Annotated in this window: 55 protein-coding genes (1 of these 55 running past the window's edge); 30 read left to right on the top strand and 25 right to left on the bottom strand. The window is 45.1% G+C overall.

The genetic code is table 11. The features are described from left to right. Together LFX25_RS15140 and LFX25_RS15135 are read left to right on the top strand one after the other, a co-directional pair. Positions 1 to 213, top strand: the end of a protein-coding gene (locus tag LFX25_RS15140) for an Rrf2 family transcriptional regulator (protein ID WP_238730954.1). The gene continues 231 nt to the left of window position 1, outside the view; the window shows 213 of its 444 coding nt (coding positions 232–444); the start codon falls outside the window, past its left edge; it ends in the stop codon at positions 211 to 213. A gap of 109 nt (positions 214 to 322) precedes the next feature. After that, a complete protein-coding gene (locus LFX25_RS15135) occupies positions 323 to 970 on the top strand; it encodes an NAD(P)H-dependent oxidoreductase (protein WP_238730953.1) in 648 nt (215 codons plus the stop codon). A 158-nt stretch (positions 971 to 1128) separates the two neighbouring features. Here LFX25_RS15135 and LFX25_RS15130 read toward each other — a convergent pair whose 3' ends face one another. The 3 genes from LFX25_RS15130 to LFX25_RS15120 form a co-directional block, all read right to left on the bottom strand. Further along, on the bottom strand, positions 1129 to 1617 hold the full coding sequence (locus LFX25_RS15130; protein ID WP_238730952.1) for a GyrI-like domain-containing protein: 489 nt from the start codon (positions 1615 to 1617) through the stop codon (positions 1129 to 1131). Then, positions 1614 to 2813 (bottom strand): M23 family metallopeptidase, encoded by a 1200-nt coding sequence (locus tag LFX25_RS15125; protein WP_238730951.1) that lies wholly within the window; start codon positions 2811 to 2813, stop codon positions 1614 to 1616. The genes LFX25_RS15130 and LFX25_RS15125 overlap by 4 nt, the downstream gene beginning before the upstream one ends. Before the next feature lie 1486 nt (positions 2814 to 4299). After that, positions 4300 to 5022 carry an MIP/aquaporin family protein gene (locus LFX25_RS15120; protein ID WP_238730950.1) on the bottom strand — a complete coding sequence of 241 codons (723 nt, stop codon included), beginning with the start codon at positions 5020 to 5022 and terminating at the stop codon, positions 4300 to 4302. 133 nt (positions 5023 to 5155) lie between these two features. Here LFX25_RS15120 and fliD point away from each other — a divergent pair, with 133 nt between their 5' ends. Together fliD and LFX25_RS15110 are read left to right on the top strand one after the other, a co-directional pair. Then, complete coding sequence (gene fliD, locus LFX25_RS15115; RefSeq protein WP_238730949.1) at positions 5156 to 7075, top strand: flagellar filament capping protein FliD; 1920 nt, start codon at positions 5156 to 5158, stop codon at positions 7073 to 7075. Between the two features lie 18 nt (positions 7076 to 7093). Further along, positions 7094 to 8050, top strand: coding sequence for a hypothetical protein (locus LFX25_RS15110; protein ID WP_238730948.1), 957 nt, complete (start codon positions 7094 to 7096; stop codon positions 8048 to 8050). On the opposite strand, the gene LFX25_RS15105 is transcribed toward LFX25_RS15110, so the two are convergent. The 3 genes from LFX25_RS15105 to LFX25_RS15095 form a co-directional block, all read right to left on the bottom strand. Beyond that, complete coding sequence (locus LFX25_RS15105; protein ID WP_238730947.1) at positions 8047 to 9843, bottom strand: SpoIIE family protein phosphatase; 1797 nt, start codon at positions 9841 to 9843, stop codon at positions 8047 to 8049. The genes LFX25_RS15110 and LFX25_RS15105 overlap by 4 nt on opposite strands. 1 nt (position 9844) lies before the next feature. Continuing rightward, complete coding sequence (locus tag LFX25_RS15100; RefSeq protein WP_238730946.1) at positions 9845 to 11584, bottom strand: SpoIIE family protein phosphatase; 1740 nt, start codon at positions 11582 to 11584, stop codon at positions 9845 to 9847. A 371-nt stretch (positions 11585 to 11955) separates the two neighbouring features. Then, on the bottom strand, positions 11956 to 12906 hold the full coding sequence (locus tag LFX25_RS15095) for a bifunctional riboflavin kinase/FAD synthetase (protein ID WP_238730945.1): 951 nt from the start codon (positions 12904 to 12906) through the stop codon (positions 11956 to 11958). A 32-nt stretch (positions 12907 to 12938) separates the two neighbouring features. Between LFX25_RS15095 and LFX25_RS15090 the strand changes: the two genes are divergently transcribed. After that, positions 12939 to 13544, top strand: coding sequence for an LIC10729 family protein (locus LFX25_RS15090; protein ID WP_238730944.1), 606 nt, complete (start codon positions 12939 to 12941; stop codon positions 13542 to 13544). 419 nt (positions 13545 to 13963) lie between these two features. Here LFX25_RS15090 and LFX25_RS15085 read toward each other — a convergent pair whose 3' ends face one another. Continuing rightward, positions 13964 to 14296 carry an STAS domain-containing protein gene (locus LFX25_RS15085; protein WP_238730943.1) on the bottom strand — a complete coding sequence of 111 codons (333 nt, stop codon included), beginning with the start codon at positions 14294 to 14296 and terminating at the stop codon, positions 13964 to 13966. 123 nt (positions 14297 to 14419) lie between these two features. Between LFX25_RS15085 and LFX25_RS15080 the strand changes: the two genes are divergently transcribed. From LFX25_RS15080 to LFX25_RS15060, 5 genes are read left to right on the top strand one after another with little or no spacing between them, the layout of a single operon-like run. Then, on the top strand, positions 14420 to 15127 hold the full coding sequence (locus LFX25_RS15080; protein WP_238730942.1) for an LIC_12936 family protein: 708 nt from the start codon (positions 14420 to 14422) through the stop codon (positions 15125 to 15127). Positions 15128 to 15136: 9 nt separating this feature from the next. Further along, positions 15137 to 15862, top strand: a complete 726-nt coding sequence (locus LFX25_RS15075; protein WP_238730941.1) for a J domain-containing protein — start codon at positions 15137 to 15139, stop codon at positions 15860 to 15862. A gap of 5 nt (positions 15863 to 15867) precedes the next feature. Beyond that, on the top strand, positions 15868 to 16860 hold the full coding sequence (locus tag LFX25_RS15070) for a type I phosphomannose isomerase catalytic subunit (RefSeq protein ID WP_238730940.1): 993 nt from the start codon (positions 15868 to 15870) through the stop codon (positions 16858 to 16860). Between the two features lie 9 nt (positions 16861 to 16869). After that, positions 16870 to 17178, top strand: a complete 309-nt coding sequence (locus LFX25_RS15065) for an HNH endonuclease (protein WP_238730939.1) — start codon at positions 16870 to 16872, stop codon at positions 17176 to 17178. Next, positions 17175 to 17510 (top strand): DUF1292 domain-containing protein, encoded by a 336-nt coding sequence (locus LFX25_RS15060; RefSeq protein WP_238730938.1) that lies wholly within the window; start codon positions 17175 to 17177, stop codon positions 17508 to 17510. The genes LFX25_RS15065 and LFX25_RS15060 overlap by 4 nt, the downstream gene beginning before the upstream one ends. A gap of 265 nt (positions 17511 to 17775) precedes the next feature. Here LFX25_RS15060 and eat read toward each other — a convergent pair whose 3' ends face one another. Beyond that, positions 17776 to 19131 carry an ethanolamine permease gene (eat, locus tag LFX25_RS15055; protein WP_238730937.1) on the bottom strand — a complete coding sequence of 452 codons (1356 nt, stop codon included), beginning with the start codon at positions 19129 to 19131 and terminating at the stop codon, positions 17776 to 17778. A gap of 363 nt (positions 19132 to 19494) precedes the next feature. Further along, the gene (locus tag LFX25_RS15050; protein ID WP_118955202.1) at positions 19495 to 20232 is read right to left on the bottom strand and encodes a motility protein A; all 738 of its coding nucleotides are present in this window, start codon (positions 20230 to 20232) and stop codon (positions 19495 to 19497) included. Between the two features lie 855 nt (positions 20233 to 21087). Between LFX25_RS15050 and LFX25_RS15045 the strand changes: the two genes are divergently transcribed. The 8 genes from LFX25_RS15045 to LFX25_RS15010 all read left to right on the top strand — a co-directional run bounded on the left by LFX25_RS15045 (position 21088) and on the right by LFX25_RS15010 (position 28884). Continuing rightward, a complete protein-coding gene (locus LFX25_RS15045) occupies positions 21088 to 22638 on the top strand; it encodes a cellulose synthase family protein (protein ID WP_238730936.1) in 1551 nt (516 codons plus the stop codon). Between the two features lie 129 nt (positions 22639 to 22767). Beyond that, positions 22768 to 23049 (top strand): hypothetical protein, encoded by a 282-nt coding sequence (locus tag LFX25_RS15040; RefSeq protein ID WP_004459036.1) that lies wholly within the window; start codon positions 22768 to 22770, stop codon positions 23047 to 23049. Between the two features lie 6 nt (positions 23050 to 23055). After that, the gene (locus LFX25_RS15035) at positions 23056 to 24216 is read left to right on the top strand and encodes an oxidoreductase (RefSeq protein WP_238730935.1); all 1161 of its coding nucleotides are present in this window, start codon (positions 23056 to 23058) and stop codon (positions 24214 to 24216) included. Beyond that, entirely contained in the window at positions 24209 to 25108 is a 900-nt protein-coding gene (locus LFX25_RS15030) for a hypothetical protein (RefSeq protein ID WP_238730934.1), read from the top strand. The genes LFX25_RS15035 and LFX25_RS15030 overlap by 8 nt, the downstream gene beginning before the upstream one ends. A gap of 86 nt (positions 25109 to 25194) precedes the next feature. Further along, on the top strand, positions 25195 to 25656 hold the full coding sequence (locus LFX25_RS15025) for a PTS sugar transporter subunit IIA (RefSeq protein WP_118955106.1): 462 nt from the start codon (positions 25195 to 25197) through the stop codon (positions 25654 to 25656). Positions 25657 to 25658: 2 nt separating this feature from the next. Further along, a complete protein-coding gene (locus tag LFX25_RS15020) occupies positions 25659 to 26552 on the top strand; it encodes an ABC transporter permease subunit (protein ID WP_238730933.1) in 894 nt (297 codons plus the stop codon). Further along, complete coding sequence (locus tag LFX25_RS15015; RefSeq protein WP_238730932.1) at positions 26552 to 27304, top strand: ABC transporter permease; 753 nt, start codon at positions 26552 to 26554, stop codon at positions 27302 to 27304. Before LFX25_RS15020 ends, LFX25_RS15015 begins: the two co-directional genes overlap by 1 nt. Continuing rightward, positions 27301 to 28884, top strand: coding sequence for a PEGA domain-containing protein (locus LFX25_RS15010; RefSeq protein ID WP_238730931.1), 1584 nt, complete (start codon positions 27301 to 27303; stop codon positions 28882 to 28884). The genes LFX25_RS15015 and LFX25_RS15010 overlap by 4 nt, the downstream gene beginning before the upstream one ends. A gap of 5 nt (positions 28885 to 28889) precedes the next feature. On the opposite strand, the gene LFX25_RS15005 is transcribed toward LFX25_RS15010, so the two are convergent. Together LFX25_RS15005 and aroE are read right to left on the bottom strand one after the other, a co-directional pair. After that, a complete protein-coding gene (locus LFX25_RS15005) occupies positions 28890 to 30260 on the bottom strand; it encodes a folylpolyglutamate synthase/dihydrofolate synthase family protein (protein WP_238730930.1) in 1371 nt (456 codons plus the stop codon). Continuing rightward, on the bottom strand, positions 30257 to 31129 hold the full coding sequence (aroE, locus tag LFX25_RS15000) for a shikimate dehydrogenase (RefSeq protein ID WP_238730929.1): 873 nt from the start codon (positions 31127 to 31129) through the stop codon (positions 30257 to 30259). Before aroE ends, LFX25_RS15005 begins: the two co-directional genes overlap by 4 nt. Before the next feature lie 205 nt (positions 31130 to 31334). Between aroE and LFX25_RS14995 the strand changes: the two genes are divergently transcribed. After that, positions 31335 to 31727 (top strand): hypothetical protein, encoded by a 393-nt coding sequence (locus LFX25_RS14995; protein ID WP_118955203.1) that lies wholly within the window; start codon positions 31335 to 31337, stop codon positions 31725 to 31727. 68 nt (positions 31728 to 31795) lie between these two features. Here LFX25_RS14995 and LFX25_RS14990 read toward each other — a convergent pair whose 3' ends face one another. The 3 genes from LFX25_RS14990 to LFX25_RS14980 are packed head-to-tail and all read right to left on the bottom strand — an operon-like array spanning position 31796 to position 34597. Next, the gene (locus LFX25_RS14990; protein ID WP_238730928.1) at positions 31796 to 33058 is read right to left on the bottom strand and encodes an MORN repeat-containing protein; all 1263 of its coding nucleotides are present in this window, start codon (positions 33056 to 33058) and stop codon (positions 31796 to 31798) included. Positions 33059 to 33118: 60 nt separating this feature from the next. Further along, a complete protein-coding gene (locus LFX25_RS14985) occupies positions 33119 to 33904 on the bottom strand; it encodes a glycosyltransferase family 2 protein (protein ID WP_238730927.1) in 786 nt (261 codons plus the stop codon). Continuing rightward, positions 33905 to 34597 (bottom strand): histidine kinase, encoded by a 693-nt coding sequence (locus tag LFX25_RS14980; RefSeq protein ID WP_118955114.1) that lies wholly within the window; start codon positions 34595 to 34597, stop codon positions 33905 to 33907. It abuts the gene before it with no gap. 2 nt (positions 34598 to 34599) lie between these two features. On the opposite strand from LFX25_RS14980, the gene LFX25_RS14975 reads away from it, so the two are divergent. From LFX25_RS14975 to LFX25_RS14950, 6 genes are read left to right on the top strand one after another with little or no spacing between them, the layout of a single operon-like run. After that, positions 34600 to 36009 (top strand): hypothetical protein, encoded by a 1410-nt coding sequence (locus LFX25_RS14975; protein ID WP_319937423.1) that lies wholly within the window; start codon positions 34600 to 34602, stop codon positions 36007 to 36009. Next, a complete protein-coding gene (locus tag LFX25_RS14970; protein ID WP_238730925.1) occupies positions 36006 to 37157 on the top strand; it encodes a S1 RNA-binding domain-containing protein in 1152 nt (383 codons plus the stop codon). Before LFX25_RS14975 ends, LFX25_RS14970 begins: the two co-directional genes overlap by 4 nt. 4 nt (positions 37158 to 37161) lie before the next feature. Further along, entirely contained in the window at positions 37162 to 37623 is a 462-nt protein-coding gene (locus LFX25_RS14965; protein ID WP_238730924.1) for a tRNA (cytidine(34)-2'-O)-methyltransferase, read from the top strand. A gap of 45 nt (positions 37624 to 37668) precedes the next feature. Next, a complete protein-coding gene (locus LFX25_RS14960; RefSeq protein ID WP_238730923.1) occupies positions 37669 to 38337 on the top strand; it encodes an ATP-binding protein in 669 nt (222 codons plus the stop codon). Between the two features lie 2 nt (positions 38338 to 38339). Beyond that, on the top strand, positions 38340 to 40340 hold the full coding sequence (uvrB, locus tag LFX25_RS14955) for an excinuclease ABC subunit UvrB (protein WP_238730922.1): 2001 nt from the start codon (positions 38340 to 38342) through the stop codon (positions 40338 to 40340). A 16-nt stretch (positions 40341 to 40356) separates the two neighbouring features. Continuing rightward, positions 40357 to 40959 (top strand): rhomboid family intramembrane serine protease, encoded by a 603-nt coding sequence (locus tag LFX25_RS14950; protein ID WP_238730921.1) that lies wholly within the window; start codon positions 40357 to 40359, stop codon positions 40957 to 40959. Between the two features lie 7 nt (positions 40960 to 40966). On the opposite strand, the gene cutA is transcribed toward LFX25_RS14950, so the two are convergent. After that, entirely contained in the window at positions 40967 to 41299 is a 333-nt protein-coding gene (gene cutA / locus LFX25_RS14945; RefSeq protein WP_238730920.1) for a divalent-cation tolerance protein CutA, read from the bottom strand. Positions 41300 to 41478: 179 nt separating this feature from the next. Continuing rightward, complete coding sequence (locus LFX25_RS14940; RefSeq protein WP_238730919.1) at positions 41479 to 41958, bottom strand: LIC_10730 family protein; 480 nt, start codon at positions 41956 to 41958, stop codon at positions 41479 to 41481. 182 nt (positions 41959 to 42140) lie between these two features. On the opposite strand from LFX25_RS14940, the gene LFX25_RS14935 reads away from it, so the two are divergent. Further along, entirely contained in the window at positions 42141 to 43352 is a 1212-nt protein-coding gene (locus LFX25_RS14935; RefSeq protein ID WP_238730918.1) for a serine hydrolase domain-containing protein, read from the top strand. Positions 43353 to 43483: 131 nt separating this feature from the next. Here LFX25_RS14935 and LFX25_RS14930 read toward each other — a convergent pair whose 3' ends face one another. From LFX25_RS14930 to LFX25_RS14920, 3 genes are all read right to left on the bottom strand, one after another. Then, complete coding sequence (locus tag LFX25_RS14930; RefSeq protein WP_238730917.1) at positions 43484 to 44083, bottom strand: TetR/AcrR family transcriptional regulator; 600 nt, start codon at positions 44081 to 44083, stop codon at positions 43484 to 43486. A gap of 3 nt (positions 44084 to 44086) precedes the next feature. Then, entirely contained in the window at positions 44087 to 45076 is a 990-nt protein-coding gene (locus LFX25_RS14925; RefSeq protein WP_238731621.1) for an aldo/keto reductase, read from the bottom strand. Between the two features lie 423 nt (positions 45077 to 45499). After that, positions 45500 to 46192, bottom strand: coding sequence for a DJ-1/PfpI family protein (locus LFX25_RS14920; RefSeq protein WP_238730916.1), 693 nt, complete (start codon positions 46190 to 46192; stop codon positions 45500 to 45502). A 104-nt stretch (positions 46193 to 46296) separates the two neighbouring features. Here LFX25_RS14920 and LFX25_RS14915 point away from each other — a divergent pair, with 104 nt between their 5' ends. Beyond that, complete coding sequence (locus tag LFX25_RS14915; protein ID WP_238730915.1) at positions 46297 to 46986, top strand: HAD-IA family hydrolase; 690 nt, start codon at positions 46297 to 46299, stop codon at positions 46984 to 46986. Between the two features lie 34 nt (positions 46987 to 47020). Next, positions 47021 to 47641, top strand: a complete 621-nt coding sequence (locus LFX25_RS14910) for a trimeric intracellular cation channel family protein (RefSeq protein WP_238730914.1) — start codon at positions 47021 to 47023, stop codon at positions 47639 to 47641. Positions 47642 to 47712: 71 nt separating this feature from the next. Here LFX25_RS14910 and LFX25_RS14905 read toward each other — a convergent pair whose 3' ends face one another. The 5 genes from LFX25_RS14905 to LFX25_RS14885 all read right to left on the bottom strand — a co-directional run bounded on the left by LFX25_RS14905 (position 47713) and on the right by LFX25_RS14885 (position 54146). Further along, on the bottom strand, positions 47713 to 48057 hold the full coding sequence (locus LFX25_RS14905; RefSeq protein WP_238730913.1) for a neutral/alkaline non-lysosomal ceramidase C-terminal domain-containing protein: 345 nt from the start codon (positions 48055 to 48057) through the stop codon (positions 47713 to 47715). Further along, on the bottom strand, positions 48000 to 48512 hold the full coding sequence (locus LFX25_RS14900; protein ID WP_238730912.1) for a neutral/alkaline non-lysosomal ceramidase N-terminal domain-containing protein: 513 nt from the start codon (positions 48510 to 48512) through the stop codon (positions 48000 to 48002). The genes LFX25_RS14905 and LFX25_RS14900 overlap by 58 nt, the downstream gene beginning before the upstream one ends. Before the next feature lie 320 nt (positions 48513 to 48832). Beyond that, positions 48833 to 50596 carry a glycoside hydrolase family 15 protein gene (locus LFX25_RS14895; protein WP_238731620.1) on the bottom strand — a complete coding sequence of 588 codons (1764 nt, stop codon included), beginning with the start codon at positions 50594 to 50596 and terminating at the stop codon, positions 48833 to 48835. Between the two features lie 17 nt (positions 50597 to 50613). After that, on the bottom strand, positions 50614 to 52530 hold the full coding sequence (locus tag LFX25_RS14890) for a bifunctional alpha,alpha-trehalose-phosphate synthase (UDP-forming)/trehalose-phosphatase (protein WP_238730911.1): 1917 nt from the start codon (positions 52528 to 52530) through the stop codon (positions 50614 to 50616). Positions 52531 to 52775: 245 nt separating this feature from the next. Next, positions 52776 to 54146, bottom strand: a complete 1371-nt coding sequence (locus LFX25_RS14885) for a DUF389 domain-containing protein (protein ID WP_406600504.1) — start codon at positions 54144 to 54146, stop codon at positions 52776 to 52778. Between the two features lie 479 nt (positions 54147 to 54625). Here LFX25_RS14885 and LFX25_RS14880 point away from each other — a divergent pair, with 479 nt between their 5' ends. Both LFX25_RS14880 and LFX25_RS14875 read left to right on the top strand, forming a co-directional pair. Continuing rightward, complete coding sequence (locus LFX25_RS14880; RefSeq protein WP_238730909.1) at positions 54626 to 55630, top strand: hypothetical protein; 1005 nt, start codon at positions 54626 to 54628, stop codon at positions 55628 to 55630. 132 nt (positions 55631 to 55762) lie between these two features. Beyond that, positions 55763 to 56392 (top strand): CDGSH iron-sulfur domain-containing protein, encoded by a 630-nt coding sequence (locus tag LFX25_RS14875; protein WP_238730908.1) that lies wholly within the window; start codon positions 55763 to 55765, stop codon positions 56390 to 56392. Positions 56393 to 56493: 101 nt separating this feature from the next. Here LFX25_RS14875 and LFX25_RS14870 read toward each other — a convergent pair whose 3' ends face one another. Continuing rightward, positions 56494 to 57102, bottom strand: coding sequence for a glycosyltransferase (locus LFX25_RS14870; protein WP_238730907.1), 609 nt, complete (start codon positions 57100 to 57102; stop codon positions 56494 to 56496). Positions 57103 to 57250: the final 148 nt, after the last annotated feature.

Below are 57250 nucleotides of genomic sequence, written 5' to 3'. Positions count from 1 at the left end.
TATCGCGCCATCGAGGCCTCCGAATGCCTTTTCAACGTTCACGATCACCCGAAACAGGATTGCTCGGTGGGAATGGGAATTCTCCCGACACTTGAATGTATGTTCGCCCAGGCTCAAGCCGCCCTGGAAGCCAAATTGGGAGAATTCTCCCTAGAGGACGTGATGATGCAGGTCCGGGGCGAATGCCAAAAAAAAATGTCTCTTTCCCTTTGATTGTTTTGTTTTCTCCTTTTCTTTTTTCGGGTCTAACTTGTTAAAGTGTTAATAACAAGATGACATTTTAATCTTCCGGAAAACCGGATTTAAATTTAAGGAGAAAACGATGGATTTATTGGAAAAACTCAACTGGAGATACGCGACCAAAAGAATGACGGGTCAGAAGGTTCCTCAAGAAAAAGTGGATCGAATCTTAGAATCGGTGCGCTTGACCGCGTCCGGTTTCGGATTACAACCTTATCAGGTTCTGGTAGTTGAAGACGAAGAATTAAAACGCAAAATTCATCCCATCGCCAACAATCAACCTCAAATATTAGAATCCTCTCATATACTTATCTTTGCCGCGTGGGACCAAGTCACTGAAAGCAGGATCAAAGATTATATCGAACTGATCGCAAGAACGAGAAACACTTCCGTCGAATCTCTGCAAGGCTTTCAAAATTCTATGCTTGGCTGGCTGAAATCGCAAACACCCGAGTCTAGTTTTAACTGGGCGGCGAAACAGACCTACATCGGCTTTGGAACGGGAATCGTAGCCGCCGCGGTGGAAGGAGTGGATGCTACTCCCATGGAAGGGTTTAATCCCGCCGCGCTCGACGAATTGCTTCATTTGAAGGAAAAAGGACTGAGATCCACGTCCATTTTAACGCTCGGTTATCGCGATGCGGAGAACGACAGGCTCGTAAATGCACCTAAGGTTCGTAAGGCGAAAGAAGATTTCGTGATCGAGTATTCTTCAGCCGAAGTTATCTGAAAGATTTCGTTTTAGAAAAATCGAATCGAGTTTTTCCTGAATCGGCAAAAAATAGAATGCGGTTTTTAGGAAACGATTTTTGGACCGATCGAACATCGGAAAAATCAAGGTGTTTGAAGGCTCCAAACGCCTGCATCAAAACGCGCGAAGGGTTTCGATCAGGCTTGTGATTTTTGCCTGATCGGAATCCAAAATTCTTCTTCCGAATTCGGATCCTCGTTTTTGTATTTCTCTCCCAATTTTTCGAAATGAGGTCTATGATCTAAAACGTATTCCGAGTTCGGCAGCCAAGTTCCGAAGATGTATTGAAAAACCTTCGGCCCTTCGTTCGACGAACCTTTATGCAAAAAGACCGCGTAAAGTCCTCCGGGCAGGATCGTCGTTTCCATCTCCGACGGAACCGAATTGAAATCGTCGACTTCGATCGTCGCCCATTTTTCAAAGCTTGTGCCCGGATTGAAATTTTGAAAATAAGAAGCATCATAGATCTGCATCGAGTACAGTTCCGTTGCGACACTGTTCGTGATCTCTCTTTTTCTCGGCATGAAGTTGCGCCAAAGTTCTCCCGTTTTATTTTCCAGAAGGGACATGGTCATTCGGTTTCCGACCAGTAACTTCGGAGTCAGAGTCTCGATTCTAAAATTCATTCTCGTTCAACGACCCAGGTTTTGATGATTTCGATATCGTTGATGACTTGGATTTTATACTTTCCCGGTTGTTGCGGAAAAAGACTCCAATCGAAATAAAAAACGGCTATAATCTGTTCTGGGGTCAAGTTCCAATCAAGTCTTTTACAGATCGAATCCGGATTGCAGACTTCCACTTTTAAATCGTATTTTCCGGGTTTTCGCACTTCCAAAGCGAGAATCGGTCTTTTCTGAGGGTTGAATTTATCCTCGCAGTCGAAAAGTTTTTTCTGTACGAACTCCGAGCAGATTTTGAGATCTTCCTCGAAGAAAAGTTTTCCCGCCGGTAAAAGGTTGGAGGGATTCCAATAAACGAACCCGCGTTTTAGCTCGTCTAAAACACCCTCATCGGTTTCGAAGGAAGTCGGAAATGATACTAGACGTTGAAATTTTTCTGTAGGTTTAAGAACGTGAAAATGAAGGTGAGGTGCACTACTAAAACCTGTATTACCCGAAAGTCCTATCTTTTCTCCTTTTTGAACAATCTGTCCTACTTTTACTAAAACGCCTTTATATTTCAAATGACCGTATTCGGCTACGCTTCCATCTTTATGAAGAATTCGAATATAGTTGGCTTTGTCCTGAAAATATGCCGTGGTTCCTCTTTCTTTATACTTGTCTTCGACTGAGATAATAAGACCATCTCTTGCGGCAAGGATGGAACTCCCTTCGGGAAGGGAAAAATCCAGTGCGAAAGGAAATTCGCCGGAATGAGTAGACTTTCCGTTATATCCTTGTCCGACCCTGGAGACGGATTCGAAAGGCAATCGGTAGATTATCTTCTTTGACATCGGAGCGTATATATCTCCGGCTTTAATATAGATACTAGAGTTGTAAGCAAATTCCTTATGTGCGTCGATGGGACTCAACGTAAGAATTTTTTTCGGTTCCGGGGTTCCCTTGGAAACGAAGTGAAACGGGAGCGCAACGTCCGATTCGAAATTCTCAAGGGTCGTGAAGTTGAAATAAACCGTAAACGGATATTCTCCCGAAGGAGTTTTGTTTTGAACGTAGAACTCTACTGTGTTGTTTGTAGTTCGGGTGAGAACGCAGATCCAATCCTTCGGTTTGCATTCTCCTTTTAAATCTCCCGGTTGTGCAGATAAGTTCCAAATCGAGAAAAACGAAAAAAATAGGACAAAGGCGAGACTTCGCATATCAATTTCATCATTTCGGGAATCCGATTAATCCGTAAATCAGGATTTTACGGTTTTCTAAAGTTTATAATCCATCCTTTCGGCCATATTTCAATTTGCTGATTTGTTTTGAAATTTTCTCGAACTTCTGTTTTCCAATTTGCGCAATCTGAACAATACGGTGAGGTGCGGAAGTATTCAAGACCTGAGGAGTATATTAGTAGAAGCAATGGTAAGGAGTATATTAAAAATTTTGAATTTTTTAATTCTTTCTCCTGAAAAGCGAATAATAAAAAACTGATTGAAAGCATTGTATTCGGAAGATAAAAATATCGCCCTGATCCTAAAAGGAGTCCTTGGATCTTAGGGTTTAAAGTTGTGGAATATGTGAGGAATGAAACCAATACACATCCGACTATCAAAGCGGCCGAAGGAAGATTCTTTCGTTTTATTATGTATAAAAAGAAACAAAGGAGAAGTAAGAAAATGAAGTTCTTTCCTTTGGCTACGTTAAATATTCCAATCAAATTGAGAATTGAATGGGTGTCATTTATTTCACCTATAAACGGATTTATTAACGTTCTTAGATAGAATGTCTGACTAAATTCTTTCAAAGAAAATCCAAATCTGTCATGGATAGAATTGGCATCCCCATAAGTTATAACATAAAACAATTGAATGATCGTAACTGAGAGACTCAGCAATAGAAATTTGTATTCCTTTTGAATGATAAGCAAATATGAATAAACTGGTATTACGAACATTGCTACAGGACCATTTAATATTGATAGCCAGGAAAGTCCTATATAGATGAGTTTTTGACTTTTTGAAATTTGGTTAAGGTTATCCATTCCTATTAACAATAGGATCCATGGAGTAATGAAATGTAGATTGATTGAGTTTAGAAAAATCTCATCCGATGGTGAAGTGATTATTAAGATTAAGGAGCAGATGATTTTATTACGATCCGAAAGTAAATATTCGTTTTTAGAAAGACTTATCAAAACATGAGGCAATAACCAAATTGTCGTTGTTAAAATTGTCATGACTAAGGGAGCGTATTCGAGCGGGAAAAATGTTGTAAAATACGAAAAGATTCTAGGAAATAAAGAGTAATAACCTAATTTAGATTCAAATATCGTTTTGAAACCTAATAAGTAAGCTTCTTGAAAATAGATCGTTCCTTCTTCCGCCCAAAGGCGTGGATAAATAAAAAGGCGAAAATCCCTGAATAATATTAGTAAGAGCGGAAGCGAAACGTGCTTAAATAATTGTTTAATCATGAGAGTCAGTCTATGAAATTGTAAATTTTCGGGAATCCGATTAATCCGTAAATCATGATTTTTACCCGACTGTCAGGTGAATACTATCACTACACAATTTTACAGTTCAAAATTTTCGCGTTGCGATCTTATGTTTCGCAACACGGAATTCGAAACCTATTGTATTCTTCTCAAATTCCAAGCGGAGAAAACGAAAACACATTCAAAAAACAAAATATTCTTTCTTAAATTTTCAAAAATCCGAGCAGCCATCCCGCACAGGCCGCACCGCTCAAGGGAGCGATCACAGGAAGCCACGCGTATTTCCAATTGGAAGAACCTTTTCCCGCGATCGGCAAAAGAAAATGCGCGAGTCTCGGGCCCAAGTCGCGCGCCGGGTTGATCGCGTATCCGGTCGTTCCTCCCATCGACAGACCGATGCTCCAAACGAGAATTCCCACGAGAAAGGTTCCGAAGTGAACGCTTAAGCCGGGCATGGAAGGGGAGAAGATCGAAACGATTCCTAAGATGAGCAGGAACGTTCCCAAGAATTCGCTGAAAAAGTTGGACGCGATATGCGAAATTGCGGGTTCGGTCGAAAACACCGCGAGAATTTTTCCGGGGTCCTGAGTTTCTTTCCAGTGCGGAAGATAATGCAGATAATTGAATACGGCTCCGAAAAAAGCTCCTCCGATTTGCGCCGGAATGTAAGAGAAAAGTTTGGAAGGATCGCCCGACTTGATCGCAAAAGCCAACGTTACCGCGGGATTGAGATGTGCGTCCGAACTTCCGAACGCGTTGGACGTAAAAACTCCGAGCATAACCGCAAAGGCCCATCCGGCGGTGATCACGATCCAGCCTCCGTCCTTGGATTTACTTCGTTCCAGTAAAACTCCGGCGACGACTCCGTTTCCCAAAAGAATTAAAACGAAGGTTCCTAAAAATTCTCCCAAAAAAGGCGATATCATTCTTCCCCCTACGAAAATCCAAACTAAAATCCACGGACATTTAAGATCGGCAATCGGTTTTTCCTGCATCGAATTTTTTCATTTTCCCTTATCTTTTTTCCGATTCGGTCGATGAAGAAGGTAGGAGGACAAGATGCCCGCATTTACGATTCCAGGACTTAGTTCCGGACAAGACACGAATATGATCGTAAAGAAATTGGTGGAATTGGAAGCCAAACCGATCCGCCGTCTTGAGCAACAGAATTCGTTTAACAAAGCTCAAGTGAAAGCGTGGAACGACCTCAAAGTAGTCACAACCGATCTGCAAAATAAAACAAGAGCACTCATCTCCTTTACCGCTCCGTTTGCGATGAAGAATATCGTTTCCGAACCGGAAGGCGTAGTCAGCGGAGACGCTTCCCGTTCCGCAAGCGCCGGCAAACGAAAGATAGAAATCAAAGATCTCGCGACCTTTCATCAAATCTCCGGGGAAAAAACGGACGCGAACAAACAAATTCCCGCAGGTAAGTTCAAAATTTTTTCGGGCGATTCCGAAAAGGAAATCGAATTCACCGGAGGAACGATCCGCGATCTCGCTTCTTCCATTAAAATTTCGGCGGCGGGTCTTGTGAATACCGGACTTGTAAAAGTCGACGGTGACAATTACGTTCTTACTCTTACCGCAGGTTTATCGGGCAAGGATCGCAAACTCAAATTCGAAGACGCGAACGGAGTGTTACAAGCGGCCAATCTTGTGGGTGCGACCGAACCGGCCGACCCTCCGAAAGTGATCAACCTTCTTCCCGAAGCGGATCAGATCTCCGTCTTTCAACCGGAAAAATACGGAATGGCCGCGGATGCAAAACCGGTTTATAAAGAAGAGAATAACAAGAAGTGGATGGAAATCGCGAGCGTCGCTTCCTTTCAGTTCGGAATTCCGACCACGGAATTGAAAAAGAACACTAGAATCGAGCTGATCACTTCGACCGAGTTCGCACCGGAAGATAAACTAGAATTAGGAATTCTTTATAAAGAAAACGATAAGGAAAAGATGATTTTCGAAACCGCCTCCAAGCAGGAAGGAAAAATCGTTTTGAACTTGAAGACGTTCCCCTCTGGTCAAAAGGCGCACAAGATTCTTTTTGCGAACTCGAGCGGAAAAACGGTAATATTAGATTCTTTGCATGTGGTAATTCCGGGAGAATTCAGAGGAGCGAAACCCGCAAAGGAAATCGCGGAAGCGAAGGACGCAGTGTTTCTCGTGGACGGGATCGAAGTCAACCGTCCCAAAAACGAAGGGCTCACCGACGTACTCGACGGAGTTTCGCTCAACCTTCTTAAAAAAACCGAAGGACCGGTGAGCATTGACATCAAAACGGATTCGGACAAAGGTCTTGAGATGATCAAGGAATTCGTCGCGGCCTACAACACCGTTTTGAAATTCGGAAAGGACGCGACCGCGGTCGATAAAAACGCCCAAGTCAAGGATGGAAAGGACGAAGGTGGAGAAATCGGCCAAACCTTTTGGGAAGGAAAAACCAAAACCGGTCTTTTGTCCGGAGAACATACCGTGCTTCGTCTGATCGCGGGAATGAAAACCGTCGCGAGTTCCTCATATCCCGTGAGCGGCGAAAATCCCGTTCGAATGTTAAGCGACATCGGTATCAGCACCGGAAGCGTTGGAAGCAAATGGGCCGATATACAGGACGGATTTTTAGTTTTGGACGAGGAGAAACTTCGCGTAAAACTCGCCGAAAATCCGGACAGCGTCAGAAATCTTTTTGCGATCGATACGAACTCGGACGCAAGAATGGACACCGGCGTCGGAGTCGATCTTCTCGAACACGTTAAACCTTACACGCAATACGCGGGCGGACTCGTTTCCGGTAAGGTGAAGATGCTCGAAGAACAAGTCACCGATAACAACAAGAAGATCAAGGAATACGAAAACCATCTCGTGAGTTACGAGAAAAAACTGAAGTCCAAGTTTCTTTATATGGAACAGGGAGTCGGTAAGAACAAAGCCGTGGGCGCTTATTTGAACAACAATCTCAAAGGCGCGAGAAACGAGTGATTCAAGCAGGAGAGTAGAATGGAAATTTACATCAACGAACACCTTTTAGATAGTTCCCTGGAAAACGAAAGGAAACTGGGAGAAGTTTTCGGCGAGATCAACAAATGGGTCGAGTCGAAAGGAAAATATCTTCTCGGCTGCACCGTCGACGGAGTGGAATTTCAAGCTTCCAGCATGAACGAACAAGGAATCGAATCAGCGAACAAGATGGAATTTTTCGTGGGCGAAGAGATGGATTTTCTCGTTTCCACTTTGAACGAACTGGATCTATACGTGGATAAAGTGGGTTCCACTCTTTTCGGAAGGGATTCCTTAACCGAAAAAGAATCCAACGAACTCGGCGACGGAGTCAAATGGATTCAAAACGTTCTGAATTCCGCTTCGAATCTGCTTCATCTGAAACTCGATCAGATCAAGCCGATGGGAACGGGAAACACCGTGGCGGATATCGTTTCCGAACTTTCGTCCAACTGCAAAAGTCTGGATAATACGGCGACGATCGAAACCTTTTTGGAAAATCTAAGAGATCTGAAACTCTTCATCATGGATTTGATCGCAAGAACGCAGGTGTTGGATCTGGATCTACCCACACTCAAAGAAATTTTGGATACGTTTATCGCGAACATCGGCGGACTCAAAGAGGCTTTCGTGAAAGTCAACGAAGCGTATCAATCCGGAAAGGACGAAGTCGCAACAGAGTTGTTGACTCAATCCATTTCGCAGATCAACGTTCTGCTTACTTCGTTTATCACTTTGAAGTTGAGAAAACCGGAATTGGATCTCACAGCGATTACGATCGATGGAATCGGATTCGAAGAGAAGACGGGAGAACTGAACGAGATTCTCGCGAGTGTCGCCGTCGCTCTCGAGGAAAAGGACATCATTCGCGCCGGAGATTCGATCGAATACGAACTTCCCGGTGCGCTCGACGAGTTCCTTCCGTTTTTAAAGGCGATCCGCGAAAAGATCGCTTAAAGAACTTCGAGACAAAAGATCGTAACATCGTCCGACATTTCTCCTTCTCCGTACGATGCGGAGTAGGAGAGAATGGAGCGGATCATGGAACTCGTATCGTCCACGATCAGAGACTTGACCGCTTCGAGGAACTGATTTCTTCCCAAAATATTCCCTTCCCTGTTTTTCACTTCGAATAAGCCGTCAGAATAAAAAAGAACCCGATCCCCTCTGAGAAGATTGATTTCGTATCTTTGGATTTTCGGGGAGGCGATCGCAAAAAGAATTCCCCCCGAACCTTCGATAAAGCTGCAGACTCCGTTGCGGATCAACAGACCGAGGTGATGTCCTCCATAACTATATTCTAATTTTCTTTCGGACGGAACGTATCTCATGTAAACCGAGGAAAGGAAGTGCAGAGTGATCGTATCCTTTAAAAGTCTGTGAATAAAAAGAAGATTCTGATCCGTGCGATCGCTTCTTCCTGTGGCGGCTCCGAAACCGATCGAAGTCATTGCGGCAACCATCGCCGCCGAAATCCCGTGACCCGAAACGTCCCCGAAAAGAATGTGAAGACTTTCATCCTTCTCCTTGATGACGTTTAAAATATCGCCTCCCACCTTTACGTACGGCTGAAAGTGGGAATGGATTTTGTAATCGGGAGAGTCGGGAAAGTCGTGGGTCGTGATCTTTTCCTGAATGTTTCTCGCGAGATCCAGATCCAAGTCGAGTCTATATAATAATTTCCTAATTTTCTCAAGCGATTCCTTTTTTTCCGTGATGTCCCGCAGAATATAAACCTTGCCTCCGCTCCTTCCCGACAAAGGAATCGGTGAAGAGGAAACCTCCAGATATTTGTTTTCGGGAACTTGCAGAAACTCCTCATGAAGACCGATGACGGATTCCTCGGGCGGTACGCTAAGATTGACGAATTCCTTTCTTTCAAAAAAGGAATCTGCGGGGAAGTCTTCGAGATAATTTCTGAGGTCGAACGCCATTCCCGTGTTGATCGATTCGGGAAGACGAAGCATCTTTCTCGCGGAAAGATTGCTGAACAAAAGAATTCCTTTCGAGGATAAAAGAATCACTCCTTCCCGAATTTCGGCATACAATCGAAGCGCGATGTGTTCGAGCTTGAGATCCATAAAGCCGTATTTCTGAATCGCGATAAAGATACAAACCGATTGGATGAGCGCGGCGCTTCCGCTGATCGGAGGAAACGTCAAAGAAGGATTCCAATAACGGGGAAGAAGGGTCGTGCTGAAACTCAGAACATACGTGAATATCGTTCCATACGCCACAAGCCTCGATTGTTTTTTTAAAAGAGGATTCGGGGAACGGATTCCATTCAGAATCAGAATCAAAGAGCCGCCTAACGTCGGTATGCCGATCACGAAGTTGCTTACGGGAAGATACAGAGGCCCGGCAACGATGACGTCTCCCCAATAGGCTCGAAAACTTCCCGCAACCACCGAGTCCGTACTGACCGTAATTAAAAAGGAAACCAAGGAAAGTCCGCGAAAGAAATAGATCAGAAATCGATACGACGATCCCGTGAATTGAACCGCGAACTCGAAAAACAAACAGCCGATAAAAATCCAAGCAAAGGAAGAAACTTTAAAAACGATCACGGGCCAGTTACCCGGTAAAAAGGACCAATAGAGAATCAAAGCGATATGCCAGATCGAAAGTAAAAGCGAAAATCTTTGGTATAAGGTTACGGTTCTGGATTTGCCCTTGAGAGCGCTGACGTATGCGAACAGGGAACCGTTGATGACGAGGGCCGAAAAAGGAATCAGGATATACGGATTCATTTTAGAACACCTCCAAGATCAGAATTGCGAGATCGTCCGTAAGTTTTCCCTTTCCGAACGCGAGCGCGCAGTCGATGGAAGTTTTCAGAACATTGGGAGGAGTTTGAACCGGAATCTCGTGGATCTTCTGCAGAAAATTTTCGTAACCCAGGATTTCTCCTTCGGAGTTTCGTACTTCAAAGAGGCAATCCGAATAGAGAAACAAAATATCCCCCTTCTTAAGTTGAAAAGAATAGTTGTTCAACTCGGTTTCCTGGGTGATCAGAAGGATTCTTCCCGAGCCCTCGAGAGAAACTATTTCTCCGTCCCGGAATACCAGGATCGGATGATGCCCTGCATAAGAATATTCTAATATTTTTGTGTTCGGATCGAAGGACAGGTAAACCGCCGAGATATGGTGGTTCAACACCGCGCCCAAGAGAAGTTCTTGAATCTTTTCGAGAGCGATCTTGGGACTCGGCTTGGATTCCGTAACGAGCTGAAAGGAAATGGAAAGCATACCCGCCACCATCGCGGAGGAAATTCCGTGACCCGAAACGTCCGCGAAAAAGATATCGAGTTTCCCGTCGGAACGTTCCAACGTTCTGAAAAAATCTCCTCCGACAAGCTCGAAAGGCTGAAAGTGCGAATGAAACTTATAACGCGAACTTTCCGGAAACTTGGTGGATATCGCCGAAGTCTGCGCGATTTTCGCGATCTCCAGATCCTTGCTGATGGAAGAATAGATGCTCTCTATCTTTTCTCTTGAATCTATCTTTTCGCTGATGTCGCGCAGGATAAAAAGATAACCGTTTTCGTTTCCGGTTAGTTCGATGTTCGACCGGGTAAGTTCCACGCCTTTGCAAGCTCGATTGAAGATCGGCTGATATTCCCGCGAAAGATGATTGGGGTTTTCCTGATATCCTTTTAAAAAATCGGACGGATAAAAATGACTGGGAAGAGTATTCGAAATTCCTAATATTTTGATCGCGGATTCGTTCATGAAGAACAAGGAACGATCCTGTTTGACCAAAATCATTCCGTCGTGGATGTCGCGGAACAATTCCACGGCGAGTCCTTCGATGTTGATCCGTAAAAAACCGTATCGCGTGATCGCGATAAAGATCAGAAAGGATTGGATGACCACCGCGATCGGAGTCAAGGGAACGCCCAACATTCTCCCTTGATCGTCCGTCCGAAGGATTTCGGAATAAAAACTCATGAACATCGCGGACATGGAACCTAAGATCGCAAGACCGATCTGTTTTTTTTGATCCTTGCGCGCGGTAAAAAAGGAACGTATTAAAATTCCCAAACCGATAAAACCGGGCAGCGCGACAAAGGAAAGAATGACGACGAGATACAAAGGTCCGGGTTCGTTTTCGTAACCCCAATAATAACGAATGCTTCCCCGCACGACCCAGTCCGTGGAAAGCGTAATCAGATAGGAGATCGGAATTCCGATTCTAAAAAACCAAAGAAACGGTCCGGGAATTCTGTTTAAAAAGACGTAAACGAATTCGAGATAAAGCGCTCCGACCGGAAGCCAAGTCGCCGCGAGAATTTTAAACGCCCACGTCATCCAAGCTTCGGGCGGATAGGACCAGGTGAACGCGTACGTAAAAAGCCAAGCGTCGAGACCGATCGTATAAAGGAGATAGGAACGAATGAGAGGATTGCCCGTTCTTCTTGCGTAAACGAATGCGATAAAGATCGTATTCGTAAAAAGAGCCGCCATGGGAAAAAAAAGATAATAATTCATACGCAAGAACGAATTCTAAAAAAATCGGGCCCGACCCCAGTATTCGTTTGGACGATGAATTTGAAACTATAAAATATTTATTTCTTGGATTTCGAAGCCATAATTTCGATTTCTTTCGCGAAGATTCGGAGCGCCAACAAAGATTCATGAAATTCTAATGAAGAAGAAAAAACGGAATTTACCGATTCTCGCGGGCCGTTTTTCGGAAAAGAACGGAATCGAAATTTTTCCCGAAACGCTCGACCCGTGCGTGACCGGTCGATCCAAGTAGAATGCCGTTTTTAGTCGAAGGTTCGAGTCGTTCCGACGTTGAAGACGAGAATCGTGGATTCCGCTCCGTAAGAGTATCCTAGATTGTTAAGCGAAGTCGATCAGACCTTGAAATCCGTTTTTTCGGATTCGAGAATCTTTCTCGCGGAGATTTCGTCTTGTTTGAGCTGAGCGATCAAAGATTCAACGCCTGAGAATTTGACTTCGCTCCGAATTCTTTCCGTAAACGTAATGCGTATGATTTGATCGTAGATTTCTTTTTGAAAGTCGAAGATGTTCGATTCGAGCGTAACCGCGTTCTGACCGAAGGTCGGGTTATGTCCTACGTTGATCATCGAAGGATATGTGATTCCTTCCACGGTAGTAAAACCCGCGTAGACGCCGATTCCGGGGAGAAGAATATCTGGATTGAATTGAACGTTCGCCGTCGGAAATCCGATTTGTCGTCCCCGTTTGTGGCCGCCCACAACCTTGCCGGAAACGGAATACGAGCGGTTCAAACAGCGCGCGGCTTCCTTAACGTTTCCTTCGGAAACGAGCATTCTCACATAAGAACTGGAGAGTTTGACGTCTTCCAGAAATACGGGGTCCACTTTTTCGACCGAGTATTTTAGTTTATCAGAATATTCTTGAAGAAGTTCGTAGTTACCTCTTCTTCCTTTTCCGAAACAATGATTGAAGCCTATGATGATGTTTTTCGCTTTCAATTGTTTGAGGAGAATTTCCTCCAAAAAGGATTCCGCGCTCATTTCCGCCAATTCTTTGTTAAACGGAAGAACGACCAGATAATCGATGCCTTGTCTGCGGATCCATTCTTCCTTGTCGGCGAGAGTCATCAGACTTTTCATTTCGGGATTTTTCCCAAGGACGATGGCCGGGTTCGGGTCGTAGGTGACCACACAGGAGGAGAGGCCGGTTTGTTTGGAAACTTGTAAAACCCGATCCAAAAGAGCCTGGTGACCGAGATGAATCCCGTCGAAATTGCCCAAGGTCACTACGCAGGGAGAATGAATCGTCTTTCCGGCTTGTTCGAGTGTCTGGATTGTGATCAAATTCTTCCCGGTCCTGTCGATACTATAAGTAGATGGTAGTTCACCGAATCATACTCGTTTTTCTCTGTTTTACTTTTACCAGTACGGGGTTCCTCCAATCGGAAGAAAATCCGAAATTTAAAAAATTCATCAACTTCGATCATCAGGGAGAAGACGGGGCGCCCCTGCATACGGAGGATTTCCGGACTTATAGCGAACTTTCGACTTGGGCGATTCACAACGGAATGCAGTTGGAACGGGACCGACCGGATGTTGCTCCGGGAGCCGGGACGGGCAGACTTCAAGACGGTCTTTGCAGAATGATTCCGGAAGAAGGACTTCGTTTTTATCTCACCGCCGATCCCTCCCGCAACGAGCCTTTGTATATTCAAATGGACCTAACGCAGTTTACGTTTTCCGAAAGACCGAAAGGGGTGAAGCCGCGGGAGCTGGCGATTTATATGAACGGGATTTTAAAAACCACGGTTCGATTCCCGGGAAGTGAAACCTATTCATCCCAATTTCCGGTTCGGTTTCGGGTCGATCCGGGCGAGCTGATCGAAGGGAGAATGGATTTTCGATTGGTTCCGAACGCGGGGGAGATCGGTCGTTTCTGGGGAATCTGGGACGTGTTTTACTCTTATCGAGCGACCCAGTAACTCAGCAGAACGCTCTCTATGGATTGCGTTCTAGGGAGAGATAGGCCTGTAGATAGCGGAGCGTAGTAATCGCAGCCTCTCAGCGAAGCTGAGAAATGAATAGGCCAATGTTCCGACAAGATCGCCATTTTTAGATTGTGAATATGAGATCTTTCTGATAAAGGGGAATTGGCCCGAACTTTCTCGCCTCCACACCACCACCGCCCAATTTTAGGGTGGGGCCGCTGTTTCACGGAAAAATTGTAGGAACTACAACAAAGTTCTTCGTTAGCATTCATTTCTGGAAAGAATTTCGGCAAAAAAGAATAAACCAAAGGGAACACTTCCTTAAACGCAGTTCATACGGAACGATTTGCTGAGTTGTCCGTGTTCATTTGCTGCAACGCTCAGGGGTCGCGCTTTTATGAACCAAATTCGAATTACGGGAAGTTGGAAGCGAATTCCGCAGGGCTGATCGTCTTAAAGTAAGAAGTAAGACCGGCGACTTTGAAAACTTTTTCGATCGCAGGTTTCATGTTCGCGATAAAAAAAGAACCGTTCAAGTCTTGCACGTAGTTCAACTGCTTGATCAACATTCCGATTCCGGAAGAATCGATGTAGTTGAGTTTTTCAAGATTTACGACTACGTTTTTATTATCTTTGTTGATGTTGGATTCGAAGAAGGTTTTGAGATCGATTGAGGTATAGATATCGAGACTGCCCGAAAGACTCACTATGTTTGTTTCTCCCGACTTTCTATGATTGATTTCCATACCGATCCTTTCCTTCCCTTTTCCCAGAATTTGACGATAAGTTCAATCTATTTTTGATAAAATTATGGGGAAAATCCTGGAACCTCCGAAACTATTAAAGGACGGCGACTGGAAAAATCTACAATGAATGCCAAATTATTTTATTTCCTGATTTTGATTTCCGCCTTAGCCGGTATTTCGGGCCAAGAGTTCGAACCGGATGGTAAAGTGAAAATCCTACCTTATGAACAGGGACAAGTTAAGGACCTGGAGGTACTCGGAAAGGATATCGCCGAGTTTCATAAGAGAATCGAGAGTCGACTAGCGTTCCTAAATCGAAGAAAACAGATCCAAGACAATCTTTACAGTCAGTTTATTCCCGCTTACGAAGATCAAATCCCTCAAAGTAGAAACCGTTACATGCTCGATCTTCGCTTCGTATTAAAAGTTTCCGGCGCGGGCGCGCAGAACGCACCCTTGAAGTTGGAATCCATCGTCTTCTGGAGCAGGAAATCATTAATTTCCAAAATGCGCAGTATCGACGAAGAAATCAGCATCTTGAAGAACGAAAAGGTGAGTTCGGACGGAACCAATCCGGATTCCATCGAATTGGTGATCCGTAAAAAAACGGACGCGGGTACGAAAGAAACATTGTATAATGTCACAACCATTCGAGAACCGGCACAACGGGTAAAACTTGTCCGGATTTATAGAACCAACCTATTGGAAATCATCCGTCGAATCGATAAGTATGTGGAAGGAAATATTAAAACGACAGCGGAAGACGTTGAAAAAACTCTGCGCGAAATCGAGAACGGGGGACCTTATCAGGAGAATCTTCCGAAGGATTAAAATACGTCCATGAATGATCCGGGACTTCAGAATCACTTTCCGGATCATTATAAAAATCTCGGACTTTCCCCTCTTGCCTCCGTCGAAAGGGTGAAGTCGCGTTATCGGGAATTGGCGAAAATCTTTCATCCCGATAACCGCGAAACCGGATCTTCCGATCTCTTTCAAAAATTCGCGGTTTCGTATCAAATCCTAACGCATCCGATCAAACGGAAAGAATACGATCTTCAATATCTTTCCAGACATCCCGAGATTCTTTTTAAGTTCAAGTCCTCGTTCGAAGGGAAGAATGACTCGAACGTTACGGCACAGATCCGGCAAATTCCGAGTTCGAGAATTTTATACGCGGGTCAAGCGGTCGAATTCGCAAAACGGGGACTTCTCCGCGCGGGAATGCGCAATAAGGAACGCAAAAAGTATTCCGGAATCCATTACGATATTAGAATTCTCTTAACTAACGAAGAACTCGATTCTCCCGTAGCCGCGAAGATCCCCTTGGTCGTGCGCGTTCTTTGTCCCGATTGCAGAGGCTCGAACGTGTTCTGCGATTCCTGCGGAGGAAAAGGAACGTATAAAAGTTTTCGAAATCTCAATCTGGAAGCGGAAGCCGGAAAACTTATACCCGGAAAAATCTACGAATTGGATTTATCCGGACTCAAATCGTCAGGATTCGTACATTTTAAGAAGAATCTTCTCAAAGTAAAAATTGAACTTATAGAAGGAGGGAAAAAATAGGTTTTATGCAGAAGGTGATCCGATTGAATCCGATCTATAAGGAAAGAATTTGGGGCGGTAGAAAGCTCGGAGATTTCCCCGGAAGAACGATTCCGGACGGGAACATCGGAGAATCCTGGGAAATTTCCGATTACGGGAACGACGTTTCCGAAATCGTCAACGGACCTCTTGCCGGAAAAAATTTCCGTACCGCGTACCGGGCAAACACAGATTCGATTCTTGGAAAACCGTTTCGCGGAAAACCGTTTCCTCTTTTAATCAAAATCATAGACGCCAAAGAAAAACTTTCCGTTCAAGTTCATCCCGACGATGCGTATGCCGAAAAATACGATCCGCAAAGCGCCGGAAAAAAAGAAGCTTGGACCGTATTACAAGCAGAACCCGGTTCCAAACTCGTATGCGGTTTTTTGAATGCGACCAGCAGGGAAGAATTCAAAACCCTCGTGGAGCAAAACCGCGCCGAAGAAGTTTTAAGACAGATCCCCGTAAAGGAAGGAGATTCCTTTCTTTTGAATCCGGGAAGAATTCACGCGATCGGCGCCGGAATTCTTCTGATGGAAGTGCAACAATCCTCCGATTCCACATACCGCGTTTACGATTACGGAAGACCGAGAGAGCTGCATCTTCAAAAGGCGCTGGACGTTTTGGATTATTCCGGTCCTTCCGAAGACGATATCATGAAACCCGCGCCGAAAAACTGGAGCGACGGCAAGCGGTTTCGTCTAACGGCAAACGATAAATTCCTCATGGAAACCCTCGAGGTTTCCGGGAACGGTAAAACATTCCAAATTCCGAATGTATATAAGGATTCCGTGTTCCAAATTTTGATCGTGTTGCAGGGAAAGGCGGAGGTCGAAGGGGAAATCCTTTCGCAGGGGGATACGCTTCTTCTCACCGCTTCCGGTTTGGAAGAGGGAATTCAGGCGGTCAATCGCAGCGAAACCCTGAAACTTTCCATCAGCGGACCCGGTTCGGATTGGGCCGCTTATAAAGATTAGAATTTTCGAATGGAACCCGAAGAAGAACCCATCGTCTGGATCAGCGAGGAAGAACTCGCGAAACAGAGAAGAATCGCCAAGGATTTGAAGCGAACTCCTTGGTGGAAAAAGAAAAAAGGCGCGGGCGTCTGCCACTATTGCGGTAAAATGTTTCCGCCCGAAGAATTGACGATGGACCATCTCATTCCTCTTGCAAAAGGAGGAAAGTCCATCAAAGCCAATCTCGTTCCTGCATGCAAAGAATGTAATTTCGCCAAAAAGAATAAACTTCCGTTCGAGTTCGATTCCGAAGCGGGAACACAAGGCGACCAACGATGAGCGATCCGTTTTCCGAGGAAGAATCCAGAGATCACGAGGAACAAGGACGGGAAACCCTTCAGCTATTGGACGAGGATGGAAACCCGCATTCTTTTATCGTGGCGGAAGCGTTGGAGATCGACGAGAATCAATATCTTCTTTTGACTCCCGTGTTGGAAGAGGACTTAGATCTGGTCAATCTCGATGTACGTTCTTTGCACGGAGAAGAGGAAAACGGTTATTTTGCCGTCCGTCTCGAATCCGACGAGTTCGGCGAGGATTGTCTTGTGGAAGTCCGCGACAAGCGCGAACTCAAAGATATTCTTGCGGAGTTGAACGAGGATGCGGTTTAGAATCCCTATTCGATTCTCCATTTCTTGTTATTTTTATGAAACTTCTTTCTTCTTTCGTTTTGTCAGATAGTAAAACAAGGAATTGAACAACAACACTCCTACGATCGTAGGAAGGTAAATCGTACCCACGGAATTTTCCGCGTCGTTGACCGTGCTCCAAATTACTTTGGAAATCACCATCAGATTGGCAACAAGCGCTCCGTAAAAAAGGGAACGTTTCCAAAAAGCGACGCCTAACAGAGTGAATCCGATCGGATAGAATGACTTAAAAGTCCGTATCTCCCCGGGAAAACGAACTTTCTTCCTGATCGGGAGAAAGGGAAGAATGCGGAATCCGTTTGAGATCGAATCCTTTGCTGCCGAGAAAAAACAAAAAAGCAACGGTCAAGCCGATCGCCAAAATCATCAAAGAGAACGTATAATAAATCGCTAATGTGATAAAACACAGGAAGCCGAGTGCGATCGCGACCGCCGGAAGAATCGGATAGAAGGGAACTTGATAAGGTTTCTTTCGGTCCGGGTTTTTGATTCTCAAGACAAAAAAGGAAATCATGCTGATACAATACATTCCGCAGGCGCCGAACGCGGATAATGTGATCAATTCTCCCGTGTTTCCATATTGAAGGGCCAAAAGTCCGACCAGTCCGCCGACCACGATCGCGAAACTCGGCGCTTGAGTTTTTGGATTCAATCGGGCGAGAATTCTCGGTAAGAATCCTTCTTTGGCGAGCGCGTAGATCTGTCTAGAATATCCGAGTATGATTCCGAGCAAGGACGCGATCAATCCGAACAATCCGATTCCGGTAAACAAACGCGCGATCCAGGATGAAGGTCCATAAAGATTTCCTAATGTGAACGAAAGCGGATAATCCAAAGTTGAGACCGAGTTCGTGGAAACGATTCCGGCTGTTCCGAATAAAACTCCGAACGCCAATAAGACCAAAGTGCCGATTCCGGAAAGATAACCGAGAGGAATGTCTTTTTCGGGATTTTTCACTTCTTCCGCGGCCATGGCGACTCCTTCCACCGCGAGAAAAAACCAGATCGCGTACGGCAACGCCGGAAACAGATTCCAAAAATTGAATGTAGAATTTGTTCCGATTTGTCCCCATCGAAAGTGGGGAACCGAAAACGCGAAGTAAAGCAGAAGTCCGAACACCGCCGTCAACGTTACGAACAATTCGAAACGCGCGGTTTGTTTGATTCCTAAGAGATTGATTCCGATCAAAAGTATGAAAAATCCGTTGGACGCGAGGTTCGCATCGACGACGGGAACTAAAAAGTGAAAGTAACCTCCTAAAGCCGAAGCGATCGCCGGCGGCGCCAATACGAATTCGACGAGAGTGAAAAAACCGGCGACCAATCCGCCTAACGGTCCTAAGGCGACATGCGCATATGCCGAAGGGCCGCCCGCGTGCGGGATCGATGTCGCGAGTTCGGTGAAACACAAGGAAAAGCAGGAATAAAAGATCGCGATCAAACCGACGGCCACGGCAAATTCCCAAAAGTTGGAATGGGCCCAGCCGAGATTCCATCCGAAGTAATCCCCGGAAATCACGAGACCGACCGAGATTCCCCAGAGATGAAACGGCCCGAGAACTTTTTGCAAGGAAGAAGGCATGGGGAAGAATCGATTCTTTCTTTTAAAAAAAGAAAAGAAGTTTTTAATCCGACTTGCGGAAAGTAAACGACGAAAACCGCGCTAAGGATGCGGAGCGCGCGAAGCGGTCTCCTCGAAAGAGGAGACCGAAGGCGATCGCCGTAGCGCGGAGCAAGCCTGGCCTGCGTTTGAATCAATTCGATCTAAGATTTATAATAAAACCGAGCAGGAGCGCCCGAAATGATTTGTCGGAGCAAACGTTGTAGGAACTCATACGAATCCCGGTTCAACGAACGGCTTTCGAAGAAACGTTAGGAGATCCTACATTTCGGAAACATAGTGTGTGATTGAGGCGAAATCCGTTGCCTCGAACCGAATCGAACTTCAACCGCCGATAAACGGGGTCATTCTTTCCATAAGAATCCGACGGTTGTCTCCGCTTTGCAGCGCGATGACTCCTCGGATGATCGCTTGTCTGCGATCCGATTGTTCTTTGGACCAGGACTTGATTCGGTTCGCGAGAGGGAAAAAGAGTAAATTCGCGAAAGCGATTCCGTAAAAGGTCGCGATAAATGCGGTCGCGATTCCTTCTCCGAGTGCGCGTGTTCCCGCACCCAAGTTTTCCAGAACTCCGACGAGGCCCATGACGGTTCCGATGATCCCGACCGTCGGAGAAAATCCTCCCGCGGTTTCCAAAATCTTTGCCGAGTTCGCTTCCTTGTCTTCCATCGCGAGCGCGGATTCGAAAAGAATCTCCTCGACCGCGCGCGGATCGGTTCCGTCCACGATCAGTTGAATTCCTCTTTGTAAGAACGGATCTTGAATCGACTTGAGATTGTCCTCGAGGGAAAGAAGACCGTTCTTACGCGCACGTTCCGCGAAGTCCAAAAAGAGTTCTCCCAAAGGAAGTTTGCGTCGGGGAAATACGGATGTTTGCAGGTTTAAAATGAGATCCTTGATCTGTTCGAGGGAAAAGCTCGCAAAGGTCGCGCCCGCGGTTCCGCCGATGATGAGTAAAAGAGCGGAAACCTTAAAGAACGATAAGAAATGGGCGCCCTCCAAAAGAATCGCGATCAATACGGAAAAAAATGCGACGGAAAGGCCGACGAGCGTAGGATTCATTTCCGCAAGAGTTCCCACATTCCTGCCTTTTTACAAGAACATTCTGTCTCTTAACAAAGGCGCGGGCACATGGCCGGGCTTTGATTTTGTTGAAGTAAAGTGCGATTCATCCGTAGAGAGATGTTTTTTCGCCGCGCCGCAGGAAGCCCGGCCACCAGGCTCTCAGCTCCGGTCCGTTCCTCCGGAACGGGACCCCGCTTCGATCCTTTGTGCGGGGTTCTTCCGAAAAGTCTTAAGTTTTTTGGAAGCATGGGAGTTCCAGCATTTGAGAGAACTTTAGTAAATCATGGAATGTTGAAGGAGTTCCCACAAATTTAAAGAACTCGGACGAGATTTGGGTTCAAAAGAGAATCCCAATTTCGTAAAGGAGAGGGAAAATCTAGAAACTGGGTGATTCGTATGAGTTCCCACATTTTCAGAATCTTAACATTCTATGGAATTTCCAAACCAATAGAGGAACTGCCGCGTGTTAGAAGAAAGTCACGGTCCCAGAGGAACGTCGAAGCTGTAGGAACTACCACAAAATCGGGATAAACGGACTACTATCTCAGTTGCGCTGAGAACTCAACGGAGACGTTCCGCTGCCTTTGGGTTATCTCGCTCTTTTGAATCGTTTGGTATGTACAAAAAAAGGGGACGGTGTAACTTTCGTCCCCCCGTCCGTTTCAAAATGAAAATTCGCAGTGGAGGAACACAACCAGGGAGGCTGTTGTCCATCCATGAAAAGTATCGGCCGTGGGAGTTCCTACATTAGTCTCTGCGGTAAAAAATACAGGGCCAATTTTAAAAACTAAAAATTTTATGCAGCGCAAAACCTTTGACTTTTAACCGGCAAAATTTTTCCTGGTCAGCATTATGCTGACCGTCGTAACTGTACTGTTTCTAGCCATCTATGGGATCGACATCGTCGCTCTCTTTTTTTTCGGGATTCATACCTACGTAATGGTATATCTCTATAAAAAGAATCATGCATATTGCGAATCCGATCCAGACAAGATTCTCGACGTAAACGACCCGAATCTTCCGGTAGTAACCGTTCAGCTTCCTATTTTCAACGAATTCTATGTTGTGGATCGTCTCCTCGAAACCACAGTCGCACTCAAATATCCCAAAGATAAGCTCGAAATCCAGCTCTTAGATGATTCCACGGACGAGACGGTCGAAAAGTCCAGAAAACTCATCGCTCACTATAAATCGCTCGGATTCGACATTCATCATCTCCACAGATCCGGAGCGGAACGCACTGGATACAAAGCGGGCGCCCTCGAAGCCGGAATGAAAGTGGCTCGCGGTCAGTACATCGCCATCTTCGACGCGGACTTCATGCCCGATCCGGACTTCTTAATCAAAACCGTTCCTTATTTCGAAGATCCGCAAATCGGGATGGTTCAGGTTCGTTGGGGACATGTAAACGCCGAATACAACGTTCTTACCAAGGCGCAATCCTTCGGGATCGACGGTCACTTTATGATCGAGCAGGTGGCAAGAAACGGTTCTCACCTTTGGATGAATTTCAACGGAACCGCGGGAATTTGGAAAAAAGAATGTATCATCGATTCCGGCGGATGGGAGCACGATACTCTTACCGAAGACTTCGATCTTTCTTATCGCGCCGAAATGAGAGGATGGAAGTTCCGTTATTTTAAGGATATCGTTTGCAAGGCGGAAATCCCTGCGATGATCTCCGCTTACAAGTCGCAACAATTCCGCTGGTGCAAGGGTTCCATCCAAACGGCGGTGAAACTTCTTCCTAGAATTCTCCGTGCGGATCTTCCTTGGAGAATCAAATCCGAGGCAATCGTTCACCTAATCAATTATTCCGTTCACCCTTTGATGGTGATCAACATCCTGTTCAGCGCTCCGTTGCTTTTGATGGACTACTGGTCCGGATTTAGCTTTTACGATCTTCCGATCGAAATCCTGATGGGAACCGCGGCGATTCTTTCCGTAGGCTCCGTCGGACCGATGATTTTCTACGCATATTCCCAGAAAACTCTCCATAAAGATTGGAAAAGAAGAATGGTGTATCTCCCGATTCTGATCATGATCGGAACCGGAATCGCAATCGTAAACACGAGAGCATGGCTCGAAGCGATTCTCGGAATCCAGTCTTCTTTCAAACGCACTCCGAAACTCAAAATCGAAAAGAGCACGGATGTTCTGAAAGAAAGATTGAAATATACCGTTCCTCTGGATTTCCACGTGGTTCTTGAGTTCCTGATGGGAATCTATTGCCTCGGAACCGTGGTTCTTTCCTTCGTTCTTGGAAAACCGCAAATCGTCGGATTCTTGGCAATCTACGCGATCGGATTCTTCTACGTAGGATATTTATCTCTCAAAGAAGCCCTCTGGAAACTCGGGGCTTCCAAACAAGAGTCCACGGAAGAACTTCCCGCTCAAGCCTAAGCCGACCGTCTAACTAGCGGGGTAAGAGAGAATCTCCTATCCTGCGGACAAAGACGAGGAGGCTTCTGCTTGACTCCGCACTTTTTTCTGAAAAATTGACAAAATACCGCTACTTTTATAGGAACCCCGATGAGTGAGAAAGTTTACTGCGCTAATTGCCTGCACTGCGTGACCGTAAGACAGTATGAATCCGAGGCAGATAAATACATTCTCCGCGTAAAATGTACCAAGAAAAAATGGTCCAAAAGATCCGGAGAAGAGAAGCTCTATAAATATTTCACCGTTGCTCGCCGTATGCAAGTAAACTGTGAATTCTATGAGCCGATGGGTGAAATTCTTCCTTATATCAAAAATCTTAAGAAAGAACTCCCAATCAAAGACGAAATCTACATGGTGAAAACTCTCACCTAAAGAGTTTTGAAGCCCTCCGCTTTTACTCTCAAGCCAGGATTGGTCCACGGTAAGTTTTCCCGTAAGACCGTCCTGGAAGAACCTTTTACATTATTTCCCGAACCGGGAGCTTTATATCTAAAAGAATTCCCCACGCGCGTACGCGCAGGTGAGCCGCTTCTCAGGCAATCCGTCGGAACACTTTTATCTCCCGTCGACGGGATCGCGAGTTTGATCCAAGGAGAACATTCGACTAAAATTCGGATCGTTCAGGACGGAAGTTTTCAGTTATCTGGCGAAACGCAGATCGATACGGCGCTGAAACTCGAACAGGCCCTTGAAAGAATGGACGAACTCGGACTTGTATCGCTCGATTTCGCCGATACGAAGTTGTCGACTCTGTTTCAAACGTTCCGCAGCTCCCTGATCGTTCTCTCTCCTTACACAAAAACGCAGTCCGTCGATTTTCGAAAGATCCTCGCCGAAGAATGCAAAGAATTGCATATTCAGTTTTTAGAATACTTGAAGGTTTGGTTTCCGGGCGCGAACGTGAAGGATTATATCCTTTCTCCGGTTCCGTTCCGCAAATACGAATATCCCGCGGGATTTCCCCAATATTTCGTAAAAAAAGCGCTCTCGGAAAAGACATTCCAAAAAGAGAATATTCTTTATCTCGGACCGGAAACGCTCTATCATCTCTACCGCGCCTTGTTCAAAAAGATTCCCTTTATCGAAAGACATATCAGCATCTATTACGTGGGAAAAAACGGAGGACTCAAAAAGGAAGAATCTCCGATCAAGTTTCGGGACGGACAAAGCCTCAGCTTTCTGCTTCTTGAAAAGAAGAAGGAATATCCGAACTTTACGTTTAATTCCTTTTTCGACGGAGGAGAATTCCATTCTTCTTCCGAGGAATATTTTCTCGATATCTACAAACAACATTCCATCATTTTCGTAGCCGGAAAGATCCGCAATCAGAAGGAACTTCCCTGCACCGAATGCGGAGAATGTACTTACAATTGTCCGCTCGAATGCAATCCGATTTCCCTCGTGACCGGTCAGGGACAATTCTTTTCGAACGCCTGTATTTCATGCGGGATCTGCACGTTTCTTTGCCCTTCGGGAATTTCTCTTCGCGATAAGATTCGAGACGCAAAAAACGGAAAGAGGGAAACACAGAATGTCTGATTATCTCCTCGTGACCAAAACCGGTTTTTTCCGTAAGTCCGATCCTTTTTTCCCGGATCTCCTCGTCGGAATCCTGTCCCTTGCGGGAATCGTTTTATTCGGAACGGTTCCATTATGGATTTGTTATGCGATCGTTTTTGCGACTTGTTTCGTTTATCAATTTACGATTGTTAAACGACCTGTTTATCCTTTGAAGTGGATCGTTCATACTGGAATTTTCGTTCTTCTATTGCCGATTCATCCGGGAACCGTGATCTGGGGAATTCTTGCCGGAATCGCGGGAGTCTTTTTATATTCTCCGTTGGAAAATCGTCTGCGGATTCAAGTTCCTCTTTCTCTCATTCAACTTTTGCTTTTTTTGGTTTTGTATCTTTTCTTGCCGGCGATCGATCTTTTTAGCGGACTTGCGGGAAAACCGAGTTTGTCGTTTCGGGACGAATCCATCTCCGATCTTTACAGCGTTCTTTCCTTTTCGCAGGAAGGATATTCTCCTTGGAGGTTTTCTTCTCTGGAAACGATGGGAACGTTTTCGATTCTTTTTTTAATTCCCGTGTTTTTAAAAAGACCGCAGGCCTTTCTGATTCCGTTGATTTTCGGCGTCGGATTGATTTTAGGAACGGGAAGTCTTGCGCAGGAATATTCTTCCGTGCTTTTGTCGACTTGGGTTTCGTTTTCGATTCTGTTCGCAGCTCCGGGAAGAAATTTACACACCGCTTGGGTATATTCTTTGATCGGGGTTTTGGCGACGGGAATTCTTTTTTATGTCATCCAAGTCTTAGTCGGCTTTTATCTGCCGCTTTTCAGCTTTTCCGTTTTCTATTTTTTCATTGAAGCCAGTTTGATTCGTATATTTCTGGGAAGCAGAGTCGATAATTTCGGGCAATTAGAGTAATTCGAATTTGTGGTTAGAATGATGATCTCGTATCGTAACAAACGCGGACAAAAAAAAGAAATCCGAACGGAGTTAGGGGCTCTCGTATGAATCAACTATTGACTCTTCTCCATCCCGAAACCGTCATATTCAATCTTGAATCCGGAACCAAAGAAGAAGTTATTTCCAAACTTCTTCAGAAAGCGGTCGATACGCATCAGATCGATTCCGAAAATAAGGAAGAGATTTTGGAATCCCTTCTCGCACGCGAGAAGTCCATGTCGACCGGGATCGGAAGCGGCGTTGCGATTCCTCATTGTTCGGTCAATCTCGTCGACGAACTCAAGTGTGTGATGGGACTCAATCCGCAGGGAATCGATTTCGATTCCATCGATCATCAACCGGTTCACATCTTCATTCTTCTCATCGTTCCTAAAACCAAGTTTCAAGAACATATCAAAACCCTCGCACAAATCGCAAAGGCGTTAAACGTAAAAGAAGACAGAGAAAAATTGATTCGTTCCGGATCCTTCGAGGAAATCCAAAAAGCTTTTTCTCGGAACGTTTAATCGTGCAGGGGGAAATCTCCAGGTTCTTTCTATTTCTTGTCGCATTAATTTTTTTCTCCGTCCTTTTCGGACATCTGCGTTCCATCAATAAGGAATATCTCTACGCCGATTCCTCCGTTTCCAAGGAAGAATCCTTTCTGGAACGAAAAACCTTTCCGTCTCAGGTTCTTTCCTTTGTGAAAGGAATTCTAACTTTTCAACCCGGCAAGACCGCTTCGGGAGAATCGGTGTGGAAACATATTTCCTCCAGAGTCCTTCCGACCCTGCACCTTGCGGTCTTTTCCGTAGGCTGGGGAAGTTTTTTGGCGATCGCGATCGCGTTGGTCGTTTCCAAAAACGAGGAAAGCGTTTCGAGAAGGGCGTTTCTGTTTCTGAGCAACTTGATCCTGTCCACGCCCGTATTCGTGGTAGCGGTGATTTTGCTTTTGGTCTTTTTCGTTCAGTTGGAATGGTTTCCGCCGGGCGGTTACGAAAACGGAAATACGACGTATGTGATTCTTCCCGGAATCGCTTTGGGTTCGAGGGTTTGGGCGAGAATCTATCAGTTTGCCCTTAGTCTCGCCGAAATCGAATTAAAATCTCCGTATGCCAAGGTTCTTCGCGCGCGAGGATATTCTAAAAATAGAATATTATGGAATCATGTATTGTTGAAGATTCTTCCTTTGCTCGCGGTTTTGATTCTGCTCGATTTCAGTTCGCTTCTTTCCGGAGCGATGATCGTGGAGGAGATTTTCTTTTTCCCCGGAATCGGCAAGTCCATGTATTACGCGATTCAGACGATGGACGCCGAATTGTTGAGCGCGCTTTTGTTTTACAGCGGCCTTACGTTCTATCTGTTCAGCAGAATCTCTTTACGGTTTCAGGAAAATCTTACCGGAAAGGAGGGCCTTTCTTGATGGGCAACGTTTTACGGATTCTTTTTGCGGCGTCGGCGATTGTGGGCGTGCTTTGGAAAAACCCGCCTACGGAAGTTTTTCTGGAAGATAGTTTTTGTTCGGTTACTTGGAATCATCCTTTCGGTTGTGATCGTTTGGGAAGAGACGTTTACGGTCTATTCGCATACGGAACCGTCGCCACGTTATTGTTTTCCCTTCCGTCCCGCGTATTGACGCTGGCCTTTACTTCGCTGGTTTGTCTGTTTCAATATTCTCTTCCGTTTACGGGAAGATTGTTTTTTACTCCGATCTCTTCCGTGTTCGTTTCCGTTCCTTCCTTGCTCATCGCGTTGTTGACCGTGCACGCGCTCGGCAACGGACCGTCCGTTTTGGTCGTAGCGATCCTGTTAGGGGATTGGGCGTTTTCATACGAAACCTTGCAGAGTAAAATTCGAGAGACGGACGGAAGCGGATTCGTTTTGGCCTCGACATATTTCGGCGCGTCGAGGGCCAACGTGTTTCGAAACCATATTTTTCCGGCTTCCTTACCCGTGTTGAAAGTTCTGTTTACGACAGGGTTACCCGGAGTTGTAATGACGCTGGCGCTTTTTAGTTATTTGGGGGTGAGCGCCGGCTCCGATTGGTTCGGACCCGGTTTGGGTGAACAGATTTCCTTTGCGAGAGATTACGCGTATTCGGCTCCGTTGGCATTGGTGATGCCTATTTTGGGGATCGTAGGTTTGGTCACCGCATTGAACGTGGAAAAGAGATGATTCGAGTATTTGCATTTATTCTAATATTATCGATTTTGAGTATGGGAATTTCCGCGCAAGGGATCGACGATTATTATCGTTTTCCCGAAGCCGGTATGAGGGAAAGAATTACGTTCGAAACCGAACGGAAACTCTGCGTTTTCCCGCTCAAAAATCAGAACGCGGACGCGAACATCGACTATCTCAGCAAAGGATACGGCGGTGTTCTGTATTCCGGCTTAAAGAATCTGTTTCAGATTTTCGATCCTGACGTAATTCCGACCAGCGCTCAACACGGATTCGGAAAACCGACCGGAAGAGAGAAGTTGAAGAAGGGAGAATGGGACGGGGATATCCTGGAACAGGTCAAGAACGCCAAGGAAACCTCTCCCGAAAAAGATCCGCGCTTTCTGACGTTAAAAACGGAATACGTTCAAGACGAAGTTCCTCCCGAAGACAGCACGCTCTTTTTATCGGGAAAGAAGCAGGGATGTTTTTACCATCTTGCGGGAACCTACGAGAAGAAGAGCGATTCGCAGATGGAACTCAAACTCATCCTGAGGTCTTCGAAGGACGCTTCCCGAAAAGAATTCAGAGTCAAAACTAGCGTTAGACGCTCTTATCAAGAGTTGGACGGTTTAATCGGCGAGATCAAAAAGGAACTTATCGGAAAGAATACGGTTTCATTCTCCTTTAAATCGGGAACCATGGACGGAGTTTTGGTTTTTTTGGACGGACAATTTCTCGGTAAAACTCCGCTTCAAAAATCGGACCTTCTTCCGGGTAACCACGTCATCAAGTATTACATGGACGGGTTTCAAAGTCGCGAGCAACGAGTTTCCGTTCAGGAGGGAGGAAGTTTCGAAATGATTCTTTCCAAAACTCCGAGAGAAGGTTTGATTTCCGTGACTTCGAATCCGGAAGGAGCAAACGTATATCTCGGCTCCGAGTTTTTAGGAAAAACTCCGTTGCAGAATGTCCGAGTCAAAACGGGATTCAACCGACTTCGTTTGTCCATGGAAGGACATGTCGATTTACTAAAAGGCGTCGAGGTGAAAAAGGACGAAGAGTTAAAACTCGATCTGAATTTGAGACAAGGCGACAGCGTCTCCTATTACAAAAATAAACAAAACGTGTTTTTAGATCATTCATACAACGATTTCTCGATCTATTCCTTATACGGGACGCTTTTGTTTTACGCGGGTTATTATTACTTCAACCTAAAGGCCAACGATCTTTACGATCGCGCGCGTTCTCAAGTCAGTTTGACTTCGTTGTACTTATCGGCAAACGTCGTTTCGCAGGACGCGTTTATCGGAATGTATTTGTATCAGGAAAGGATCATCCGTGAAACGAATCATGACGCGGGTAAATATCAAAAGTTGGCCGGTAACTTCGGAAGACACGAAGGCCTGACGGGCGGAGTGATGGTTTACGGAATGGCAGCGATGTTGATTTTCGCCGCAACGTTTTATTGGCTCGGTTTGGACGAGGAAACCTTGGACGTGGGCGTCGCCCCGAAACGGGTCAACAATCCGTATGCGATCCCGGGACAGATCATCGAGATCGATTCTTACGCGAAGTTCAATTTTCGCTTTTAAAAGAATCAGCCTTTTCCTTCTCGATCCGTTTTGTTTTTATCGAGCAGTTCTTTCACGATCGGAAACAATCGAAAACTTCCCAAAACCAAAATCGGTTCCTGCGTCCGAGTAGCGGAAAGAATTCTTTCTTGAAACTGCGATCGATTCAACGTCTCTTCGGGCAAACAATTCGCCGGAATAGAAAATTCGGCTTCTGCGAGAATCCGAAAGTCCGTAATGTCGGATTGGGCTTTTGCCGTTCGGAGAATTTCCACGATTCCGTTTCCGTCTTTGTCCTTTAAGATTCCCGCGAGCACTTGAAATCGCGATTTCGGATAGGCGGCTTTCAGACTTCGTAATGTTTCGAAAAACGCGTCAGGGTTATGAGCCGGATCAAACACGAGTAGAGGGGAATCTCGAAGAACGGCCAATCTTCCGGGTGGAAACGATATTCGACCTTCGTAATAAGAAAACGGACGTTTTATAAATCTGTTTTCGAGTTTGATCGGAAAGTCCGGGTGAAATTCCAGTTCCGTTTTACGCTTGTTTGCGAGATCGATTTCGTATTTGTTCCCTTCGTCTATTTCCCTAAATAATTCTAAGTTTAGAATATTCTGAAATACTTGATAACTGAAGTTTTTGTTTCGGGAAAGATAGTCCCCTTCGACCGGGGTCTGCGAAAAAATAAAACATTCGATCCCGTTTTGCGAACAGAACTCCCGGATTTTTTCGTCGAGTTCCGGTTCTTTTGGTTCGATCGCAAAAAGAGATTTCGTATCGGAGCCGCAGATCCCGAGCTTCTCCTGTAGGATTTGTAGTTTTGTGTTTCCTAAAATTTCTTTATGATCGAATCCGATGCTTCCCAAAACTACGACATCCGGGTTGCAGAGTTTGGTCGCGTCGAGTCTTCCTCCGAGTCCCGCTTCGTAAATTTGAATTTCGACTGATTCTTTTTCGAAAAAGAAAAAGGAGGCAAGGGTAAAGAGTTCAAAAAAGGAAAAGGTTTTTAGATCGGATTCGGCGCCTTCGGTTTTCCATTCGCTTAACATTTTGTCGAGTTCCCGCTCTTCGACTTCGCGGAAGTTTTCGTTTTGCGATCCGATTCGGATTCTTTCCAAGGGAGAGATAAGATGCGGAGAAGTATAGAGTCCCGTTTTGAATCCGGAAAGCCTGAAAAATTCTCCCAAAAAATGCGTGATCGAACCTTTAGCGTTCGTTCCCACTACGGAAATTCTGCAAAGGGTGGAAGCGTTTCTTCGATCGAAACCGTATTTTGAAAGAACGTTTGCGAAGGGTTCGAGGGAATAACCCGTAAAAACGTTGAAATTTCTCGTCTTTTCCAAGTTGGAAAGTCCTTCGATGAATTCGAAAAAACCGGAATGCGACGTTGAGTTCATCGATTTGCGAGTGCGCGAGACAAACGTTCTCTCGTTTTAATCACATCTTCCGCGTTAGGTGATATTCCCGTAAAAAGTTCGAACTGCTTCATCGCTTGATACAATAACATTTCGGAGCCGGGAATAATCTTAGCTCCGTTTTTTTTTGCGGTCGTTACGAGCGGCGTTTCGAGCGGATTATAGACGATGTCAAAAAGAGTCATGGAAGATGTGAAAAATTCTCCGGGTAAAAAAGGACCGGGCGATTGTCCTTTCATTCCGAGCGGGGTAGTATGAACGACTAACGAGATTTCCTCGCTTCGGTTTAATATCGCGTCGGGCGAGACGTATTCGGTTTTTACGTTTGTGTGTTCCGCGATCAACGCACAGATTTCGTTTCCGGTCGTTTCGTTTCTCGAACAGAGAATCAAGTCGCTGATTTTTCCGGAAGCCGCGAGGCTGTATGCGATTCCGCGCGCGCTTCCGCCGCTTCCAAGTATGACGGTTTTTCCTTTCCGTATGGATTCCGGCGCCCATTCTAAAATGGATCGATACGCGCCTTCTCCGTCCGTATTATACGCGTTAATCGAGTCCGGTCCGATGAGAAGCGTATTCGAGGCTTTCATGATCGCCGAAGCGTCGTCGGCTTTGTCCGCGAGAGCGAAGGCTTTTTCCTTGTGGGGAATGGTAACGGACAGCCCGAGAACTCCGGAATCCCTAAAGTTTCGGATCGTTTGCGAATTCAGTTCGGGCGTTTCAAAAACGAGATAGGAAGCATCGATCCCCCTGTCCCTATAAATTGAATTGTGAATGAGCGGTGAAAGTGAGTGTGAAAGCGGAAATCCGACTATACCAAAAGTCTTAGTGTGCTGATTTGTTTTCTGGTTCAAACTTGGTTTTCTCTTTTTTGGAGTTGCGCTTTTTCCGTTTGAGGTCTCGGAAACTTTTATCTCTTCGATTCGTTTCTTATAAAAGAGAGCGGGTCGGCTCGGAGCTTTAGACTTTTTTGCTCCAAAAGAAGCAAGTTTTAGAACGAGTCGTAAAATGAGTCGACTAAAAGACAATTCCCGAAAATGCTGTATTGGAATGAGCCTACTGAATTTACCTGATTCTTTTTTACACGGATTGAGCGCACAACTCTTTTTGACGCCGCTTGCTTCTTTTTCAGGCTCACCGTGGTGGACCACGATTCTGGATGTTCTTTTTGTCGTTGGAATTTCGGGCGCACTTTCCTGGTATTATTACTACTACAAACGCAAGGATCTGCTCGGCGGTTTTTGGGGAGCGCTCATCGTCGCGTTACTCGGATCTCTGATTATTCTTTCCTTGCTTCAAGACTTCATTCGTTCCATCGTTCTGTGGCTGATTTCCCCGAAATTCGGTATCTACCAAATCTCCAACGTAAACTTGCTCGCGGTTTTATTGGGCGGTCTTCTCGCTCTTTACATCATGAACCGCATCAACCATAACAAGGAAAGAAGGGATTAAATTCGATTACGGTCGTTTATCCCTTCTCTTTGGAAATTAGATCGAGTCGCGTTTAACGCGGAATCATATCAGTCTTTCTTCTTCACCGGAATTTCAAGATATCCCATTCTTGAGACGTTTTCAACGTCCACGATCAATTTTTTATTCAGTAGCTTGTCCGAATCATCATAATAGCCCACGATTCTTCCGTCAAACTCGATGATCACCAAAGGTTTTGTAAGAAACTTGTCCATTGCCGATTCGTATTTTTTATCGATGCAAAGGATGATCGTTCCGTAAAACCCGCTTACGCGCGCTTCAACGTACGTCTTATTTGGATTTAGATCGGAAAGTTCTGGACCTTCGTCCGCGATTTGAAACGTGGAGAGATCGGGATTTGCAAGATACTCCATAAAGAGCACTTGAGTCTTTTCTAAACTTCCTCCGAACCATTTTTCCGGCTTGGCCCATGTTTTCTCTATGAAATCGAACGTAGGGACTTTGAAATGTCTATAACCATTTTTGAATATTCCGGTTTCTGTGACGGTTCCCGAAGAATCATAACGTGTACCTTTTCCGTGAGGACGCCCGTCTTTAAAATCTCCTTCGTATTTGCTTCCGTCCGGATCGGTGAGTTTTCCTTTTCCGTTAGGCAAATCGTCCGCATACAGACCTTCGAATTTTTCTCCGTCCTTACAGGTATAAAAACCCTTGCCGTATCTTTTGTTCTTCTTGAAGGTGCCCTGAAAAACGCATTCCGTATCTTCCGCTTTCCAAGTAAATATTCCCTTTCCTTCATATTCGGAATTTTGAAATTCTCCTTCGTATTTTTTACCGTCCGAATAAGATATAATCCCGGTTCCGTGCGGTTTGGAATCCTTCATATCTCCATCATAGGCTTCCTTGTCCGTGCAGAGGTATTTTCCCTTCCCGTTGATTTTACCGGATAAAAAGGTTCCTGAAAAGTCGCAGGTTTCGTTCAGGTTCGGATAGAATTTTCTCAACGTGCCCGAGCCGTTGAGGCAATCGCCGGTGATACAAACTCCGTTTGCGATCCATTCCCCATCGTATTCGATTTTATCTTCCGGAAGAATTAACTTTCCTTTTCCGTTTTTTTCGCCGTTCTTAAAAACTCCGAAAAATTTTGCGCCGTTTTTAAATTCGATTTCACCAAAGCCTTCAAGCTTCCCGTTTACAAACGAACCTTTGATCTTGTCGCCTTCCTTATCGATTAAGACTCCTTTGCCGTTTTTACAATCCCCCGAAACGCACTTTTCTTCGTTTTGGGAAAACAAGGGAAGGGACGTCATTATAAGGGCGATTAACGTCGTTGCGATTGATTTCGAATACATCGGTTTGTCCTGAATTGCGGTTTTGATTTGAAGCTTGTTTTCGCCTGATCGTTGCCGAGTTTAATTTTTGGTTGAGTCGAGGCGTTTTTCATTTTTCAGACTCAACTCGTACAACTTGATATACTTTAAGAAATTATAATAGAATCCGAAGAGTGCCAGAACGAAACCCTGCTTTCCGTCCAAAAATCCGAACCGGATCACATACATCCAGAACGCCTTGTAAAACCCTTCCATAAAGGCGTGAAACAGGCCGCTCGTTTTCCCCGCGCGGAATTTTTCCTGGGCGCCTAACTCGGAATACGAATTGATATAACGGATATGATCCCCGATATTCCTATACGAATAATGATATACGGGAGAATTCAGTTTTTTGCATATTCCGGAAACTTGAACGGTCTCGTGCACGAGACCGCCTCCGAATTTGCCCTTGGATTTTTGAAACAAGCGGATGCGTCGATTCGGATACCATCCGCCGTGACGAATCCATTTTCCCAAATACCAAGTCAATCGGGGAGTCGAATAACCGTCCCCGCTCGGAAGGCCGTTCGCGAATAAACTAAGAATTTCTTCCTTGAGATCGGGTGAAACTTCCTCGTCCGCGTCGAGCGTTAAAACCCATTCGTTTTTGACCAAGGATAACGCGAAGTTCTTTTGCGATACGTAATCGTCGAATTTCTTTTTGTGGACTTTTGCCTTATACTTTTTGGCGATCTCTACGGTTTTGTCTTTGGAACCGGAATCGACAACGATGATTTCCGAAACGAAATCAAGAGGTTTTAGACAACGTTCTAAATTGTCTTCTTCGTTGAGTGTTATGATACAAACGGAAAGGGGAAGTTGTCGCATTTAATTCTTATGATCGAGTTTCCGTATGCTCTGAAAATCGGGAGTCAGCGGGATTTCCAATCGCGCGATCGTGACGTCTTCGCGAATGATGATTCTAAAATACGAAGGATCGATTCCTTCTCCCTTGAGCATGATTAAGATCAGCGCCAATCCGATTCCGGCGCCTTCGGTATTGTCCGCATTGTCCAAATAAAACTGTGCGATGTCGTTGTAACGCATTCCCTTTTCCAATTTTTCGCGCAGCGATTTTTCTTCCTGCTGCGTGACCGGCGCATTGTTTACGACTTCGATCCGAATTCCGTCGAAGGAATAATGAAAACTGATCAGGCAATAATATCCTTCCTTCTTCGCTTTTTGTCCGTAACGTTCGGACATCGCTTCGCTGAAAATACTCTTATATTCTCGAACTCCTTTTTCGTAATCGGAAGCGTTGTTTAGATCCAGACCTTTTTCTTCGAAAAAAATCCTTTTTTGGTTTGCTTTGCAGGCGTTGATCGCCAACTCTTTTATTATAGTATAAACCGTAGGAACCAGAGTAGGATGAGTCACCTTATCCAGAATCAGTCCGACTGCCTCTTGGATATGCTCTTCGACAGAATGAGTCATCCTGTGGGTTTTCAGAGACAGGATTTTTCCGTTCTCAATTGTTAGCCGGATATTGTCGGATATATCTCGGATTTCCTGCCCCATCATCCATGAACATTCCGGAATCTGTTTTGTTTGTCAAGAGAGTCATTTTTAGAAAGGGAAAAAAGAAGCATCTTTCCGAATTCGATTGTATCAGCGTTCTTTTTAAGCCGATTGTTTTTTTCATCACGTTATTGTTCATAACCGAATCGGCGAGCTCCGAATCGATCACCTTAAACGCGGTGCGTTATCTTCTTCCCGGTAAAAAAGAATATTCCGATCCTTCGGAAATTCGAATCGAAAACGGCAAAGTAACATCGATCAAAAAAATAAATTCTTTCTCCGGAAAAGTTTCGTATGTGTTGCCCGGTTTTTGTGATGCGAACGTCACGTTGTCCACGGATTCGCTCGGCGGTCAAAAAGATCGAGCGGGAGTTTATCTTTCTTTGCAATCGCTGCTGGCGCACGGGTTCACGGGAATTCTTTCCGTGGGAGATCCCGCATGGGTCGCGACCCTTTTGAAGGAGGCGGAAAAATCCGGAAAGAATTCTCCCTGGGTTAAAAAGACGGAAGCGCCTTGGATCGCAGAAAGCTCGGAAACGAAACATTTAGGAAACTTGCCGGGTTACAATGTGATTCGTTCTTCGCAAGACGCGGTCGCGAGAATCAAAAAAAGACCCGCTTCTCCCGTTCATTTGTTTTCGCGTTATCAGGAAGGGGAAACGTTTTCGTTCGACGGTCCGTTTTTATATCAGCTTAAAAAAGCAGCGGACGCGGAGAACATCAAACTAGCGTTATCCGCCTTTGGCGACGAATACAGTATTCTCGAAGGAATCAACGCCGGAATTCCGACCTTGTATCATCCCGTTCCCGATACGATCGCGGGAAGAATTTCTCCGGGTGTTTTCCGCAACATGAACTGGGGACCGATGTTCTCCGTGTATTATTATCAGAAGATCGCGGGAACTCCCGAATGGGGAACCGATCTGAACGCGATGAAGGAATGGAGTTCTTACTTTGCAAAGAACATCGCGCCCGAGCCCGAGTTTGCCGGTAAACTTTCGCACATACAAGAAGAGGATCGGCCGCTTGCGGAAAAGGAATACAATTCCTATCTTGCATTTTTAGTCAGACAAAAAAATCTAAGTCAAGGAATGCTTCTCGCGTCCGGCACGGGTTACCTTCACGTTCATCCCGGAATCGGCGGATGGAAAGAGATGCGGATTCTTGCGGACGTTATCGGCAACGAAGAGACGATCCGTATCGCCACCGAATCCACTTGCGGTTTTATCGAAGCTCCGCACGAAGGAAAAATCCGCGAAGGCAAACCCGCATTCATGAATATTTTTACGGAAGATCCGCTCGTCGATTTAAAGAATTTGAAATCCCTCCGCAGAACAATCGCCGGAGAAATTTCATATCCGCCAGAAAGAAAGGAACCGGCTTCCAGTCAAAAAAAGAGAGGGAAAAATAAATGAAAGAATCCGAAAAAGAACTCTTCGAAAAAATGTTGGACGCTTCCTTCAAAAAGAAAAAGGCGATGGAAGCGGGAACGAAAGTCACCGCGGTCGTGAACTCCGCTAAGAAGGATTTCGTTTTCGTAACCGCCAAGGAAGGAAAACTTCAAGGAATCATTTCTTCCGAAGAATTTGCCGAGTCCGGTCTTCCGAATCCCGGAGAAGAAATCGAAGCTTACTTTTTGAAAGAGGATCACGGCGACATCCACTTCACGACTTGTCTGAGCGGAGATTCGTTGAACAAAGATCTATTAGAAATCGCTAAAAAAGCGGAGATTCCCGTACTTGGACAATTCGTCAGCGAGGGAGAATCCGGCGCGGACGTTAAGATCGGAGAATTTACCGGCTTTTGCCCTTTTTCTCAGATCGATCCCGAGTTTAAAAAAACGGGCTTGGTCGGCAAGAGACTCAAGTTCCTGATTCAAGACATCGGAACCAGAGGCAAACTCATCGTTTCCCAAAAGAAAATTTCGGACCGAGCCAAAGAAGCGAAGCTCGGCGTTCTCAAACAAGAACTCAAAGAAGGAATGTTCGTCACCTGCAAGGTCAAGACGATTCAGAACTTCGGTTTGATCGTCGAGATGGACGGACTGAGTGCGCTGATTCCGATCAGCGAAGCGACCTACAAAAAAAATCCGGAACTCGAAAAGGAATTTCAAGTCGGTCAGACTCTCCGCGCGCGCGTTCTCCGCATCGATTGGGAAAATCAGAAGTTCGCATTAACGGTTAAGGATTTTCTAAAGGACCCTTGGGCGCAGACCGTTCCGTTTAAGGAAGGCGATATCGTAAAAGGAACGATCGATTCTTTAAAACCGTTCGGCCTCTTCGTCAAGTTAGACGATCATTTCAACGGACTCGTTCCGGGAAGAGAAACCGGAATTCCGAACCGCGTTCCTCTCAATCAGAGTTTTAAACCCGGAGACGTAATTGACGTTTTTGTAATGGAAGTGAATCCGGAAAGAAAACAGATTTCCCTTTCGATTCAAAAGGCGAAAGAGATTCAAGAGAGAATGGACTACAGCAGTTATCTGAGTTCTGACACGAGCGGATCGACGAGTTCCTTCGGAGCGATTCTTCAGAAGTCGCTGGAAAAGAATAAGAAAAAATGATCCGATGCCTCTGCATATAGGACTCTACAGACCCGAGATCCCTCCCAACACCGGAAACATCGCGAGACTTTGTGTGGCGCTGGGAGCGGAACTTCATATCGTCGGACAAGCCGCGTTCGACCTTTCGGAAAAAGCCGCGCGCAGAGCGGGGCTCGACTACTGGGATAAGGTGAAACTTTCGCTTCATTCTTCTTTAGAAGAATTTAAAGCGGTTCTTCCGTACAATGCGGATCTGTATCTGATTTCGATTCACGGTAGACGTTCTTACACGGACGTTCGTTACAAGGACGGAGACGCTTTTTTGTTCGGAAACGAAACGTCGGGTGTTCCCGCAGAAATGAAAAATTCTTGGAATGCGGAGAAGATCTTAAAAATTCCGATGGAAGATTCTTCCCGTTGTTTGAATCTGAGCAATTCAGTCGCGGTGATTTCGTACGAAGCGATGCGCCAAATCCGCTCCTGGTAAAAACGGATTTACACGTTCAGAATTCCACACTCCAATGGATAAAGTATGAGCTTCCATCTTTCTCGAGAAGAAATCGAAAAGCAGATTCAGTCGATGCTTTCTCAGGGGTTGACCGGCTCCGTGAACGATTTTTTCGCGTGGATTCGGATGGAAACTCTCCGCAAATTCAAGGACGAACCCGATATCGAAAATTCGGTCGTCTCCGAAATCCTAGAAGGTTTCGTAGATTCGGGAACCGTGAAACGCAGCAAGTTCAACGCGAAGGAATTTCACATTCATCCCGATCAAATCCAGGGAAAAAAATTCCCGTCTAAGGACAGTTATGTTCTACTCGGCAAGATCGCGTTTCAGCCGATGCAATACGTCCGAAGTCGTCTCGAATTCTTTTTAAAAACTCAGGGAACTCCCGAGGACATCGTCATCGATCTTTGCATCGGCGCGTTGGAAGCGGTGGAAAACGCGGTAAAATACGGGGACGGAACCGAGGTCGAAGTGGAATATTCCATCGACCGGGATAAAACGCTCTTCATCAAAATCATAAATAACCTCAAAGAATTGAATCTGGAACAGGACATCGAACGGGGAAAATTCTCCTCCACCGCGACTCTCATGCGCGGCATGATGGTGATGCAGAAACTCTTCGACGAACTCGATCTGGAAATTCTCGAAGATAGAAAACAGGCTCAGTTCAACGCCAAGAAAAAACTTTCGTAGTTATGGCAGCCGTATTTAAAATCCATTCCGCATATCAACCCGCCGGAGATCAGGTTAAGGCGATCGAAAACATCGCCTCTTCCTTTAAAAAAGGAGAAGAAAAAGTCACCCTCGTGGGCGTGACCGGTTCCGGTAAAACGTTTACGATGGCTCAGGTGATTCAGAATCTAGGATTGCCTACGCTCGTCTTGTCGCATAACAAAACTTTGGCGGCGCAGCTCTTCCGTGAATTCAAGGAATTCTTTCCCGAAAACGCGGTGGAATACTTCGTTTCGTATTACGATTATTATCAACCGGAAGCGTATGTCCCTTCTTCCGATACGTTTATCGAAAAGGACAGCTCGATCAACGAAGAGATCGATAAACTCAGGTTGCGCGCGACTTCTTCCCTTTTGGAACGGGAGGACGTGGTCATCGTTAGTTCTGTTTCCTGCATCTACGGTTTGGGTTCGCCGGAAGAATATACGAATTCGGTTGTCGCATTAAAAGTGGGCGATACGATAGAGCGCGACGCGGTGATCCGCAAACTTCTTCATATTCAATACAATCGCAACGACATCGATTTTTCGAGGGGAAACTTCCGCGTAAGAGGGGATTCGATCGAAATTTATCCTGCATACCATACCGACGGAATTCGGATCGAATTTTTCGGGGACGAGATCGACTCGATCAGCAGAATCAATCCGGTAACGGCGCAAACGCTTCTTAAATTAGAAAAAGCGTATATATATCCCGCAAAACACTTCATCACTTCCGGTCCCAAGGTCAAAGAAGCCGTGGAAAACATCCGTTCCGAAATGGAAATGCAGGCGGATTTTTTTAGAAAGAACAACAAACTTCTCGAAGCGGAACGCATCACTTCCCGTACGAATTACGATATGGAAATGCTTCAGGAAATGGGATACTGCAACGGAATCGAAAACTATTCCAGACATTTAACGGGAAGAAAAGCGGGAGAACGTCCCGCTTGCCTCATCGACTATTTTCAGGGAGAATTCCTTTTGATCGTGGACGAGTCGCACGTTACGATTCCTCAGATAGGAGGAATGTTTGCGGGGGATAAGGCCCGCAAACAGACGTTAGTCGACTTCGGTTTTCGTCTTCCGAGCGCGCTCGACAACCGTCCTTTGAACTTCAACGAATTCGAATCATTGACTCCGAAAACGTTGTATGTTTCCGCGACTCCGGCAGAATACGAATTGGAAAAAAGTACCAAAGTTGTGGAGCAGATCATTCGTCCCACCGGACTTTTGGATCCGATCGTGGAAGTGCGTCCCACTAAAAATCAGATCGAAGATCTTCTCGTCGAAATCCGTAAACGGATCGAAGCGGGAGAACGCGTTTTGGTGACGACTCTCACGAAAAAAATGTCGGAAGATTTGACGGATTATTACGAGGAGATCGGTTTGAAGGTCGCTTATCTCCACTCCGAAGTGGAAACCTTGGATCGTGTCGCGATCATCCGCGATTTGCGGAAGGGGATTCACGACGTTCTGATCGGGATCAATCTTTTACGGGAAGGTTTGGATATTCCCGAGGTTTCTTTGGTCGCGATTTTGGACGCGGACAAGGAAGGTTTTTTAAGAAATTATAAATCTCTCATACAGACCATCGGCCGTGCGGCGAGAAACGTGAACGGAACCGCGATTCTTTACGCGGATAAGATGACAGACTCGATGGCTAAGGCGATCGACGAAACGAAACGGCGGAGACATATTCAGGAAGAACACAACCTGAAGTTCGGAATCACTCCGCTCACCATCAAAAAAGAAGTCAGCGACATCATAGAAAGGGAAGAAAAAGAACAAACCTCCGAAGACCTGATTCTCGAAGACGTGGACAAGAAATTCAATTCCAAGAAATTCCCGAACAAGGAAGAATTGAAGGATAAACTCCGCGAAGAGATGATGAAGGCCGCCAAGGATCTGGACTTTGAAAGAGCCGCGATCTTACGGGATAAGATGTTGTCGATTCAGACGGGCGATTCTTCCGCAGAAAACTAACACAAAGGAATTTATCTTGATTACGATACTGATTTGTCTTGTCACTTTCGGTTTGAGCGTTTGGTGTTTTGCCTCCGAGGAAAAACTCGGAAAATTCATTCTAACACCGTATCGATTGGAGAGGGATAAGAATTATTACACGCTTCTTACTTCCGGTTTTATTCACGCCGATTGGATGCATTTGATCTTCAACATGGTTTCGTTTTATTCTTTCGGGAAGAATCTGGAGCTGACCGTGGGGCCGATCAAGTTTTTGATTTTTTATTTAGGAACGATTCTGATTACGAGCGTCATTTCCTGGAAAAAGAATTCGGATAACCCGCTTTATGCGACCCTCGGAGCGTCGGGCGGCGTTTGCGGAGTTTTGTTCGCTACGATTCTGTTTTATCCGGGTTTGTCGCTTTATATGATGTTTATTCCGATCCCGATTCCCGGCGCGATCTACGCCGTTCTTTATCTCGTATATACGTATTTTTCTTCGCGAAACGCGGCGTCGGATGGAATCAATCACGACGCGCATCTTTGGGGTGCGTTATGCGGAATTGCATTTGCCCTTTTACTGGAACCCGAAATCATCGGCAGGGTTTTGAGAAATATGACGGGCGGCGGAGAAGGTTAAGAGCCGATCAACCCGCCTTATCGATCTTCGTTTTAATGAATTTACGATAGTTCTCGCTTCCGAAACTTACGTCGAGACGGATGATTTCCGGAGCGAGGTATGGGTGATGTTTCATGATGAATTCTTCGATTTTAGGATATTGATCCGATCTCGCCTTAATCATGATCTTGTTTTCCGTATCCATCGCGATCTTTCCGTCCCACTGATACATCAACGTAACTTCGGGAAAAATCGTTCCCGATATGATGATCCCTTCCTGAAGCATTTCTGAAATCTGAATCTCCGCGAGATCCCGATCGCTTAGCGTTGTAAATACGACGATTTCTTTTGAGTCGGCCATGTTTTCTCCAGGTAGGAAATCATCGGCGATTTGTCGGAAATGGCAAGAAATTTTTAACCGTTAAACTGAAATGATAATTATAAGAATCTCTTCGGAATTAAAATTGGAACGGTATAAAAAACGTCGTTTTTTTAGGGTTTTAAGAGGGTGAAAGGTATATTAGGATTTTTGATTGGACCTCACTGACTTTGAGGGCCGGGAGTCGTCGGAGTTGTGCTTGTTTCTCCCGAAAGAATTCTACTCGGAAGTTTGCAGAATTGATTGCATCGGTCCATACATTGTCTTTGTTTCGCGCTTCTGTAACCGATGATCGGCAAGAAAATGGACGTGAACGGATACCATTCCTCCATACAATTCCCCTGGCACTTTGCAAGAAGTTGCGTGCAGGCGTGTTCGTAGGAAAAACCGGAATCTCGGCCGTGAATCAATGAGAGGCCGTCCGGAGAAAGAGGCGTCAGCTTTCCTTCCCTTATCAGCTTCGCTCGTTCCGCCTGCGTAAGGTTTGCGTCCTCCGCCGTCGGAAACGCATCGGGAGAAGGGGATTTTTTGACATTCTTCTCGTTTGCGTCCCAATCCACTCGAACGAGACAACCCAGGTTCGGAACAGCGACGCATAAAAAGAAAATCAATAAAGAATGAAGAACGAATGTACGGTTCATCGAAAAGGCCTTTCTGAAGTTTCGCAGAAGATCCGAAAAAAAGCGATTCAAATCTCGTATTCTGAACTCGGCAAGCTGCTTCCTATGGGGCGCAACTTCGATCGCTCAATAAATTTCAAAATGAGGAAATCGAAAAGAAAAAGAATCGATTTGGTTGTTTTATTAGAAAGAGTGAGTGTTGTATGAGAATTTGGCTTTTTTTGATTTGGATCGGATTTGTTCTTTCCTGCGCCTCCACCCAGCCCGAGGGAGAAGTCGCTTTGCGGAGCGCGGCCCGTTCGTTCGCTCCGAAACAATTGAATCGAACTCCTTTCGAAGGATTTCCGATCGGCCTTCCCGAAGAAGCCGGTTTGGATTCAGCCCCGCTACTTCGCTTATCAAAATCGATACGCGACGAAGGAATCGAAGTCCGCTCTCTTCTGGTCTTTAAAGACGGCAAACTCGTGATGGAACGTTACGCGGGAGGTGTGACACGCGACCACAATCACAGCGTTTATTCCGTGACGAAAACTGTCACTTCCACCTTACTCGGAATTCTCAACTTGGAAGGCGTTCTGAAAAACGTGGACGAACCAGTGATGAATTCTTTGCGTTCTCTCGGCAATCTTCCCTTTCCTCTTTTGGATGGAAAAGAATCCTTAAAACTCAGAGACGTTCTTCACATGGCTTCCGGAATGCGTTGGTCCGAGTTTCCCGAACGGGAAGACATTCGCACCGCGGAAGATCCTCTCGTCATCGCATTGCTTCCCGAAGTGAAGGATAAACCCGGTACGAAGTTCGATTACAGCAACGGAGATTCTCAACTTGCCGCCGCGGTTTTGGAAAACAAAGCGGGTATGACCTTGCTCCAGTTTGCGGAAAAGACTTTGTTCGCTTGGCTCGATTTCAAAGGATATGAATGGTATACTTCTCCGTCGGGAAGACAAACCGCGGGTTTCGGTTTAAGACTCAAGCCGATCGACATGTTGAAGTTAGGCGTTCTGTATTTGGATAACGGAATTTACCGAGGTAAAAAAATCCTCAAGTCCGACTGGATCAAACAGGCGATTCGACCGGGGGCGTCGCAGAATTACGGTTATCAATTGTGGATGCACCAGTTCGAAGGCAAAAAAACGTTTATGGCGAACGGAAAGGGAAGTCAGTTCGTGTATGTGATTCCTCACCGAAGAATGGTGATCGTGGCCACTTCGGCGATTTGGGACAAACCGATTTCGTTTCTTCTGGATAAGATTCTTGCGGGCGTAAAGGAATCTTTGGATTCGAAAGATAAGAAAAAAAATCCGGAAAAGGAAGAAGCATTCTTAAGGGAAATTCACGAGGCTTCGATTACGATCGGAAATTCGGCGTTATGGAAGGACTTGGACGAACCGCATCTGATTCATCATAAACATTAAAATAGTGATATATTCTAAAGTTCAAATGGAGTAAACGGAAAATCCTGCGGCGTCAATCGAGTGCGGGGATTTTTCCGCTTCGTGTTCGAGCGAGGATTTTCGGTCGCGGGGATGTCTGTGTAAATAACGGATCAAGATTTCGATTTCAAACCCGCAATCAAGGTTTTCAAAAGAGCGTCTAACGCCTGTCTGCGATCCTCTTCGATCGATTCCAAAACCAAACGAGGATGGTGAAAAGACGCGGTTCCTTCGAAGAGAATTCTCGCTCCTTCTTTCGCGTTCGAACAATGAAACGTTCCGTTTGAAATTCCCGTTTGTACTAAGTCTTCAAGCAGCTTTGCCATGTGGTCGAGGTGGGAAACCACAAAAGGTCTCGTTTTTTCGGCGGAGAGGTTGAACGCGCCGAAAAGGCGCGGATCGGAAAGAACCTTTTCACGTTTCATCGTGTGTAAGGTTGTGAACCATTCGGTGAGGATCGTTTCGACCGGAGAATTCTGTTTCGAAATTCTTTCCAATTCCCGATCGATTCTATCCAACCACCGTTTGGAAACCTCGTCCAGAAGAGACTGTTTGTCCGAAAAAAATTTATAGAGAGCCGCGTGACTGACATTGAGCTCTCTTGCAATGTCGGTCAGCTTGAGACGTTCGACTCCGTTGCGTCGGATTTCTTCCTCCGTCGAATCGAGCGCCTTGTTATAAAGTTCGTCCGGCGTTAAGCCTGTTCTGGGCATACATCATTTGGCTACGGTCTGCATCTGAAGCGCGGGATATCTTTCTCCTTGGAAGGAACCGTCCGGAAACGCTTCCGAGATTCGATTCAATTCTTCGCGATTGAGAGATACGTTCAGCGCTCCTAAGTTTTCTTTCAGACTTCCCGTCTTTGTGGAACCGATCAAAGGAACGATATCGTTTCCTTGATGAAGCACCCAAGCGATCGCGAGTTGTGCGGGACTACAGCCTTTTTCCTTTGCGAGTTCTTGAAGCAGATTGACCCGCTCCAGATTGGATTCAAGGTTTTTTCCCATAAAGCGAGGGGAATGATTTCTAAAATCTCCGTTTTCCAGTTGGCCCGAAATTTTTCCGGTAAGAAGCCCTCTGGACAGAACTCCGTACGCGACGATGCCGATTCCGAGTTCTCTTGCTGTGGAAAGAATTTCCTTTTCGATCAACCTCGTAGCCAACGAGTATTCGATCTCCAACGCGGTCACGGGATGAATTTTATGCGCACGTCGTATATTTTCGGGAGAAGCCTCCGATAATCCGAGATAACGCACTTTTCCTTCCTCGATCAGCTCTTTGATCGCGCCCACCGTTTCTTCGATCGGTATGGTCGGATCCACGCGGGACGGTTGATAGATGTCGATCGCTTCCGCTCCAAGTCGGGTTAGAGAGTACGCGGCGAAATTTTTGACCGCGGCGGGTCTTGCGTCGTAACCCGTAAACCCTCCTTGCGGAGTTCTCATCGCCCCGAACTTTACGCTGATCAGCGGTCGGTTCGAGACCGACTTCAATGCCTCCGCAATCAACAACTCGTTGTGCCCGATCCCGTAAAAATCCCCCGTGTTCAGAAGACTGATCCCCGCATCCAGAGCGGCGTGAATCGTGCGAATGCTTTCGCCCCGGTCTCGAGTCTCCTTTGTGCCGTAAAAGTCCGACATTCCCATACAACCGAGACCGATTTCGGAAACGAGCGGTCCTTGTGCTCCTAACTTTCTTTGCTTCATCATTTGAATTTCTCCTGGAATACCTTTAGTTACAAATAACAAAATATGTAATTTGTAACTAAAGGTCAAGAATTTACTGTGGTTCCAGGAATGTGGGAACTCTTACAACCGGATCGTTCGATGGGACTTTCGTCCCTGGATTCTGTCTCATTAAAGAAGAAACGTAGGTTTTGATTCAATTTAGGAATAGGGGAGAATTCTCCCGTGGGTCGAATTTTTTTTGTGAAATGGGGGAGTTCCCACAAAAACGAAGGAACTTCTGTAAATTTTGTTCTCAGTTCTGAACGTCTGAGTAGGAGATCCTACATCGTCTCCGTTTTCAAAAATAGGAAGGAGTTCCTACATATTTCCGAACAATCGGAAAAACGCAGGAGTTCCCACACCATCTCCGAATGCTCGGACGAATCCGCGTCCGTCGGTTCGTTAATTTCTCGGTCGCGCTTCTAAGACTCGGATCGCGGCGGCCTTCCGACGATTCTGAGCGGTCTCCCGACTTGACTTCACCTTCTCAACCAAATGAGAAGTCGCCGTCGTAGGATGGCCGGAAGTAAACGGAGGGGCCGGATTGTATTCGATCATCAATTGAATTTCTTCCGCAAGATCGGTTCCGAAAAATTCGGCGGTTAGGAAAAGCGCAAAGTCGATTCCTGCGGTAACGCCGCCGCCGGTGATTCTGTTTCGATCCTTTACGAAACGTTCTCCCGAGATCTGGACCGGAAATAATTTTAAAACATCCAAAGAAAGCCAGTGTGTGGTCGCTTTGTAACCGTCGAGAAGACCCGCCGCCGCGAGAACCAAGGAACCCGTGCAGACGGAAGTGATGAACTTGGACTTCTCCGCTTTCTCTTTTAAAAAATCAAGAACCTCGAATTCTTCCATTAAGATCGTCGTGCCGGAGCCGCCCGGAACGAGAAGAATGTCCAGATCGGGACAATCCGAAAAATCATAATCGGGGATGAACTTCATTCCCGATTCCGTAGTGATCGCCCCTTTCGTTTGCGCAAAAAGAAAAACCTTAGCGTTCGGGATTCTCGAAAACACTTCGTAAGGTCCGGTGAAGTCGAGTTGTGTGACGCCGGAAAAGATAAAGATTCCGATAGAGAAGTTCGCGGGCATACCCAGAGCATGAATCTTGGAACGCGACTTACAAGTCATTTTTGAATTTGAAAATACGATCGAAACCTTGATGCAAAAACTTCGGGGTCGATAAAAGTAAGTCCGTGCGTTATCATAAATATCTGTTCTTGGACGTGGGTGACACGATTCTTCATCTGAAAAAATCGGCGGGTGAGACTTATCTTGAAGTCCTTTTGGAAGCCGGTTTAAAAAAAGAAAAGAATGCGGGAGAAGTCTATCGGAAGGCTTTTTCCGAATCTTGGCATAGGATGAATGAGAATGCACCGCCTGAACATCGCGACAAATACCAACATCATCCGGGAGGGACGCCGGGTTGGTGGAAGGAACTGCTCGAGGATTTTTTGGAAAGAATTCCGGATCGTGTATCGATTGAAAAAGCCTTTCCGATCATCTATCATAGATTTGCGGACCCGGAGCTTTGGACCGTCGATCCTGGATTTTGGGATCTCAAGGATCATTGTAAAAATGAGAATTGGGGACTCGGCGTGATTTCGAATTGGGATCACAGACTCAAAGCGCTTCTGGAAGCGAAAGGAATATTAGAATATTTGAATCCGGTAATCGTAAGCGCCGAGTTCGGTTACGAAAAGCCGTCTCCGAAGATTTTTGAGGAAGCGATGCGTCTTGTGGAACTTCCGGGAGAATCCCTCGTATATTGCGGAGATAAATACGATCTCGACGTCGCCGTTCCGAAATCGCTCGGTTGGAGGTCGTATTTGAAAAAGAAAGACGGAGATATTCAAACGCTTTCCGAATTGATAGAACATTTATAAAAGTCGGAAAAATTTCAAAAAAATCTTAAATATTATGGATTTATCATATTATATCGAACTGACCGGAGTCGGTTTTTTTGCGATTTCGGGCGCGTTGGCCGCGGCCGAAAAGAAGGGACATCATCACGATATTTTCAGCGCGTTTTTTACGGGCTTTATCACCGCGATCGGAGGAGGAACTCTGAGAGACATCACCCTCGGCAATTATCCGGTCGCTTGGGTTCGGGATGAAAACGTACTCTGGGCGATCTTTATCGGCTTTATCGTCACTCTTTTGTTCGCTCGCTATTGGGGAAGATTTCGGAGGGAGATGTTTCTCTTCGATTCCATCGGAATCGGCATTTATACGGTGATCGGAACGAAGATCTCACTTGCAACCGGAGTCAATCCGTTCGGATCGGTCATTCTCGGAATGATCTCAGCGATTTTCGGAGGAGTGATTCGAGACACTTTGATCAACGAAGTCCCCTTGATCTTTCGAAAGGAAATTTACGCGACCGCTTGTCTTGCGGGCGCTACGCTCTATATTCTATTAGGATATTTGAATGTGAATTCCGACTGGAACATGGGACTTTCCGTTCTTTTAGTCGTGACGATCCGAATCGTGGCGGTACGTTTTAATTTATCCCTTCCATTGTTCCGTCTTCCGTATTAGGCGGATTATCGGAAAAAAAACAGCGGCCTCGGGGCGGACATCGCGGCTTCTTTTTGAAACGGAAATCCGATTTACTGCAATATGAATTCTTTGGATATACCCGTGACTTTTTTATAGGTCCAAAAGAATACCCAGAATTGTTTTGCAAGACCGTTGTAGACGATTCTGTATGTTCCCGGACTTTGATTCCGAATCAGCCAAGTGATCGTAACTTCCGAAGTAGGCGAAAGATCTCCTCCCGTTCTTACCCAATCGAACGCCGTATAAGGGTTGTTATCCGTAGCGATCGTAGTCCATTGGGTTCCGTGAACGATCGGATTTTCCAGAGCGTCGAGATTCGGATCTAAGTCGTTCGGTCTTAGAAACGGTTTCGTGATGTCCGCGGGATTCGGCTGATTCGGACTTGAATCTCCCATCGGACCTTGGGGGAACGCCGCGACAAAATTGTTTCCCATCGAAGTTTCCACAAGATAAGAAGCGTATCCTTTTTTACGCTTTGATACATGTGAAGCATGTCGTTCGTAACGATTGCGACCGTGTTTCCTCCCGGGCGTTCGATGACAAAGGCTCTTGAAAACAGACGCATCGCCAGACCGGACATTTGATCTCCGGGACTATTGTAGCCGGTGCTTGATTGAACAAACGGACCGGTAATGTCCGCCTTTCCCGCTCCGATTAGAAATACGTCAGGCGCAGTCGACGTAAGAAGTGTCTGTCCGTTGTTAGGCTTGTGACCGTTTAGATTTGTGGAAGCGATTTCTTCGTTTAGCAACGATAAGATTGCGTCGTTGTCGTTTTTCTTTTCGGAACATTCCGCAAATGCAGAGCAGATTAGTAGTATAAATGCGATTTTCCAATTCTCTTTTTTCATTTTTATTTCCTCCGAACTCTTGGAGGCGTATCCGAAATTCAAAGAAGGTCAAACAAAAATTATAATTAGGCGTAAAATTCAAGCGTTCGATAAAAAAGAAAACGACGATGTGTTTTCTTTCGAACGACTTTTTCGGTTTAAGAATTTATAATATACTCGGAATGTAAGCGGGCGATAATCCGAAGTCGGAATAATTTTTCATTCGTAAAGATTAGGATTCGATCGGATATTGTGCGTTCTTAAAAACGGGTAGGTGATAACTAATAGCACGATTTAAAATAGCTTAAGTCATGTTTATCTAAATTCTTAAGAGAGACTTTTTATGATAAAAAGAGCGGTTTGTCCAATTTTCTGGAAATCCGAAAGGCGGAATTCATTAAACCGACATGACTGTACGTTTGCGGAAAATTTCCCCATTGCGACCCGTCTACGGGATCGATATCTTCCGAGAATAGTCCTAAGTGATTCGAAAAATTAGTCAACGTGTCGAAGACTTCTATCGCATCGCGAACTCGACCGACGCACGTTAAAGCATCTACGTACCAGAATGCACAGACAAGAAACGTGGTTTTCGGAACGCCGAAATCATCCGAATGTTTATATCTGTAGAATAGACCTTCCGGAGTTCTCAATTCGGATTCTAAGACCTTTAAATGTTGGGCGGCCTTGGATGAATTTCTATCCAGATAACCCATGCTGATCAGTTGTAATAGACTCGCGTCTAAGTTCGAGACACCTTCCGCCTGAGTATAGACTCCTCTTGTTGAATCGTAACAGGTTTCGATTCGCTCCGCGGCTTGTTGTTTCAATTCGGCGGCAATACTCCAAATTTTTCGATCGCCGATTTTTCTCCCGATCTTCTCCGCAGCGGTACAACCCGCCCAGTGAAATAAGAACGTATAACAGTGTTTTTGGGAAAGATTTCTGAATTCCCAAAGACCTGCGTCCGGTTGGTCCATTGTGTTTTTAATATGCTCTAATAGTTCCTTTACGATAATCGCGGAGGAAGGAATTTTTTTGTGAGAAAATCGATAATCTAAATATAAAGGCGCGATGGATAAAAGCATCTGACCGTATACATCGTTTTGAATGTGCGTATAAGCTTGGTTTCCGACACGCACGGGTTTGTTATCGAGGTATCCTGCCAGCTCAATTATTTTCTCTTCGATCCTTTCTTCGCCGGTAATCGAAAACAAAGGTTGAATTCTTTCCTTATTTCGGGAAGCGATGTTCTCCAAAAAATAAGAGTATTTCTCCATCTCCTCGAAATGGCCAACATTACTGAAAGCGTTTAACGTATAAAAAGCGTCTCTAATCCAACAATACCTATAGTCCCAGTTTCTTTCGCTTCCCGGCGATTCAGGAAGACTCGTCGTGGATGCTGCGATGATCGCACCTGTATCCTGATATTGATGAAGTTTCAATGCCAACGCGGAACGGATTACGGAACTTTGTCTAAATTCGCCGATGGAACAGTGTTTTACCCAGCTTTGCCAATATTCCTTCGATCGCGCAAGAAGTGTTTCGGAAGTTTTTTCCAAAGAACTTTCAAGCGGTTCACCGTAAGTTAAGACAAGATACTTCGTTTCGTTCAGTAAGAATTCCGACCGGTTCAGGATATATTGAATCGGAATATTGGAAGTGAGGCGAACATCCGAATCCAAACCGCTATATCGAATGTGATTACTCCCTATCTGCATTACCGGATCAATTCGTCCGTAGTCTCCTTTGGGGTCGCATATTATCCTGATTTTCGGAGATCCGCGTAACGGTTTAATTTTGCGGACTAACATTAAGGGTTTATAATATCTTTCGTGTTCGAAAAATCTGGGTGCAAAATCGACGACTTCAAATTCTCCGTCTTCCGTTTTTACGTTCGATTTTAGAATATTCGTATTTTCTAAATAGCTTTGATTATAATGCGCCCGTTCATCTTTAGGTAGAATCCTGAATTCCCCTCCTTTTTTTTTATCCAATAAAGAGCCGAATATAAATGAAGAATCGAATTTCGGCCAACAAAGCCATTCGACATTGGTATCCTCCGATATCTGTGCAATGAAGGAACAGTTACCAATTAAACCCATTTTATAAAAGTGTTTGTTCAAACTTTTTTCCTTAGATCTGAAAGATCCTTTAGAAAACGGCTCACGTCGGGCTGTCTGCGTAAATAATAGTTCGCGGCCGTCGTTCCTAATCCGACTTTGATCGTATTGGAACCATCGGGTAATTCCCGAAACATATCTTCGTCCGTCCAATCGTCGCCGATCGCAACGATAAAGTCCCAATCCGATTCGGACGTGACCTTTTTGACTGCAAGACCTTTATTGACGCCTGCACATTTTACTTCGACAACCTTGTTTCCTGGTAGAACCTGAACGTCTATGTTGGATGTGTAATTTACTAAGTCGTTCAACAATTCCCTTGCTCTTAAGTTTCCTGCATCCGAATCGGAAGCTCGATAATGCCATACGAGAGAATATTCTTTTTCCTCCACAAAGGAACCTGGCAGCCGGTCTGCGTACTGTTCCAAAATCGGAAACAATTCCGATTTCCAAGAACCGGAAATTTCCCGAAAGAGTTCCCAGTTTTTCCCTTCACGAAACCATACGCCGTGTTCAGCTATGTATCCCAAATTTAGATCCCCGAAGACGGAATCGAGCCAGTCCTTGCTTCTTCCGCTCACTATATAAATTTTGTTATTTTCTTCAGAAGAGATTGTATTCAATAAGTTTAATACTTCAGGATCGGGCAGAGCCGATTTCGGCTCATTATTAAACGGAACTAAAGTTCCGTCATAATCAAGGAATAGTATTCTTTTTTTCGAATTTTGATAATCGTTCAGAATTTGCGCGCGAATCGTTCCCTCCAACACCTTTGCGGAAAGATCCTTTTCCTTTTTATGAGTCTCTTCAAGACGTTCTAAAAAATCCGCAGCCCACTTAGTCACGTCGTAACGAGCGATTCTTTTGATCATATGTTTGAGACATTCTTGTTTTTTGGCCGAACTGAGTAAAAAGGCCTGATGTATCGCGTTCGCTACGTCGTCCGGATTATTAGGGTTAATTAAAATAGCTTCGCCTAATTCTTTAGCCGCACCCGCCATTTCTGAAAGAATTAAAACGCCTTCGTTATCGACTTGACTTGCAAGATATTCTTTGGCTACCAAATTCATACCGTCGCGGAGAGGGGTCACCAAGCCGACGTCGCTTGCGCCGTATAAGGCGACAAGATCTTCGAAAGAAAAGGATTTATAAAGATATACGATTGGATTCCAATCTAAAGTTCCGAAAAGTCCATTGATACGTCCGATCATTCCTTCGATCTGATCACGCATTTCCGAATATTTTTCCACGTTTTCCCTGGAAGGAACGACGATCATAAGAAGAATGACTTTTTCAGACCATTCCGGATATTTATTCAAAAACCATTGAAATGCTTCGAGTCGTTTATGAACTCCTTTGGAATAATCAAGCCGATCCACCGATAATACGATTTTTTTTCCCGAAAAACCGAGCTTGAATTCGTTTCTCTTTATAGCGCATTCTTCCGTTAGAGAATAGTTTCTAAATTTAGAATAATGAATTCCCATCGGAAACGTTTCGACTTTTACCAATCGATCGTTGTAGTGCAGTAACCCCAGGCTATTATCAAAGCCTAAGATTCGGAGAACACATCGTAAAAAATACTGAGTATAATCGTGTGTGTGAAATCCGACCAGATCCGATCCGAGAATTCCTTCGAGCAATTCTTTTCGCCAGTTCATCGGCAATAGTCTATAAACTTCGAAGTGAGGAAACGGAATGTGTAGAAAAAAGCCGACTTTAGAATCTGGAAACTTTTTCTTAATCGACGCAGGTAAAAGGAACAGATGATAATCGTGGATCCATATAGTATCACCCGGCCGGTAAATTTCGCCGATGGCGTTCGAAAATTTTTCGTTAACGTCTTTGTATGTTTTCCAGTGCTCCTCTTCGTAAATCGCGTAGGATGGAAAATAATGAAATAGCGGCCTACCCAAAGATATTCCGAAAAATCCGAATTCTCGCTTCCGACCGATTCCAAAAACGAACTGAGTCCGGTAGCCAACCCGCCTACACTTCTTTCGATATGAGGAACTCCCTCTTCGAAAGAAAAATTCAAAGGCAGACGATTGGAAACTATGATCAGTCGATTTGCCGCATTATCCATATCAAATTTTTGTAACGTTTCTATCGAAAAATAAAAATGGAATTCGTATCCACTTTAATATCGAAAGTTCAAGACTCAATGAATCTCCAACACTTTTATAGTTTCAATATTCAACCTTGATTTCAGATACAATTCGAGTCTTTTCTTATCGGTTTTATTTGTTGCGGGTTTCCATTCCACAAGGATCGTATTCTCCTTCGTTGAACTTAAGTCTTGAACGTTTTGAACAAGTAAGTCTCCGAACGAAAAAGACCTTACATTTGGAAAAAGGATATTTATTTCCTTGGTGATTTTGGGAATCAAATTGTTCGGGTTGTTCATGGATCGGATTTCGTTCTCTAAAAAAATGATTTTCTCGTCTTTCGTCTTAAAGCGGGAGTTGATTCCGAGTCCAAGATCCTTCGAAAAAGTCTCCTGCTTTTCTTCCGAAGAAAACGGTTGAATAATTTTTAATTCTGTTTCTTCCAATCCGAATTGAGGTAAACTCGATTCGAGATGTGAAATCACGGATTCGGAAAGAGGTTCGCCGATAATGGAAATCTCGATTTGTTTTGAACCTCCGCTTGAACGGAAATTTACGCTCAAGATCCTGCTTTTTTCCGATTTAAAATTACTATCGATAAATATTCGCGCGTTCTTTTTAAATGTGGATTCTTTGATTAAGTCGTAGGCCAAAATCAAGCTTGGAAGCAGAAGTATTAAAGAAATTGCATAGACATATCTCGCGATCCTCTTTTCCGTTTCCTTGTCCGGATACGTAATTTTCTTAAATTTTAAATAACGAACGGCGATTAACGTGCTGATTCCAATAAAAACACAGTTAATCAAGTAAAGATAAATCGCTCCTAAGAAATATTTGAGATTTAGATTGGCAAGGCCGTATCCCGCAGTGCAGAGAGGGGGCATCAAAGCCGTTGCGATTGCAACTCCGGGGATCGCGTTTGAAGTTTTATCTTTCCGTGAGGCGGCGATAATTCCGGCCAATCCGCCGAGCGAGGCGATCAAGACGTCGTAAATCGTAGGATACGTTCTCGCTAAAAGTTCCGATTGAGCATCGGACAGCGGCGAAAGCCAAAAATAAATCGCGGAAGCTCCCAAACTCAAAACGGTCATTACGGCTACGTTTTTGAGAGACTTATTCAGCAAAGAAAAATCATAAATTCCTAATGCAAGACCGGCGCCTAAAATCGGTCCCATTAGAGGCGAGATCAGCATTGCGCCGATAATGACCGCGGTCGAATTCGTATTTAATCCAATGGAAGCGATGAAGATCGCGATAATCAAAGTCCAGACGTTTACACCCTTAAATTCTACCCCCTTTTTTATCGCATCGACGGTTCCCTTTTGATCCGTATCATCCACGATGTGAAATAGATCGACAGTATAATCCACGAATTGTCGAAAAATCGTCGAGAATGAGGGGGACTTCGTTCCTTTAAACGTCATGACAAGAACCTTTTTCGAAAATTTTTAAAAGAGAATGTTCTTCTAAGAACCTGTCCCAAAATCGGGACAGAACCTTGCAGCTGATCTTTCCGGTAAAGTAAAATTAGGTTTTGGGACACGCTGTAAAGTTTTCGATTCGCTTGTGAAAAGAATACAAAACGATAAGATCCTGTAAAGTGTAAATTCTATTCTGAAAATCTTGAATTGAGTGGAACATCGAGCGAGAAGGGTATTGGACAATCTTGCGTTCCGTAGATATATTATTATTGTATAATGTGTTGTTTCTTTTTTTGTTGTCGAGGTCGATTGGATCGGTTAAAAATGAGACAACGAGTCGACTTTGAATCTAGAATCGAGGGTTTTGTATCCCAAAAAAACGAAAAAGATCCGATTGTTCTAACGGCAAAAAGGATTTTGATCCGATCTTTATGCTAAGCGGATTCGATATTTTCATCGGTAAAAGGAGATCAGACTACGATATGAACGGGATTCTTTCCAATTTCAATCATCCTAGATTTAAGCCGAACGATCCGAACGGTCACTATGAAAGCTGGTTCGTCCGAGCAAACGATCCGAATTCGCATCGAGCATTATGGATTCGTTATACGATTTTTTCTCCGAAAAAACATCCCGAAAAAGCGATCGGCGAACTTTGGGCGATCTATTTCGACGGGGACAAAAAAAGCCACTTCGTTTCCAAGTCAGAGTTCCCGATCGATCAATGCAAGTTTCAATCCGCTCCGCTTTCCATTGTGATCGGCGGATCGGAACTGACGGATTCTTATTTAATCGGAAAGGCCGGAAATAAAAAAGGTCCGGAGAATTTTTTCTGGGATTTGAAAATTTCGGGAGGCAGTCCTCCGCTTTTTCTTTTTCCGGAAAATCTGTACGAAGGAGGTTTTCCGAAAGCGAAGGTGTTGGTCGGAAATCCTCGGATCAAACTTTCCGGAACCTTAAAACTCGGCTCCGATGAAGTTTCGATCGAAGATTGGATCGGAAGTCACAATCATAACTGGGGATCGAAGCACACCGATCAATATGCTTGGGGGCAGGTCGTCGGCTTTGCGGAAGAGCCGGATTCTTTTTTGGAACTTGCAACGGCTAAGTTGAAGATCGGACCGATTTGGACTCCGGCGATCACGCCGATCGTGTTTCGTTTTCGCGGTAAGGATTATAAACTCAATCACCCTCTCGGCGGCTTCGGAAGAGCGAACTATCGCTACTTCGATTGGAATTTTTCCGCGAGTTCGAACGAGATTCAACTCAAAGGAAGAATCTACGCGGAACCGAACGACTTCGCTTGTCTTCAATATTGGAACCCGCCCGGCGGTTGGAAACATTGTCTTAACAGTAAGATAGCGAGCGCGGAACTTTACGTAAAAAGAAAAAAGGATCCTGCTTTTTTGAAATTAACTTCGAATCGCAAAGCCGCATTCGAAATTCTTACCGACGATTTTTCGCACGGAATGAAACCGGAGGTTTAAGAAGAATCGAAATTCTCCGTTTTTTATTCGGGAGTATTCTACGAATCGGCGAACCTTCGGACGTCTTTACGCGATTCTACTTGGTTTATTTTTCTTTTAGGATATAGTTTTTATTCGATTCAGGAGTAAAACATGGAAACGGTTTCCGGTAAGAATATCACGATTCAGTTCGACGGAAAAAAGTGCATCCACTCAAGAAATTGCGTTCTCAATCGTCCGGATGTTTTTGTTCCGAACGTAAAGGGAGAATGGATTTATCCCGATCGCGCAACTTCGGGTGAAATTCAAAATCTTGCGCTGAACTGTCCTTCCGGTGCGATTCGTTTTACGAGTAAGATCGAATCGGAAAACGAAAAAGCTCCTCTTGTAAACGTAGTTCGAGTCCGCGAAAACGGTCCGCTTGCGTTCCATGCCGACTTGGAAATCATAGGACAAACGGATTCAGGGTTTCGCGTAACGTTATGTCGTTGCGGCGCCTCCAAAAACAAACCGTTCTGCGATTCCAGTCATAACGGGATAGGATTCGCTGCTACCGGCGAACCTTTAACGGAAGAATCTTTTCCGTTGGAAGTTAGGAACGGAAAAGTAACAATCAAACCGATTCACAACGGTCCCTTAAAAGTGAGCGGGAATCTTGAAGTCTGTTCCGGCACGGGAAGAACCGTCAATCGTTTGACGGAGGCATTTCTTTGCCGATGCGGAGGATCTTCAAACAAACCGTATTGTGACGGAACGCACAAGAAGAACGGATTTCAAGGTTAAAATCCCCGTTTTAGACAAAGTTTATAGCGGAAGAATTCGATACGATTCGAAATGGAGAAATATGTTTTAAAAATATAATAATATCCTGATATTTGAATGTTTTATAAGCCGAAATGACGGATTGCCAGCTTCCAATAAAGATACTGATGCAAAAGCGTGATTTTGATCCAGCCTTGCTTCCGATATTTACGATCGCTCGTATAAAGATAGGAGGGGATTCGGTTTAAGTGAATTCCCTTTTGTTGCGCCTTCCATACAAACAGAAGATCCTCGCCGTAGGCGGTTGATTCGTCGAATCCGCCGAGGCTCAAAAATTTATCCTTTTGAATACAAAGGCCTTGGTCTCCGAACGGGGAGCGTAAAATTTGCGATCGTAGGTTGGCGCCGATCGCATTGATCTTCATCCGTTTGCGAGTAGGATAAAATTGCAGTTTAAAGTAATGGAATGCGTTCGGTTTTTCGGAGATCGCTTTTTCAAGCGCGGGAATCGTCTCGGAAGTGAGGCGGCTGTCTCCGTGAAGAAACCACAGAAATTCACCTTGGGATTGTTCGGCGCCTCGGTTCAAGGTTTGCGCCCGGTTTAGGCCCGTCGCGCTTTGTGATACGATGATTTCCCAGTCGGCGGGCAGGCGAGGAGATAGTTCTTTTAAAAGCGAAGCGGTTTCCGTTTCTCCCTGCCGAACTGGAATGATTACGGAAACGCGCTTCATCGAAGTTCATCTTCGATTTTCTTTTCGAAAAGACGATTCAATTTTGAAAATCGGTTACGGTTTTTGACGCTTCGTTTTTATTTAAATACGCGTTCGTACCGCTCTTTGATTTTGTCCCCAGTTTGAATTGAAATCCGGAACATATAAA

This window comes from Leptospira sanjuanensis (assembly GCF_022267325.1).
In the GTDB taxonomy this organism is placed as follows: domain Bacteria; phylum Spirochaetota; class Leptospiria; order Leptospirales; family Leptospiraceae; genus Leptospira; species Leptospira sanjuanensis.
The sequence above is the reverse complement of the archived record's forward strand: the minus strand, read 5'-3'. Positions and strand labels throughout refer to the sequence as shown.

Excerpts from the sequence above, each read along its gene's own strand:
- LFX25_RS15135 (WP_238730953.1), top strand. The coding sequence starts at position 323 with ATGGATTTATTGGAAAAACTCAACTGGAGATACGCGACCAAAAGAATG.
- LFX25_RS15130 (WP_238730952.1), bottom strand. The coding sequence starts at position 1,617 with ATGAATTTTAGAATCGAGACTCTGACTCCGAAGTTACTGGTCGGAAAC.
- LFX25_RS15125 (WP_238730951.1), bottom strand. The coding sequence starts at position 2,813 with ATGCGAAGTCTCGCCTTTGTCCTATTTTTTTCGTTTTTCTCGATTTGG.
- LFX25_RS15120 (WP_238730950.1), bottom strand. The coding sequence starts at position 5,022 with ATGATATCGCCTTTTTTGGGAGAATTTTTAGGAACCTTCGTTTTAATT.
- fliD (WP_238730949.1), top strand. The coding sequence starts at position 5,156 with ATGCCCGCATTTACGATTCCAGGACTTAGTTCCGGACAAGACACGAAT.
- LFX25_RS15110 (WP_238730948.1), top strand. The coding sequence starts at position 7,094 with ATGGAAATTTACATCAACGAACACCTTTTAGATAGTTCCCTGGAAAAC.
- LFX25_RS15105 (WP_238730947.1), bottom strand. The coding sequence starts at position 9,843 with ATGAATCCGTATATCCTGATTCCTTTTTCGGCCCTCGTCATCAACGGT.
- LFX25_RS15100 (WP_238730946.1), bottom strand. The coding sequence starts at position 11,584 with ATGAATTATTATCTTTTTTTTCCCATGGCGGCTCTTTTTACGAATACG.
- LFX25_RS15090 (WP_238730944.1), top strand. The coding sequence starts at position 12,939 with ATGGTAGTTCACCGAATCATACTCGTTTTTCTCTGTTTTACTTTTACC.
- LFX25_RS15085 (WP_238730943.1), bottom strand. The coding sequence starts at position 14,296 with ATGGAAATCAATCATAGAAAGTCGGGAGAAACAAACATAGTGAGTCTT.
- LFX25_RS15080 (WP_238730942.1), top strand. The coding sequence starts at position 14,420 with ATGAATGCCAAATTATTTTATTTCCTGATTTTGATTTCCGCCTTAGCC.
- LFX25_RS15075 (WP_238730941.1), top strand. The coding sequence starts at position 15,137 with ATGAATGATCCGGGACTTCAGAATCACTTTCCGGATCATTATAAAAAT.
- LFX25_RS15070 (WP_238730940.1), top strand. The coding sequence starts at position 15,868 with ATGCAGAAGGTGATCCGATTGAATCCGATCTATAAGGAAAGAATTTGG.
- LFX25_RS15065 (WP_238730939.1), top strand. The coding sequence starts at position 16,870 with ATGGAACCCGAAGAAGAACCCATCGTCTGGATCAGCGAGGAAGAACTC.
- LFX25_RS15060 (WP_238730938.1), top strand. The coding sequence starts at position 17,175 with ATGAGCGATCCGTTTTCCGAGGAAGAATCCAGAGATCACGAGGAACAA.
- eat (WP_238730937.1), bottom strand. The coding sequence starts at position 19,131 with ATGCCTTCTTCCTTGCAAAAAGTTCTCGGGCCGTTTCATCTCTGGGGA.
- LFX25_RS15050 (WP_118955202.1), bottom strand. The coding sequence starts at position 20,232 with ATGAATCCTACGCTCGTCGGCCTTTCCGTCGCATTTTTTTCCGTATTG.
- LFX25_RS15045 (WP_238730936.1), top strand. The coding sequence starts at position 21,088 with ATGCTGACCGTCGTAACTGTACTGTTTCTAGCCATCTATGGGATCGAC.
- LFX25_RS15040 (WP_004459036.1), top strand. The coding sequence starts at position 22,768 with ATGAGTGAGAAAGTTTACTGCGCTAATTGCCTGCACTGCGTGACCGTA.
- LFX25_RS15030 (WP_238730934.1), top strand. The coding sequence starts at position 24,209 with ATGTCTGATTATCTCCTCGTGACCAAAACCGGTTTTTTCCGTAAGTCC.
- LFX25_RS15025 (WP_118955106.1), top strand. The coding sequence starts at position 25,195 with ATGAATCAACTATTGACTCTTCTCCATCCCGAAACCGTCATATTCAAT.
- LFX25_RS15015 (WP_238730932.1), top strand. The coding sequence starts at position 26,552 with ATGGGCAACGTTTTACGGATTCTTTTTGCGGCGTCGGCGATTGTGGGC.
- LFX25_RS15010 (WP_238730931.1), top strand. The coding sequence starts at position 27,301 with ATGATTCGAGTATTTGCATTTATTCTAATATTATCGATTTTGAGTATG.
- LFX25_RS15005 (WP_238730930.1), bottom strand. The coding sequence starts at position 30,260 with ATGAACTCAACGTCGCATTCCGGTTTTTTCGAATTCATCGAAGGACTT.
- LFX25_RS14990 (WP_238730928.1), bottom strand. The coding sequence starts at position 33,058 with ATGTATTCGAAATCAATCGCAACGACGTTAATCGCCCTTATAATGACG.
- LFX25_RS14985 (WP_238730927.1), bottom strand. The coding sequence starts at position 33,904 with ATGCGACAACTTCCCCTTTCCGTTTGTATCATAACACTCAACGAAGAA.
- LFX25_RS14980 (WP_118955114.1), bottom strand. The coding sequence starts at position 34,597 with ATGATGGGGCAGGAAATCCGAGATATATCCGACAATATCCGGCTAACA.
- LFX25_RS14975 (WP_319937423.1), top strand. The coding sequence starts at position 34,600 with ATGAACATTCCGGAATCTGTTTTGTTTGTCAAGAGAGTCATTTTTAGA.
- LFX25_RS14970 (WP_238730925.1), top strand. The coding sequence starts at position 36,006 with ATGAAAGAATCCGAAAAAGAACTCTTCGAAAAAATGTTGGACGCTTCC.
- LFX25_RS14965 (WP_238730924.1), top strand. The coding sequence starts at position 37,162 with ATGCCTCTGCATATAGGACTCTACAGACCCGAGATCCCTCCCAACACC.
- LFX25_RS14960 (WP_238730923.1), top strand. The coding sequence starts at position 37,669 with ATGAGCTTCCATCTTTCTCGAGAAGAAATCGAAAAGCAGATTCAGTCG.
- uvrB (WP_238730922.1), top strand. The coding sequence starts at position 38,340 with ATGGCAGCCGTATTTAAAATCCATTCCGCATATCAACCCGCCGGAGAT.
- cutA (WP_238730920.1), bottom strand. The coding sequence starts at position 41,299 with ATGGCCGACTCAAAAGAAATCGTCGTATTTACAACGCTAAGCGATCGG.
- LFX25_RS14940 (WP_238730919.1), bottom strand. The coding sequence starts at position 41,958 with ATGAACCGTACATTCGTTCTTCATTCTTTATTGATTTTCTTTTTATGC.
- LFX25_RS14935 (WP_238730918.1), top strand. The coding sequence starts at position 42,141 with ATGAGAATTTGGCTTTTTTTGATTTGGATCGGATTTGTTCTTTCCTGC.
- LFX25_RS14930 (WP_238730917.1), bottom strand. The coding sequence starts at position 44,083 with ATGCCCAGAACAGGCTTAACGCCGGACGAACTTTATAACAAGGCGCTC.
- LFX25_RS14925 (WP_238731621.1), bottom strand. The coding sequence starts at position 45,076 with ATGAAGCAAAGAAAGTTAGGAGCACAAGGACCGCTCGTTTCCGAAATC.
- LFX25_RS14920 (WP_238730916.1), bottom strand. The coding sequence starts at position 46,192 with ATGCCCGCGAACTTCTCTATCGGAATCTTTATCTTTTCCGGCGTCACA.
- LFX25_RS14910 (WP_238730914.1), top strand. The coding sequence starts at position 47,021 with ATGGATTTATCATATTATATCGAACTGACCGGAGTCGGTTTTTTTGCG.
- LFX25_RS14905 (WP_238730913.1), bottom strand. The coding sequence starts at position 48,057 with ATGGGAGATTCAAGTCCGAATCAGCCGAATCCCGCGGACATCACGAAA.
- LFX25_RS14900 (WP_238730912.1), bottom strand. The coding sequence starts at position 48,512 with ATGAAAAAAGAGAATTGGAAAATCGCATTTATACTACTAATCTGCTCT.
- LFX25_RS14895 (WP_238731620.1), bottom strand. The coding sequence starts at position 50,596 with ATGGGTTTAATTGGTAACTGTTCCTTCATTGCACAGATATCGGAGGAT.
- LFX25_RS14885 (WP_406600504.1), bottom strand. The coding sequence starts at position 54,146 with ATGACGTTTAAAGGAACGAAGTCCCCCTCATTCTCGACGATTTTTCGA.
- LFX25_RS14880 (WP_238730909.1), top strand. The coding sequence starts at position 54,626 with ATGAACGGGATTCTTTCCAATTTCAATCATCCTAGATTTAAGCCGAAC.
- LFX25_RS14875 (WP_238730908.1), top strand. The coding sequence starts at position 55,763 with ATGGAAACGGTTTCCGGTAAGAATATCACGATTCAGTTCGACGGAAAA.
- LFX25_RS14870 (WP_238730907.1), bottom strand. The coding sequence starts at position 57,102 with ATGAAGCGCGTTTCCGTAATCATTCCAGTTCGGCAGGGAGAAACGGAA.